The 54,967-nt window shown below is 71.7% G+C and carries 54 protein-coding genes and 1 tRNA gene (2 of these 55 cut by a window edge); 26 read left to right on the forward strand and 29 right to left on the reverse strand.

The features are described 5' to 3' along the window. Positions 1-137, reverse strand: partial view of a class I SAM-dependent methyltransferase gene (locus tag ACFQS7_RS24575; protein ID WP_380069789.1) — the beginning only. The gene continues 463 nt to the left of window position 1, outside the view; the window shows 137 of its 600 coding nt (coding positions 1-137); it begins with the start codon at positions 135-137; the stop codon falls past the left edge of the window. A gap of 134 nt (positions 138-271) precedes the next feature. On the opposite strand from ACFQS7_RS24575, the gene ACFQS7_RS24580 reads away from it, so the two are divergent. After that, positions 272-1,660, forward strand: coding sequence for a PleD family two-component system response regulator (locus tag ACFQS7_RS24580; RefSeq protein WP_380069790.1), 1,389 nt, complete (start codon positions 272-274; stop codon positions 1,658-1,660). A 170-nt stretch (positions 1,661-1,830) separates the two neighbouring features. On the opposite strand, the gene rpmG is transcribed toward ACFQS7_RS24580, so the two are convergent. From rpmG to ruvX, 9 genes are all read right to left on the reverse strand, one after another. Beyond that, positions 1,831-1,998, reverse strand: coding sequence for a 50S ribosomal protein L33 (gene rpmG, locus ACFQS7_RS24585; RefSeq protein ID WP_380069791.1), 168 nt, complete (start codon positions 1,996-1,998; stop codon positions 1,831-1,833). 101 nt (positions 1,999-2,099) lie between these two features. Beyond that, complete coding sequence (locus ACFQS7_RS24590; protein WP_380069792.1) at positions 2,100-3,521, reverse strand: S41 family peptidase; 1,422 nt, start codon at positions 3,519-3,521, stop codon at positions 2,100-2,102. Positions 3,522-3,598: 77 nt separating this feature from the next. Continuing rightward, on the reverse strand, positions 3,599-5,833 hold the full coding sequence (rnr, locus tag ACFQS7_RS24595) for a ribonuclease R (RefSeq protein WP_380069793.1): 2,235 nt from the start codon (positions 5,831-5,833) through the stop codon (positions 3,599-3,601). A gap of 1 nt (position 5,834) precedes the next feature. Then, the gene (topA, locus tag ACFQS7_RS24600; RefSeq protein ID WP_380069794.1) at positions 5,835-8,666 is read right to left on the reverse strand and encodes a type I DNA topoisomerase; all 2,832 of its coding nucleotides are present in this window, start codon (positions 8,664-8,666) and stop codon (positions 5,835-5,837) included. A gap of 60 nt (positions 8,667-8,726) precedes the next feature. Further along, positions 8,727-9,881, reverse strand: a complete 1,155-nt coding sequence (gene dprA / locus ACFQS7_RS24605; protein ID WP_380069795.1) for a DNA-processing protein DprA — start codon at positions 9,879-9,881, stop codon at positions 8,727-8,729. Positions 9,882-10,022: 141 nt separating this feature from the next. Further along, entirely contained in the window at positions 10,023-10,607 is a 585-nt protein-coding gene (gene plsY, locus ACFQS7_RS24610; protein WP_380069796.1) for a glycerol-3-phosphate 1-O-acyltransferase PlsY, read from the reverse strand. After that, entirely contained in the window at positions 10,604-11,878 is a 1,275-nt protein-coding gene (gene pyrC / locus ACFQS7_RS24615; protein WP_380069797.1) for a dihydroorotase, read from the reverse strand. Before pyrC ends, plsY begins: the two co-directional genes overlap by 4 nt. Then, positions 11,871-12,821, reverse strand: coding sequence for an aspartate carbamoyltransferase catalytic subunit (locus tag ACFQS7_RS24620; RefSeq protein ID WP_380069798.1), 951 nt, complete (start codon positions 12,819-12,821; stop codon positions 11,871-11,873). The genes pyrC and ACFQS7_RS24620 overlap by 8 nt, the downstream gene beginning before the upstream one ends. 77 nt (positions 12,822-12,898) lie before the next feature. Next, positions 12,899-13,369: a Holliday junction resolvase RuvX gene (gene ruvX, locus ACFQS7_RS24625; protein WP_380069799.1), complete on the reverse strand. Its 471-nt coding sequence runs from the start codon at positions 13,367-13,369 to the stop codon at positions 12,899-12,901. Between the two features lie 59 nt (positions 13,370-13,428). Here ruvX and gatC point away from each other — a divergent pair, with 59 nt between their 5' ends. The 4 genes from gatC to gatB are packed head-to-tail and all read left to right on the forward strand — an operon-like array spanning position 13,429 to position 17,015. Further along, positions 13,429-13,716, forward strand: a complete 288-nt coding sequence (gene gatC, locus ACFQS7_RS24630) for an Asp-tRNA(Asn)/Glu-tRNA(Gln) amidotransferase subunit GatC (protein WP_380069800.1) — start codon at positions 13,429-13,431, stop codon at positions 13,714-13,716. Continuing rightward, positions 13,716-15,203, forward strand: coding sequence for an Asp-tRNA(Asn)/Glu-tRNA(Gln) amidotransferase subunit GatA (gene gatA / locus ACFQS7_RS24635; RefSeq protein WP_380069801.1), 1,488 nt, complete (start codon positions 13,716-13,718; stop codon positions 15,201-15,203). Before gatC ends, gatA begins: the two co-directional genes overlap by 1 nt. After that, a complete protein-coding gene (locus ACFQS7_RS24640) occupies positions 15,200-15,583 on the forward strand; it encodes a hypothetical protein (RefSeq protein ID WP_380069802.1) in 384 nt (127 codons plus the stop codon). Before gatA ends, ACFQS7_RS24640 begins: the two co-directional genes overlap by 4 nt. Next, entirely contained in the window at positions 15,567-17,015 is a 1,449-nt protein-coding gene (gene gatB / locus ACFQS7_RS24645; protein WP_380069803.1) for an Asp-tRNA(Asn)/Glu-tRNA(Gln) amidotransferase subunit GatB, read from the forward strand. The genes ACFQS7_RS24640 and gatB overlap by 17 nt, the downstream gene beginning before the upstream one ends. Positions 17,016-17,107: 92 nt before the next feature. Here gatB and ACFQS7_RS24650 read toward each other — a convergent pair whose 3' ends face one another. Next, a complete protein-coding gene (locus ACFQS7_RS24650; protein ID WP_380069804.1) occupies positions 17,108-17,374 on the reverse strand; it encodes a TM2 domain-containing protein in 267 nt (88 codons plus the stop codon). A gap of 222 nt (positions 17,375-17,596) precedes the next feature. Here ACFQS7_RS24650 and ACFQS7_RS24655 point away from each other — a divergent pair, with 222 nt between their 5' ends. The 4 genes from ACFQS7_RS24655 (at position 17,597) to ACFQS7_RS24670 (ending at position 21,636) form a co-directional block, all read left to right on the forward strand. After that, positions 17,597-18,226: a glutathione S-transferase family protein gene (locus ACFQS7_RS24655; RefSeq protein WP_380069805.1), complete on the forward strand. Its 630-nt coding sequence runs from the start codon at positions 17,597-17,599 to the stop codon at positions 18,224-18,226. A gap of 89 nt (positions 18,227-18,315) precedes the next feature. Further along, positions 18,316-18,408: transfer RNA gene (locus ACFQS7_RS24660), tRNA-Ser, on the forward strand. A gap of 120 nt (positions 18,409-18,528) precedes the next feature. Further along, positions 18,529-20,175, forward strand: coding sequence for a flavin-containing monooxygenase (locus tag ACFQS7_RS24665; protein ID WP_380069806.1), 1,647 nt, complete (start codon positions 18,529-18,531; stop codon positions 20,173-20,175). A 246-nt stretch (positions 20,176-20,421) separates the two neighbouring features. Continuing rightward, positions 20,422-21,636, forward strand: a complete 1,215-nt coding sequence (locus ACFQS7_RS24670) for an ABC transporter substrate-binding protein (RefSeq protein WP_380069807.1) — start codon at positions 20,422-20,424, stop codon at positions 21,634-21,636. A 12-nt stretch (positions 21,637-21,648) separates the two neighbouring features. Here the strand turns inward: ACFQS7_RS24670 and ACFQS7_RS24675 are convergent, their stop codons facing one another. Together ACFQS7_RS24675 and ACFQS7_RS24680 are read right to left on the reverse strand one after the other, a co-directional pair. Then, positions 21,649-21,990 carry a DOPA 4,5-dioxygenase family protein gene (locus tag ACFQS7_RS24675; RefSeq protein ID WP_380069808.1) on the reverse strand — a complete coding sequence of 114 codons (342 nt, stop codon included), beginning with the start codon at positions 21,988-21,990 and terminating at the stop codon, positions 21,649-21,651. 37 nt (positions 21,991-22,027) lie between these two features. Then, positions 22,028-23,161 (reverse strand): aminotransferase class V-fold PLP-dependent enzyme, encoded by a 1,134-nt coding sequence (locus tag ACFQS7_RS24680; RefSeq protein ID WP_380069809.1) that lies wholly within the window; start codon positions 23,159-23,161, stop codon positions 22,028-22,030. A 61-nt stretch (positions 23,162-23,222) separates the two neighbouring features. On the opposite strand from ACFQS7_RS24680, the gene ACFQS7_RS24685 reads away from it, so the two are divergent. Beyond that, the gene (locus tag ACFQS7_RS24685; RefSeq protein ID WP_380069810.1) at positions 23,223-23,660 is read left to right on the forward strand and encodes a YqaA family protein; all 438 of its coding nucleotides are present in this window, start codon (positions 23,223-23,225) and stop codon (positions 23,658-23,660) included. Between the two features lie 58 nt (positions 23,661-23,718). Further along, positions 23,719-25,260: a phytoene desaturase gene (locus ACFQS7_RS24690; protein WP_380069811.1), complete on the forward strand. Its 1,542-nt coding sequence runs from the start codon at positions 23,719-23,721 to the stop codon at positions 25,258-25,260. A gap of 69 nt (positions 25,261-25,329) precedes the next feature. On the opposite strand, the gene ACFQS7_RS24695 is transcribed toward ACFQS7_RS24690, so the two are convergent. Then, positions 25,330-26,082 carry a hypothetical protein gene (locus tag ACFQS7_RS24695; RefSeq protein WP_380069812.1) on the reverse strand — a complete coding sequence of 251 codons (753 nt, stop codon included), beginning with the start codon at positions 26,080-26,082 and terminating at the stop codon, positions 25,330-25,332. 90 nt (positions 26,083-26,172) lie between these two features. Here ACFQS7_RS24695 and ACFQS7_RS24700 point away from each other — a divergent pair, with 90 nt between their 5' ends. The 3 genes from ACFQS7_RS24700 to ACFQS7_RS24710 all read left to right on the forward strand — a co-directional run bounded on the left by ACFQS7_RS24700 (position 26,173) and on the right by ACFQS7_RS24710 (position 29,768). Then, a complete protein-coding gene (locus tag ACFQS7_RS24700; RefSeq protein ID WP_380069813.1) occupies positions 26,173-27,531 on the forward strand; it encodes a cytochrome P450 in 1,359 nt (452 codons plus the stop codon). Between the two features lie 10 nt (positions 27,532-27,541). Then, the gene (locus ACFQS7_RS24705; RefSeq protein ID WP_380069814.1) at positions 27,542-28,681 is read left to right on the forward strand and encodes an ATP-grasp domain-containing protein; all 1,140 of its coding nucleotides are present in this window, start codon (positions 27,542-27,544) and stop codon (positions 28,679-28,681) included. A gap of 124 nt (positions 28,682-28,805) precedes the next feature. After that, positions 28,806-29,768, forward strand: coding sequence for an FG-GAP repeat domain-containing protein (locus ACFQS7_RS24710; protein WP_380069815.1), 963 nt, complete (start codon positions 28,806-28,808; stop codon positions 29,766-29,768). A 154-nt stretch (positions 29,769-29,922) separates the two neighbouring features. Here ACFQS7_RS24710 and ACFQS7_RS24715 read toward each other — a convergent pair whose 3' ends face one another. Together ACFQS7_RS24715 and crtD are read right to left on the reverse strand one after the other, a co-directional pair. After that, the gene (locus ACFQS7_RS24715) at positions 29,923-30,870 is read right to left on the reverse strand and encodes a carotenoid 1,2-hydratase (protein ID WP_380069816.1); all 948 of its coding nucleotides are present in this window, start codon (positions 30,868-30,870) and stop codon (positions 29,923-29,925) included. Then, entirely contained in the window at positions 30,867-32,354 is a 1,488-nt protein-coding gene (crtD, locus tag ACFQS7_RS24720) for a 1-hydroxycarotenoid 3,4-desaturase CrtD (RefSeq protein WP_380069817.1), read from the reverse strand. The genes ACFQS7_RS24715 and crtD overlap by 4 nt, the downstream gene beginning before the upstream one ends. A 250-nt stretch (positions 32,355-32,604) precedes the next feature. On the opposite strand from crtD, the gene aqpZ reads away from it, so the two are divergent. After that, on the forward strand, positions 32,605-33,390 hold the full coding sequence (gene aqpZ / locus ACFQS7_RS24725) for an aquaporin Z (protein ID WP_380069818.1): 786 nt from the start codon (positions 32,605-32,607) through the stop codon (positions 33,388-33,390). Continuing rightward, on the forward strand, positions 33,390-33,938 hold the full coding sequence (locus ACFQS7_RS24730; RefSeq protein WP_380069819.1) for a PsiF family protein: 549 nt from the start codon (positions 33,390-33,392) through the stop codon (positions 33,936-33,938). Before aqpZ ends, ACFQS7_RS24730 begins: the two co-directional genes overlap by 1 nt. Here ACFQS7_RS24730 and ACFQS7_RS24735 read toward each other — a convergent pair. The 9 genes from ACFQS7_RS24735 to ACFQS7_RS24775 form a co-directional block, all read right to left on the reverse strand. After that, on the reverse strand, positions 33,935-34,279 hold the full coding sequence (locus ACFQS7_RS24735; protein ID WP_380069820.1) for a hypothetical protein: 345 nt from the start codon (positions 34,277-34,279) through the stop codon (positions 33,935-33,937). The genes ACFQS7_RS24730 and ACFQS7_RS24735 overlap by 4 nt on opposite strands. A gap of 370 nt (positions 34,280-34,649) precedes the next feature. Next, positions 34,650-35,975: an LLM class flavin-dependent oxidoreductase gene (locus tag ACFQS7_RS24740; RefSeq protein ID WP_380069821.1), complete on the reverse strand. Its 1,326-nt coding sequence runs from the start codon at positions 35,973-35,975 to the stop codon at positions 34,650-34,652. A gap of 92 nt (positions 35,976-36,067) precedes the next feature. Beyond that, positions 36,068-36,670, reverse strand: a complete 603-nt coding sequence (locus ACFQS7_RS24745) for a glutathione S-transferase (RefSeq protein ID WP_380069822.1) — start codon at positions 36,668-36,670, stop codon at positions 36,068-36,070. A 10-nt stretch (positions 36,671-36,680) separates the two neighbouring features. Further along, positions 36,681-37,646, reverse strand: coding sequence for an NAD(P)-dependent oxidoreductase (locus ACFQS7_RS24750; RefSeq protein WP_380069823.1), 966 nt, complete (start codon positions 37,644-37,646; stop codon positions 36,681-36,683). An 83-nt stretch (positions 37,647-37,729) separates the two neighbouring features. Beyond that, positions 37,730-38,386, reverse strand: a complete 657-nt coding sequence (locus tag ACFQS7_RS24755; protein ID WP_380069824.1) for an ABC transporter ATP-binding protein — start codon at positions 38,384-38,386, stop codon at positions 37,730-37,732. Next, positions 38,379-39,134, reverse strand: coding sequence for an ABC transporter ATP-binding protein (locus ACFQS7_RS24760; RefSeq protein WP_380069825.1), 756 nt, complete (start codon positions 39,132-39,134; stop codon positions 38,379-38,381). The genes ACFQS7_RS24755 and ACFQS7_RS24760 overlap by 8 nt, the downstream gene beginning before the upstream one ends. Continuing rightward, entirely contained in the window at positions 39,131-40,123 is a 993-nt protein-coding gene (locus ACFQS7_RS24765) for a branched-chain amino acid ABC transporter permease (protein ID WP_380069826.1), read from the reverse strand. Before ACFQS7_RS24765 ends, ACFQS7_RS24760 begins: the two co-directional genes overlap by 4 nt. Beyond that, positions 40,120-41,055 carry a branched-chain amino acid ABC transporter permease gene (locus tag ACFQS7_RS24770; protein ID WP_380069827.1) on the reverse strand — a complete coding sequence of 312 codons (936 nt, stop codon included), beginning with the start codon at positions 41,053-41,055 and terminating at the stop codon, positions 40,120-40,122. The genes ACFQS7_RS24765 and ACFQS7_RS24770 overlap by 4 nt, the downstream gene beginning before the upstream one ends. A gap of 75 nt (positions 41,056-41,130) precedes the next feature. Continuing rightward, a complete protein-coding gene (locus tag ACFQS7_RS24775) occupies positions 41,131-42,447 on the reverse strand; it encodes an ABC transporter substrate-binding protein (RefSeq protein WP_380069828.1) in 1,317 nt (438 codons plus the stop codon). 131 nt (positions 42,448-42,578) lie between these two features. Here ACFQS7_RS24775 and pdxY point away from each other — a divergent pair, with 131 nt between their 5' ends. Further along, positions 42,579-43,427 (forward strand): pyridoxal kinase PdxY, encoded by an 849-nt coding sequence (gene pdxY / locus ACFQS7_RS24780; RefSeq protein ID WP_380069829.1) that lies wholly within the window; start codon positions 42,579-42,581, stop codon positions 43,425-43,427. A 164-nt stretch (positions 43,428-43,591) separates the two neighbouring features. Here pdxY and ACFQS7_RS24785 read toward each other — a convergent pair whose 3' ends face one another. Further along, positions 43,592-44,080 (reverse strand): hypothetical protein, encoded by a 489-nt coding sequence (locus tag ACFQS7_RS24785; RefSeq protein WP_380069830.1) that lies wholly within the window; start codon positions 44,078-44,080, stop codon positions 43,592-43,594. A 100-nt stretch (positions 44,081-44,180) separates the two neighbouring features. On the opposite strand from ACFQS7_RS24785, the gene ACFQS7_RS24790 reads away from it, so the two are divergent. Next, positions 44,181-45,206 (forward strand): amino acid ABC transporter substrate-binding protein, encoded by a 1,026-nt coding sequence (locus ACFQS7_RS24790; RefSeq protein ID WP_380069831.1) that lies wholly within the window; start codon positions 44,181-44,183, stop codon positions 45,204-45,206. 9 nt (positions 45,207-45,215) lie between these two features. Here ACFQS7_RS24790 and ACFQS7_RS24795 read toward each other — a convergent pair whose 3' ends face one another. Then, positions 45,216-45,449, reverse strand: coding sequence for a hypothetical protein (locus tag ACFQS7_RS24795; RefSeq protein WP_380069832.1), 234 nt, complete (start codon positions 45,447-45,449; stop codon positions 45,216-45,218). A 77-nt stretch (positions 45,450-45,526) separates the two neighbouring features. Further along, positions 45,527-46,558, reverse strand: coding sequence for an AEC family transporter (locus tag ACFQS7_RS24800; protein WP_380069833.1), 1,032 nt, complete (start codon positions 46,556-46,558; stop codon positions 45,527-45,529). A gap of 2 nt (positions 46,559-46,560) precedes the next feature. On the opposite strand from ACFQS7_RS24800, the gene ACFQS7_RS24805 reads away from it, so the two are divergent. The 6 genes from ACFQS7_RS24805 (at position 46,561) to ACFQS7_RS24830 (ending at position 54,033) form a co-directional block, all read left to right on the forward strand. Beyond that, complete coding sequence (locus ACFQS7_RS24805; RefSeq protein ID WP_380069834.1) at positions 46,561-47,628, forward strand: LLM class flavin-dependent oxidoreductase; 1,068 nt, start codon at positions 46,561-46,563, stop codon at positions 47,626-47,628. A gap of 72 nt (positions 47,629-47,700) precedes the next feature. After that, complete coding sequence (locus tag ACFQS7_RS24810) at positions 47,701-48,687, forward strand: TAXI family TRAP transporter solute-binding subunit (RefSeq protein WP_380069835.1); 987 nt, start codon at positions 47,701-47,703, stop codon at positions 48,685-48,687. A gap of 78 nt (positions 48,688-48,765) precedes the next feature. Then, the gene (locus ACFQS7_RS24815; RefSeq protein WP_380069836.1) at positions 48,766-50,679 is read left to right on the forward strand and encodes a TRAP transporter permease; all 1,914 of its coding nucleotides are present in this window, start codon (positions 48,766-48,768) and stop codon (positions 50,677-50,679) included. Further along, positions 50,673-51,701 carry an amino acid ABC transporter substrate-binding protein gene (locus ACFQS7_RS24820; RefSeq protein ID WP_380069837.1) on the forward strand — a complete coding sequence of 343 codons (1,029 nt, stop codon included), beginning with the start codon at positions 50,673-50,675 and terminating at the stop codon, positions 51,699-51,701. Before ACFQS7_RS24815 ends, ACFQS7_RS24820 begins: the two co-directional genes overlap by 7 nt. A gap of 519 nt (positions 51,702-52,220) precedes the next feature. Continuing rightward, a complete protein-coding gene (locus ACFQS7_RS24825; RefSeq protein ID WP_380069838.1) occupies positions 52,221-52,964 on the forward strand; it encodes a sulfite exporter TauE/SafE family protein in 744 nt (247 codons plus the stop codon). A gap of 52 nt (positions 52,965-53,016) precedes the next feature. Then, on the forward strand, positions 53,017-54,033 hold the full coding sequence (locus ACFQS7_RS24830) for a hypothetical protein (RefSeq protein WP_380069839.1): 1,017 nt from the start codon (positions 53,017-53,019) through the stop codon (positions 54,031-54,033). Here the strand turns inward: ACFQS7_RS24830 and ACFQS7_RS24835 are convergent. Beyond that, complete coding sequence (locus ACFQS7_RS24835) at positions 53,997-54,356, reverse strand: DUF427 domain-containing protein (protein ID WP_380069840.1); 360 nt, start codon at positions 54,354-54,356, stop codon at positions 53,997-53,999. The genes ACFQS7_RS24830 and ACFQS7_RS24835 overlap by 37 nt on opposite strands. Before the next feature lie 113 nt (positions 54,357-54,469). Here ACFQS7_RS24835 and ACFQS7_RS24840 point away from each other — a divergent pair, with 113 nt between their 5' ends. Next, positions 54,470-54,841: a hypothetical protein gene (locus ACFQS7_RS24840; RefSeq protein ID WP_380069841.1), complete on the forward strand. Its 372-nt coding sequence runs from the start codon at positions 54,470-54,472 to the stop codon at positions 54,839-54,841. A gap of 55 nt (positions 54,842-54,896) precedes the next feature. Continuing rightward, on the forward strand, positions 54,897-54,967 hold the 5' portion of the coding sequence (locus ACFQS7_RS24845; protein ID WP_380069842.1) for a hypothetical protein. It continues 370 nt past the right edge of the window; only the first 71 of its 441 coding nucleotides appear in the window; its start codon is at positions 54,897-54,899; the stop codon falls past the right edge of the window.

The following is a 54,967-nucleotide window of genomic DNA, read 5'->3' on the forward strand; positions in this document are numbered from 1 at the left end:
ATGCGCCGGCACAAGGTGCGGGAGGACGGGATGACCGAGCCCATCTGCAGCGGGTTGGCGAGCCAGCGCTTGAAGAAAAGCGATGCATTCGCCGCCTGCCGCCGGTCCCCGTCTCCGCTCGCCGTCGATCCCGACATGCCGGTCTCCCTGTCCATCACGTCCTGGCCGGGCCCGCCCGGCACGCTGCCTCCTTAAGGTCGACGGCGACGCCGGCGAAGGCCCCGGCCGGGGTCGCGACGGCCTGCCGGGGCGGATTTCATGGTGCCGTCATATGACCGCCCGGATCCTCGTGGTCGACGACATCCCGGCCAACCTCCGGCTGCTCGAAGCCAAGCTGCTGGCCGAATACTACGAGGTGGCGCTGGCCTCGAGCGGGCCCGAGGCCTTGGCCATGGCCGCGCGCTGGTCGCCGGACGTCATCCTGCTCGACGTCATGATGCCGGGGATGGACGGCTACGAGGTCTGCCGCCGGCTGAAGGCGCATGACGCCACCGCCCATCTGCCGGTGGTCATGGTCACCGCGCTGATCGACCAAGCGGAACGCGTCCGGGGCCTGGAGGCCGGGGCCGACGACTTCCTGTCGAAGCCGGTGGACGACGCCACCATGTTCGCCCGGCTGCGCGCCCTGCTGCGGGTGAAGCAGGTGCTGGATGCCTGGCGGCAGCGCACCGACACCGCCCGGCAATTGGGGATCGAGCCGCCGCCGGAGCCGCGCGCGAACATTGACGGCGCCCGCGCCCTGGTGCTGTCGGAGATGCCCGGCGAAAGCCGGCAGATCGCCGAGGCGCTGGCCGCCGACGGCGTCGTGGTGCATCAGTCCACCCGCTCGGACGAGGCGCGGCGGGCGTTGCTGGAGGGCAATTTCGACCTCGCCGTGCTCTGCCTGCCGCCCGAGGGCGGCGACGTGCTGCGGCTCGCCTCCCGGCTGCGGGCCGAGGCGGCGACGCGCGACCTGCCGGTGGTGCTGGCGGCCGATGCCAACCAGCGCGGCTTGGTGCTGCGCGGCTTCGACCTCGGCGCCAACGACCACGTGCTGCGGCCGATCGACGCCAACGAGTTGCGTGCACGCGCGCGCAACCAGGTGCGGCGGAAATGGTACCAGGAGCGGCTGCGGAACGACCTCGACCGTTCGCTCGAACTGGCGGTGACCGACCCGCTGACCGGGCTGCGCAACCGCCGCTATGTCCGTCGCCACCTGGATGGCGTGCTGCGGGGGTCGGACGCCGCGGTGATGCTGCTGGACGTGGACCGCTTCAAGGCGATCAACGACACCTACGGCCACGCCGCCGGCGATGCCGCGCTGAAGGAGGTGGCGGAGCGGATGAAGTCGCACCTCCGCGCCGCCGACGTGCTGGCGCGCTACGGCGGCGAGGAATTCATGGTGGTGCTGGCCGGTGCACCCACCGACTACGCCGCGATGGTCGCCGAAAGGCTGCGCGCCGCGCTGAGCAACGACCCGATCTCGGTCGGGCCGGCGCTGCTGCCGATCACCATCAGCATCGGCCTGGCGATCGCGCCGGCGGGGTGCTCGGTCTCGGGCGCCATCGCCGCGGCGGATGCGGCGCTCTACCGCGCCAAGGCGGCAGGGCGGAACCGGGTGGAGCAGGCGGTGCCGGAGGATTTCATCGCCGGGCCGCCGGACTCGGCCGCGGACACCTGAAAAAGGAAGGTCGGGGAGATAGCATCCCCTCCGAACCCCTTATCGGGTTCCGGAGACCGGCCCCTGCCGCGCGGCCGATGCGCTTGTCCAGGCAACGCGAAAAAGCGGCCGGGCTGCCCCGTCCGCTTCCAGCCACCGACAGGCGGCGCGGCGCTTGCGCGCCGCGAGCCTTACTTGATCTTCGATTCGCGGAAGACGACGTGCTTGCGCACGACCGGGTCGTACTTGTTCATCTCGAGCTTGCCGGTGGTGTTCCGGACGTTCTTCTTGGTCACGTAGAAGAAGCCGGTCTCGGCACTGCTGACGAGCTTGATCTGGATGGTGTTCGACTTGGCCATGACGAAGCCTTCGCGTGTTCTGTCTGCCGGGCTGGCGTGAGGGCGCGGACAGTAGCGCCCGGGGCGCTGGCGTCAAGCGAAAGCCTCGCCCGAGGGCCGGTTCAGCGCGCCAGCGCCGTCGCATAGGCATCCGCCTGCTCGATCAGCGTGCGGGCGACGGCGAGGTCGGCGGGGCGTCCCTCGGCCGGCGGGCAGGTGTTGCGCAGCGCCGTCACCTCGCTGCCCGGCACCGGGGCGCGGGCCGCCCGCAGCCGCGCCAGAGTCCGCGCCATCGGCGGATCCCCCTGGCGCAGCCGGGCCAGCGCCGCCGCCGTCGCCTCGGCGCCCAGGCTGGTGCAGACCGCGGGCAGCACGCCGAGGCCCTGGATCGGCCAGCCGCGCGGCGCCAGGACGCGCGACCAGGTGACCAGCAGCTCGCCCCTGTTGGGCAGCGGCACCACCGCCTGGATCAGCCCCTTGCCGGTGGTCGCACTCCCCACCACCACGCCGCGGCCGCGGTCCGACAGGGCGGCGGCGACGATCTCGGCCGCCGAGGCGGTGCGGCCATCCACCAGCACCACCAGCGGCACGCCGCGCGCCAGGTCCGGCCCGGCCGAGACATAGCTGCGCGCCGCATCCGGGTGCCGGCCGCCGGTCAGCGCCACCACGCCCTCGCCCAGGAAGGCGGTGGCCACGGCCACCGCCTGGCCGAGCAGCCCGCCGCGGTTGCCGCGCAGGTCCAGCACCACGCCGCGCGGCGCGGTGCCGCGGAAGGCCTCCAGCAGCGCCTCGGTCAGCCGCACGTCGGTGGCGTTGGAGAAGCCGTCGAGCTGCAGCCAGAGGATATCCTCCCGCCGCTGGGCATGCAGGGTCTCCGGCGGCACCGCGCTGCGCAGGAGAAGGACGGTGAAACGCCGCTTGCCGCGCTCGATCCGCAGCGCCACCTCGGTGCCGGCCGGGCCTTCCAGCAGCGCCGCGGCGGTGACCAGGTCCTGCGCCGAGAGCGCCACGCCATCGGCCTCCAGCACCCGGTCGCCGACCCGCAGTCCGGCCTCGGCAGCGGGCGAGCCGGGCCGGAGGGTGGCGATGACCACCGCCCGGCCGCGGCCAGCGGCCAAGCGCAGGCCGAGCCCGGTCTGGCCGATGCGCCGCGCCCGGGCGGCCATCGCCTCCTCCGGCGTCATGTAGCGGCTATAGGGGTCGAGGTGGTTGAACAGCTCCTCGAAGGCGCTGCGCAGCATGCGTTCCGTCCCGGCCCGGCGGATCGCCGGCGAGGCCCGCCAGGCGGCGTCGAACATGCCCGACAGCGCCACCGCCAGCGGCTGCGCCGCCGCTTCGGGTGGACCCTGGGCGGGGCGGGCCGGCATCGGCCGGGCCGAGAGCAGCCGGTCGGGCGCCGAGAGCAGCAGGGTGCCGCTCTGCAGCTCGGATTGCAGGGTGGGCTCCAGCACCTCCAGCCCGCGCAGGGCCCAGAGGCCGAGCTGGGCCGGGGTCGCCACGTCCAGGTGCCGTTCCAGCACGGCGCCGAGCGCGGTGGCGAGCACCGCCTGCACCTGCTCGCGCGGGAAGGGGCCTTCCTGCGCCCCGGCGGCAGGCGGGAAAAGCAGCAGCAGCAGCAGGGTCAGGAAGGCGGGCGAGCGGCCTTGCCGGGCCTTGCCTTGGCGGGGCGCGCGGCAGGCCGCACGGGCACGCCCTGCATCAGGTGGAAGACCATGCCGCCGGTGCGCGGCGTTGCCTCGACGAGGCGCGCCTCGACGGCCTGGCCAAGGGCGAAGGTGATCCCCGTCCTTTGGCCGGACAGCACATGCCTGGCCTGGTCCTCGGTCCATCGGTCGTCCGGCAGGGACGCGAGAGGAACGATTCCGCTGGCGCCATTCGCCTCTACGGTGACGAACAGGCCGAACCGTGTCACCCCGGAAATGCGTGCGTCGAACACCTCTCCGATTCGCTGCGACATGAATGCCGCAAGGTAGCGGTCCACCGCATCGCGCTCGGCCGCCGCGGCGCGGCGTTCGGTCTGGGTGATATGCTCGCCGGTGTCGGGAAATCGGGCGGCCTCGGTCTCCTGCAGCCCGTCGTCCCCCAGCTTCAGCCCGCGCACCAGGGCGCGGTGCACCAGCAGGTCGGCGTAGCGGCGGATCGGGCTGGTGAAATGCGCGTAGCGGCCCAGCGCCAAGCCGAAATGACCGATATTCTCCGGCGCATAGGCGGCCTGGGACTGGCTGCGCAGCACCGTCTCGTGCACCAGCCGCGCCTCCGGCCGGTCGGCGACCTTCTCCAGCGCATGGGCGAAGTCGCGCGGATGGATGCGGTCGCCCTGCGGCAGGGTGATGTCGAAGGCGTCGAGGAATTGCCGCAGGCCCTCCAGCTTCTGGTCCGAGGGCCGGTCGTGCACCCGGTACATGCAGGGTTGCGAGAGTCGCTCGAGCTCCTCCGCCGCGCAGACATTGGCGGCGACCATGAATTCCTCGATCAGCCGGTGCGAATCGAGCCGGGCGCGCGGCTCGACGCCGAGCACGGTGCCGGCCTCGTCCAGCCGCACCCGGCGCTCCGGCAGGTCGAGCTCCAGCGTGCCGCGCCGCTTGCGCGCCGCCAGCAGGGCGCGCCAGGCACCGTACAGCGGCACCAGGGTGCCGGTCGGGTCCTCGCCGGCATCCTGCGCCGCCTGGGCCTGCTCGTAGGTCAGCCGGGCGGCGCTGCGCATGATCCCCCGGCCGAAGCGATGCGCGGACTTGGTGCCGCCCGAATCGAAGCGCATCTCGACGAAGAGGCAGCCACGGTCCTCGTTCGGCCGCAGGCTGCACCAGCCGTTCGACAGCGCCTCGGGCAGCATCGGCACGACGCGGTCGGGGAAGTACACGCTGTTGCCGCGCGCCCAGGCCTCGCGGTCCAGCGCCGAGCCGGGGCGGACGTAGTGCGCGACATCGGCGATGGCGACGAGCACGCGCCAGCCCCTTGCGCCCTCTGGGCCGTCCGGCTCGGCCCAGACCGCGTCGTCGAAGTCGCGCGCATCCTCGCCGTCGATGGTGACCAGCGGGACCGTGCGCAGATCCTCCCGCCCGTCCGCCGCGACGCCGGTGGCGTGCTCGGCCTCGCGCACCGCCTCGGTCGGGAAGATGTCGGGGATGCCATGGGCGTGGATGCAGATGAGGGAGACGGATTTCGCTTCGCCCATCCTGCCGAGCACCTCGACCACCCGGGCCGGGCGCAGGCCCAGGTCGCGGCCCGGCAGCGGTTCCGCCAGGACGATCTCGCCATTGGTGGCGCCGCCCGCCTCGCCGGGCGGCACCACCCACTCGGACCGGTGGCGGCGGTCGGTCGGCACGATCCGGCCATTCTCGAAGACGCCGAGCACCCGGGCGGGGGCGGCGCCGGCGACCCGCTTGACCGTGGTGCCCTCGTACTTGCCGGTGCCGATCGGCTTCAGCCTGGCCAGCACCCGCTCGCCCGGCGCGAGCGCCGGCTGCCCGGCGCGTTCCGGCCGCATGAAGATGACGGGCGGGCGGCCTTGCTCGGCCTTCCAGCCGAGCGGCCGGGCGATCGGGTCGCCGTCCGGGTCGGTGCCGGTGACCTCGATCACAGCCATGTCGGGCAGGCGGCCGGGTGCGGCGAGGCCGCGGCGGCCGGCAGGCGCCGCGGTGCCATCGGCCTTCATCTCCGCCAGCAGCGCCCGCAGCGCCGGGCGCTGGTCCGAGGTCAGGCCGAAATGCCGCGAGATGTCGGTCTTGCCGACCTTGCCCGGGCTGGCCTGCAGGAAGCGCCGCAGCGCCTCCTTCGAGGGCAGCGGCGCCTCCGCGTCGCCTGGCGACCGCTTCGGCGGCCGGAGCGGCAGGCCGCCAACCGGGCGGCGGGGCATCTCAGGCCTGCTTCTTCGGCGCCGCCGGCTGCCTCGCGGCGGGTTTCTTCGCGGCCGGCTTGGCGGCCGGCTTTTTCGCCGCTGCCGCCGCCTTGCGGGCGGCCGCCGGGGCCGGCTTGCGCGCGGCGGGCTTGGCCGGAGCCTTTGCGGTCACCGCCGCCTTGCGCGCGGCCGGCTTCGCCGGTGCCTCGGGTGCCGTGCCGTTGGTCGCTGCGGTGGCCGATGCCGCGCGCTTGGCGCCCGGCTTCGCCTTGCCCTTGGCGCCGCCCTTGGTCATCGGCTTGAGCTCCTTGCCCTTCTCGGCCAGCAGCGTCACCACCTCCTCGAGCGTCGCCTCCTCCATCGCCAGGTTGCGCGGCAGGTTGGCGACCGTCTTGCCATGCTGGGCATAGGGTCCGAACCGGCCCTTGCGGATCTCGACCGGCGCCTTGTCCTTCGGGTGCTGGCCGACCAGCCGGACCTTGGCCCTGGCTTTCGCCAGCAGCTCCATCGCCCGGTTCATGCCGAGCGAGAGCACGTCGTCGCCCGGCTCCAGCGACTGGAAGATGGACCCCACCTTTATATAGGGCCCGAAGCGGCCGAGCCCGGCCTGGATCTCCTCGCCGCTTTCCGGATCGCGGCCGACCAGCCGCGGCAGCGACAGCAGCTTCAGCGCCCGGTCGAGGTCGAGCGTGTCGGGGTCCATGTCCTTGGTCAGGCTGGCCCGGCGCGGCTTGGTCGGCTTGCCCTTCTCGTCGGTGCCGCCCTCGCCGAGCTGGACATAGACGCCGTAGGGGCCGCGGCGGATGGTGACCTTCTCGCCGCTCGCCGGGTCGGCGCCCAGCTCGCGCGGCCCGTCGCTGAGGCCCGTGGTGCCGTCGCCCTCGGCGCCGGGCGCGATCAGCGGGCGGGTGTAGCGGCATTCCGGGTAGTTGGAGCAGCCGATGAAGGCGCCGGTGCGTCCCAGCCGCAGGCCGAGCCGGCCGCCGGAACAGGCCGGGCAGGCGCGCGGGTCGGTGCCGCCCTCGCGCTCGGGGAAGAAGTGCGGGCCCAATTCCTCGTCCAGCGCGTCGATGACGTCGCTGATCTTGAGATCGCGGGTGGCGTCGATCGCCCGCTTGAACTCCTCCCAGAAGGCCCGCATCACGGCGCGCCAGTCGATCTTGCCGCCGGAGATGTCGTCGAGCTGCTCCTCGAGCCCGGCGGTGAAGCCGGTATCGACGTAACGCTCGAAGAACTTGACCAGGAAGCTGGTGACCAGCCTGCCGCGGTCCTCCGGGACGAAGCGGCGCTTGTCCAGCTTGACGTAGTCGCGGTCCTGCAGGGTCTGCAGGATGGACGCATAGGTGGAGGGCCGGCCGATCCCCAGCTCCTCCAGCTTCTTGACCAGCGTGGCCTCCGAGAAGCGCGGCGGCGGCTGGGTGAAGTGCTGCAGGGCGGCGACATCGCCGCGCTTCAGCGGGTCCTTCTCCCGCATCGGCGGCAGGGTGCGGGTGTCCGAATCCTCGCCACCCGGGGCGATGCCGGTGATGCCGGCGCGGGCGTCCGCCGCGCTGTCATCCTCGTCCTCGCGGTACAGCTTGAGGAAGCCGTCGAAGGCGATGACCGAGCCGGTGGCGCGCAGGATGGTCTTGCGCGCGGCATCGGCGATCTCGACCGTGGTCTGGTCCAGCTCGGCCGACTGCATCTGCGAGGCGACCGCGCGCTTCCAGACCAGCTCGTACAGCTTGCGCTGCCGGTCATCGAGATAGCGGGCGACCTTCTCCGGCGTCATGGAGACGTCGGTCGGGCGAATCGCCTCGTGCGCCTCCTGGGCGTTCTTGGCCTTCGAGGAATACTCGCGCGGCGCGCCGGGCAGGTAGTCGCGGCCGAAGCTCTCGCCGACATGGTCGCGGATGGCGGCGATCGCCTCGCGCGCCATCTGCACGCCGTCGGTCCGCATATAGGTGATGAGGCCGACGGTCTCGCCGCCGATCTCGACCCCTTCATAGAGCTGCTGCGCCGTGCGCATCGCCTGCTGCGCGCCCATGCCGAGCTTGCGGCTGGCTTCCATCTGCAGGGTGGAGGTGGTGAAAGGCGGCGGCGGGTTGCGCCTGACCCGCCGCTTCTCGACCGAGAGGACGGAGAAGGTGCCGGCCTCGACCGCCGCCTTGGCGCGCATCGCGCTGGCCTCGTCCGGCAGGTCGAACTGGTCGAGCTTGCGGCCGTCGAGATGCGTCAGCCGCGCGGTGAAGGGGGCGCCCTGCGGCGTGGCGAAGCGGCTTTCGACCGTCCAGTATTCGCGGGCGCGGAAGGCCTCGATCTCGGCTTCCCGCTCGCAGATCAGCCGCAGCGCCACCGACTGCACCCGGCCGGCCGAGCGGCTGCCGGGGAGCTTCCGCCACAGCACCGGCGACAGGGTGAAGCCGACCAGGTAGTCCAGCGCCCGCCGCGCCAGGTAGGCATCGATCAGCGGGGTGTCGAGCTCGCGCGGATGCGCGACCGCATGCTGGATGGCGCGCTTGGTGATCTCGTTGAAGGTGATGCGCTGGACGTCGATGCCCTTCAGCGCGCCCTTCCGCGCCAGCATGTCCTTCACGTGCCAGGAGATCGCCTCGCCTTCCCGGTCCGGGTCGGTGGCGAGGTAGAGCCGCTTGGCGCCGCGCAGCGCGCGGGCGATCTCATTGACCTGGCGCTCGCCGCGGTCCTCGGATTCCCAGTCCATGGCGAAGTCCTCGTCCGGGCGGACCGAGCCGTCCTTCGGCGGCAGGTCGCGCACATGGCCGAAGCTCGCCAGGACGGTGAAGTCCCCGCCGAGATACTTGTTGATGGTCTTGGCCTTGGCGGGGCTTTCGACGACGACGACGTCCGTCATGGACTCCACACATCCTGTGGCCGCGGGCAGGCGGCATTGGCGGCGAGCAAGGCGCCCGCCTCAAGTCCCGTCCTGGCCCCGTCCGGTGAGCGCCACGCGGTTGCCCGGCAGCAGTTCCACCCGTCCAGCCAATTCGAGATCGAGGAGGATCGCCTGGATCGCGGAGGGCGACAGGTGGCAGCGCCGCATGACCTCGTCAACCGCTATCGGAGAGCCCCCAAGCAAATCAAGGACTTGTGGGGGAATTCCCGAGTCTTCCGGCGATGCCGCAACGATCGGCCGGACCGGTTCGGCCTCGGACCATGCGCTGCGTGCGGCAAACAGCGGTGCCGCATGCGGGGCTTCGGGCAGATGCGGCAGCACGTCCTCGGCCGATTCCACCAGATGCGCGCCCTGCCGGATGAGGTCGTTGGAGCCCCGTGCCCGGGGGTCGAGCGGGCTGCCGGGCACGGCGAACAACTCCCGCCCGGCTTCCAGCGCCATGCGGGCGGTGATCAGGCTGCCGGAGCGCAGGGCGGCCTCGATCACCACCACGCCGAGCGAGAGGGCGGCGACGATGCGGTTGCGGCGGGGGAAGTGGCGGGCCAGCGGGGCGATGCCGAGCGGCGCCTCGGCCAGGACGGCACCGCCCTCGGCGGCGATGCGGGCCTGGAGCCTTGCATGGTCCGGCGGATAGGGCTGGTCGAGCCCGCCGGCGACGCAGGCGATGGTGCGGCCGCGGCGCAGGGCGCCGAGATGGGCGGCGGCGTCGATGCCGCGGGCGAGGCCGGAGACCACGGTGAGGCCCGCCGCGGCCAGCGACTCGGCCAGGTCCTCCGCGATCCGCCGCCCGGCGGCGGAGGCGTTGCGGGCGCCGACCAGGGCGACGGCGCGTGGTGCCAGGGCCGCCGGGTCGCCGAGCAGGGCGAGGACCGGCGGCGCATCCTCCTGCATCTCCAGCAAGGGCGGGTAGGGGGCAAGGCCGGCGAAGAGCAGCCGGCCGCCCAGCCGGTGCAGCGCCTCCAGCTCCCGCCGCGCCTCGGCTTCCGGGTGGAGGGCGAAGGGCGTGCCGCGGCGGGCGGCGAGGCGGGGCAGGGCGGTGAGCGCCGCGCCGGCATTGCCGTGGCGCTCCAGCAGGCGGCGGAAGGTGAGCGGGCCGATGCCGTCGGTGCGGGCTAGGCGGAGGCGGGCGAGGGCCTCGGCCGGGGGCAGCGGCGCCGCATCTGCCCCGCTCATCCGGGCCATCCGGAGCCCGGGCGATGCCAACAGGTAGGACGCATTCCCGGCTTGTCTCCACGCCGGGGCGAACCGTAAGGGGTCGACCACGGCAAAGCCAGGATTATGTGCCTTGTCGCAATGACTTAGCCCCGCGAAGCGTCAGCCGCGGCGGCCGATCCGCGGCTCCGTCCCGGCCAGCAGCCGGGCGATGTTCGCCTTATGCCGCCAGGCCACCAGCGCGGCGATCCCGGCCGAGAAGGCCGCCAGGTCCCAGCGCCCCGCCGCCGCCGCGATCAGCGGCGCCGCGGCGCAGGCGGCCAGGGCACTCGCCGAGGAGATCCGCGTCACCAGCGCCATCACCAGCCAGACGAGCGCCGCGCCCAGGCCCAGCCACCAGGCCGCGGCCAGCAGCACCCCGCCGCCGGTCGCCACGCCCTTGCCGCCCTTGAAGCCCAGCCAGGCCGGGAAGGCATGGCCCAGCATGGCGCCGAAGCCGGCGAACAGGCCTGCCGTCTCGCCCCACACCATCCGCGCCAGGGCGAGCGCCGCGACGCCCTTCAGGATGTCCAGCGCCAGCGTCGCCGCGGCGAGCGTCTTGTTGCCGGTGCGCAGCACGTTGGTCGCGCCGATATTGCCCGAGCCGATGCTGCGGATGTCGCCGAGCCCGGCCGCCCGGGTCAGCAGCAGCCCCCAGGGCACCGAGCCCAGCAGGTAGCCGAGGGCGAGGGCGAGAAATTCGTTCATCCGAAGACCCGCCGTCCGGCCTTCCAGGTGCCGACCACCCGGCCTTCCAGCGCCCTTCCGTCGAAGGGCGTGTTCTGCGCCTTGCCCGGCAATTGCCCGTCCTTGACCTGCCAGCCGCGCTCCAGGTCCAGCAGCAACAGGTCGGCCGCGGCACCCCTGGCCAACCGGCCGATCGGCAGGCCGAGCAGCTTCGCCGGCCGCGCCGTCAGCAGGTCGAGCGCCGCCAGCAGCGAGAGGTCGCCGCCATGGACGCGGGCGAGCGTGACGCCGAGCAGGGTGGCCAGCCCGGCGCCGCCGGCCTCGGCCTGGGCGAAGGGAAGCCGCTTGTCGTCGGCATCGCGCGGCTGGTGGTCGGAGGCGATGGCGTCGATCGTCCCGTCCGCCAGCGCGGCGACCACGGCCAGCCGGTCGGCCTCCGGCCGCAGCGGGGGCGACAGCTTGGCATAGGTCCGCCAGTCGCCGATCGCCGTCTCGTTCAGGTCGAAATAGGGCGGGGCGGTGTCGCAGGTCACGGCCAGCCCTTCGGCCTTGGCGGCACGGATCAAATCAAGTGCCGCGGCGGTGCTGACATGGGCGAAATGGACATGCCCGCCGGTGATGCGGGCCAGGGCGATGTCGCGCCCGACCATCATCGCCTCGGCCGCCGGGGGGATGCCGGGCAGGCCGAGCCGGGTCGCCAGCTCGCCCTCGGTCGCCGCGCCGCCGGCAGCCAGGCTCGGCTCCTCCGGGTGCTGCACGACGAAGCTGCCGAAGGCGCGGGCATAGGACAGCGCCAGCCGCATGGTCCGGGCATTGCCGATCGCCCGCCGGCCATCGGTGAAGGCGACCGCGCCGGCCTCCTTCAGCAGGCCGTACTCGGCCAGTTCACGGCCCTCGCAACGCTTGGTCGCGGCGCCATAGGGCAGCAGGGTGATGGACCCGGTCGCCTCGCCGCGGCGGAGGACGAATTGCACCAGGGCCGGGTCGTCGAGCGGCGGGTCGGTGTCCGGCAGGGCGCAGAGCGTGGTGATGCCCCCCGCCGACGCGGCGGCGGCGGCGCTGGCGATGGTCTCGCGGTGCTCGTGCCCCGGCTCGCCGATATCGGCGCGGAGGTCCACCAGGCCGGGGGCGAGGCAGAGCCCGGTGCCGTCGACCACCATGGCACCGTCCGGCCGGCCGAGGCCGCTGCCGTGGTCGAGGATCAGCCCGTCGCGGACCAGGAGGTCGCCCAGGCCGTCGAGGCCGCTGGCGGGGTCCAGCAGGCGGGCGCCGGTGAAAAGGGTGTCATGCATTGCGGCGAAGGTCCCGTGCCAGCACGTCCAGCACCGCCATCCGGCAGGCGACGCCCATTTCCACCTGCTCGCCGATCACGCTGCGCTCCGGGTCGTCGGCGACGGCGCTGTCGATCTCGACGCCGCGGTTCATCGGGCCCGGATGCATCACGATCGCATCGGGCCGGGCATGGGCCAGCTTCTCCCGGTCCAGGCCGAAGAAGCGGAAGAATTCGCGGGACGAAGGGACCAGGCCGCCGGTCATCCGTTCCTTCTGCAGCCGCAGCATCATCACCACGTCGGCGCCGGCAAGGCCCGCCTGCATGTCGTGGAAGACCTCGACGCCGAGCCGGGCGGCCTCGGCCGGCATCAGGGTGGGCGGGCCGACCAGGCGGACGCGGGCATTCATGGCGGTCAGCAAATGGATGTTGGAGCGCGCGACGCGGCTGTGCAGCACGTCGCCGCAGATGGCGACGACAAGTCCTTCAAGCCGGCCCTTGCGGCGGCGGATGGTCAGGGCATCCAGCAGGGCCTGGGTCGGGTGCTCATGCGTGCCGTCGCCGGCGTTGATGACGCTGGCCGACACCTTCTGGGACAGCAGGGCCGGGGCGCCGGACTGGGCGTGGCGGACCACCAGCAGGTCGCAATGCATGGCGTTCAGGGTCTGCGCGGTGTCCAGCAGCGTCTCCCCCTTGTTCACGCTGGACTGGCTGACCGACATGTTGATCACGTCGGCGCCCAGCCGCTTGCCGGCCAACTCGAAGCTGGTGCGGGTGCGGGTGCTGTCCTCGAAGAACAGGTTGATCAGGGTGCGGCCGCGCAGCAGGTCGCGCTGGGTCTTCCCCGACCGGTTGAGCAGGGCATAGCTCTCGGCCAGGTCGAGCAGCGCGCCGATATGCGGCGGCTCGAGGCCTTCGATGGCCAGCAGGTGGCCGCCGGGGAGGATCGGGAAGGAAAAGGACATCGGGACTCGCGGGCTGCGGCGGGGGCAAGCTAGCCCTGCCGGGGAGGGTGGCCAAGCGTTGCCGCCGGGCGGCAGGATCAACCGGCGGCCGGCCTCGTCGCGTCCAGCGCGCTTTGCAACGTATAGGCGGCCGCCGCCGCATCTACCGCCGCCGCGCGCTTGGCCCGGGTCATGTCGGCCTCGATCATTGCCCGGTTCACCGCAGAACTGCTCAGCCGCTCGTCCCACAGCGCCACCGGCAGGCCGGCCGCCTCGCCCAGCGCCATGGCCCAGTCCTTGGCCGCCTGGGCGGCCGGGCCGAAGGAGCCGTCCATCCCCAGCGGCAGGCCGACCACCAGCCCGCCGGCGCCCTGCTGCCGGGCGATCGCCAGCACCTCGGCCGCGTTGGCGCGCAGCTTGCCCCGCTTCAAGGAGCCATAGGGCGAGGCCAGCATCAGCAGCACGTCGGACAGCGCCACGCCGATCAGCTTCGATCCGGGATCGAGGCCGATCAGCCTTTGGCCGCGGGGCAGGGCGGCACGGAGGTCGGTCAGGTTGAAGAGGGGCATGGCGGCCGTTATAGCCCTGGCAAGCCAAATGTAGCCCCTGGCCAGGTCTGGAATCCCGCATGTCCCTCGACACCGCCACGGTGAGGCGCATCGCCTCGCTCGCCCGCATCCGGCTGGAGGAGGAGGAGGTCGGCCGCATGCAGGCCGAGCTCAACGGCATCCTCGGCTGGATCGAGCAATTGCAGGCGGTGGACACCACGGGCATCGAGCCGATGGCCGGTGGCGGTGCGGTGTCGCTGCCGCTGCGGGACGACGTCGTCACCGATGGCGGCATCCCGGAAAAGATCCTGGCCAATGCGCCCGACCGGATGGGCGAATATTTCGGCGTGCCGAAGGTGGTCGAATAATGCACCCGACGGATTTCTCGCTCCGCGGCGCCATCGAGGCGCTGAACGAGGGGCTGCTGACCAGCGTCGAGCTGACCCAGGCGCACCTGGACGGTATCGCGGCGCTGAATCCCCGCCTGAACGCCTACCTGACCGTGACCGGGGAGCAGGCGCTGGCCCAGGCCAAGGCCAGCGATGCGCGCCGCGCCGAGGGGCTGGCCGGGCCGCTGGAGGGCATCCCGCTGGCGATCAAGGACCTGTTCTGCACGGCGGGGACGCGGACCACGGCGGGCAGCCGGATCCTCGGCAATTTCGTGCCGCCCTACGAGAGCACGGTGTCGGGCAACCTGCTGCGCGACGGCGCGGTCTTCCTCGGCAAGGTCAACCTCGACGAATTCGCCATGGGCTCGTCGAACACTACCAGCGCCTTCGGGCCGGTGGAGAACCCGTGGAGCCGGCGCAACGATCCGGATGCGCGGCTGGTGCCGGGCGGGTCCTCCGGCGGGTCGGCGGCCGCGGTCGCGGCGCGGCTGGCGCTGGGGGCGACGGCGACCGACACGGGCGGGTCGATCCGCCAGCCGGCGGCCTTCTGCGGCATCGCCGGGATCAAGCCGACCTATGGGCGGTGCAGCCGCTACGGCATCGTCGCCTTCGCCTCCAGCCTCGATCAGGCCGGGCCGGTGGCCCGCACGGTCGAGGATTGCGCGATCCTGCTGCGCTCCATGGCCGGCTACGACCCGAAGGACAGCACCTCGGCCGATGTTCCCGTGCCGGATTTCGGGGTTGCCTGCGCCCGCGGGGTGAAGGGGCTGCGGATCGGCGTGCCGAAGGAATACCGGCTGGAGGGCACGCCGCCCGAGATCGCCGCCTTGTGGGAGCAGGGCCTGCAATGGCTGCGCGACCAGGGCGCCGAGACGGTCGAGATCAGCCTGCCGCACACGAAATACGCGCTGCCAACCTACTACATCGTCGCCCCGGCCGAGGCCTCCTCCAACCTCGCGCGCTATGACGGCGTGCGCTTCGGCCTGCGGGAGACCGCGAAGGACAGCGACCTGAAGGACCTCTACGAGCGGACCCGCGCCGCCGGCTTCGGCACCGAGGTCAAGCGCCGCATCATGATCGGCACCTATGTGCTGAGCGCCGGCTACTACGACGCCTACTACCTGAAGGCGCAGAAGATCCGCGCGCTGATCAAGCGCGACTTCGACGAAGCTTTTCAGAAGGTCGACGCCATCGTCACCCCGGCGACGCCCTCGGCCGCCTTCGGGATGGACGAGAAGCAGGACGACCCGATCACGATGTACCTCAACGACGTCTTCACCGTGACGGCGAACCTGGCGGGCCTGCCGGGCCTGGCGGTTCCGGCGGGGCTGGATGCGCAGGGGCTGCCGCTCGGCCTGCAGGTGATCGGCCGCGCCTTCGACGAGGAGACGGTCTTCGCGGTCGGCGCCGCGATCGAGACGGCGGCGGATTTCCGCGCCGTGCCGGCGCTGCGGGCCGGGGCGTGACCGAGGCGGCGCTCGACCGCGGGCGTAGCTTCGCCGCCATCCGCATGGCGGCCGAGGCGCGGCGCTTCCTCAGCTACGGCGCCGTGGCGGAGGCCAGCGGATTGGCCTGGCAGGCGGCGCGACGACGGATGGACCCGCATCTCTTCGCACTCTGCGCCTGGGCGACGGGGCTGGGCTGGCCGCTGCTCTCCGCCATCGTGGTGGACCGGAAAAGCCTCGCGCATGGTGTCATGCGCGGCAGGCCGTTGATCGGCTTCGCCCGCGCGGCGGAGCGCTGCGGGCGTATCGTGGGCGGCGACGCCGCCGCATTCCTGGCCGACGAGCAAGCGCGCGTCTTCGCCTGGGCAGACAAGGAACGAGGCCATGTCCTTTACGCTTGAGGGCCGCACCGGCCCCTGGGAGATCGTCGTCGGCCTGGAAGTCCATGCCCAGGTGACGAGCAAGGCCAAGCTGTTCAGCGGCGCCGCGACCGATTTCGGCGCCGAGCCGAACAGCCAGGTCAGCTTCGTCGATGCCGGCTTCCCCGGTATGCTGCCGGTGATCAACCGCGAATGCGTGGCGCAGGCGGTGCGGACCGGCTTGGGGCTGAAGGCGCAGGTGAACCTGTGGTCGCGCTTCGACCGCAAGAACTATTTCTATGCCGACTTGCCGCAGGGCTACCAGATCAGCCAGTTCGCCCACCCGATCATCGGCACCGGCGAGATCGAGATCACGCTGGCCGACGGCAGCAGCAAGACCATCGGCATCACCCGGCTGCACCTGGAACAGGATGCCGGCAAGTCGCTGCACGACCAGCACCCGTCGAAGTCCTTCATCGACCTGAACCGCTCGGGCGTCGCGCTGATGGAGATCGTCTCCGAGCCCGACATGCGGAGCCCCGAGGAGGCCGGCGCCTACCTGACCAAGCTGCGGCAGATCCTGCGCTACCTCGGCACCTGCGACGGCAACATGGACGAGGGCTCGATGCGGGCCGACGTCAATGTCTCGGTCCGCAAGGCCGGGGAGGATTACCGCACCCGCTGCGAGGTGAAGAACGTCAACTCCATCCGCTTCGTCATGCAGGCGGTCGAGGCCGAGGCGCGGCGGCAGATCGAGGTCTGGGAAGACGGCGGCGAGGTCGTGCAGGAGACCCGGCTGTTCGACACCGGCCGCGGCGTCACCCGCAGCATGCGGTCGAAGGAGGATGCGCATGACTACCGCTACTTCCCCGACCCGGACCTTCCCCCGCTGGTGCTGGAGGCCGATTGGGTCGCGCAGCTGAAGGCCGCGCTGCCCGAACTGCCGGATGTCCGGCGCGCCCGCTACGCGGCGATGGGGCTGACGCCCTACGACGCGCATGTGCTGACGCTCGAGAAGGAGACGGCAGTCTATTTCGAGGAGGTGGCCCGCGGCCGCGACGCCAAGGTCGCCGCCAATTGGGTGACCGGCGACCTCTTCGCCGCGATCAACCGGACCAAGACCAGCATCGCCGAACCGCCGGTGCCGGCCGCCCATCTCGGCGCGCTGCTGGACCTGCTGGCGGACAAGACCTTGTCCGGCACGCTGGCGAAGCAGGTCTTCGAGGCGATGGTCGAGACCGGCAAGAGCCCTGGCGCCATCGTCGAGGAGCGCGGCCTGCGGCAGGTGACCGATACCGGCGCGATCGACCGCATGGTCGAGCAGGTGATGGCGGCCAATGCCGACAAGGTCGCCGAATACCGTTCGGGCAAGGACAAGCTGTTCGGCTTCTTCGTCGGCCAGGTGATGAAGGCCATGCAGGGCAAGGGAAACCCGGCCCTGGTGAACGAAGCGGTCAAGAAATTGCTGGGCTGACTCGGAGAAATGGAGGGGCCGGGGGTAGGCATTCCCCCGGCCTTGCTTGCGTGCGCGTGCGTCCGGCCCCCCGGGGGAAGGGCTGCCGCCGATCAGGCCAGCGCCGGCATCGCCTGGTTGGTCTCGCGCGCCATCGAGGGGATCAGCAACGCATCCGCCAGGGCCCAGGTGCCCGTGGCGACGAAGCCGAGCAGCCCGAGTCCGCTCCAGATCAGCGGGATCGAGAGCAGCGTGATCGCGGCCATCCCGGCGCCCGACAGGTTGCGGCCGAGATAGAGCCGGTGGAGGCCGAAGAGGCCGAAGAAAGCCAGCAAGACATAGGCAAGCCCCACCGATTTCCGGCGTGAGCCAGGCAACATCACCGCATCCATAAAAACCATCCCCCGATCGGGCACCGGTCGTACCCCAAACGAAACGGCGCCAGTGCCAAGTTGCTGCACCGCGGAGCGAATGGGAAGGCGTTTCGCATCAACGGCTTCGACTTTCATCCGTCGTGGCGGTGGCGCCACGGCGGCATGGCCTCGCCGCCGGAATGGGCTTCCGCTAGCCTTCCCGCGGAAACGTCCCGACCGGAGCCCCCGATGATCGAATTGCACACCTGGAACACCCCGAACGGCCGCAAGATCAGCGTCGCACTCGAGGAAATGGGCCTGCCCTATACGGTCAAGCCGGTGAACATCTCCAAGAACGAGCAATTCGACCCCGCCTTCCTCAAATTCAGCCCGAACAACCGCATCCCGGCGATCATCGATCCGGACGGCCCGGGCGGGCAGCCGATCAGCGTCTTCGAAAGCGGTGCGATCCTGATCTACCTGGCGGAAAAGACCGGAAAGTTCATGCCCAGCGACCTGCGGTCGAAGGTGCCGGTGCTGGAATGGCTGATGTGGCAGATGGGCGGCTTCGGGCCGATGCCGGGCCAGGTCCACCACTTCCTCATGCAGCCTGACGGGCCGGCCAAGGACTACGGCTTCACCCGCTACCACAAGGAGACCGAGCGGCTGTACGGCGTGCTCGACCGCCGCCTGGCGGGGCGGGACTACGTGGCGACCGAAGGCGGGCCGAGCATCGCCGACTTCGCCATCCTCGGCTGGGCCTGGCGGCATGAACGCCACCAGGTGCCGTTCGACGCCCTGCCGAACGTGGCCGCCTGGTACGACCGCATGATGGCCCGGCCGGCGACGGCGAAGGGCTTCGCGGTCGAGTTGTCCTGACCCCCAGAACGGCTGGCCGGGAGGTTTGACGCCCGGCCTGCCCGCCTGTAAGACGCCTCCTGCATACGTCGTGGGCCTGCTGCACCTGAGGAGGGGTGGCCGAGTGGCTGAAGGCGACGGTTTGCTAAACCGTTAAGGGTCGTCAAGGCCCTTCGAGGGTTCGAATCCCTTCCCCTCCTCCAGCTCCCCCAAGCAAGCGCGGCCTCATCGCGTCATCCCGGCCTTGCCGCGGCCCGCCGGGCATGGCCATGCGTCCCGCTTGGCGGCAAACTCCCCGGCAAAGCCAGAGTGGGAGCGAAACCGTGCCTGACCTCCATGTCCCGGATGCCGCCGTGGCGACGCCGCAGGCCACCGGCTTCGACGCCATCATCATCGGCGCCGGCATCGCCGGCATGTACCAGCTCCATCGCCTGCGCCAGCTCGGCATGACCGTTCGGGTCTTCGAGGCCGGCACTGGCGTCGGCGGCACCTGGTACTGGAACCGCTACCCCGGCGCCCGCTTCGACTCCGAAAGCTACACCTACGGCTATGCCTTCGACGAGGCGCTGCTGCAGGAATGGAACTGGACCGAGCATTTCGCCGCCCAGCCGGAGACCCTGCGCTACCTGAACCATGTGGCGGACCGCTTCGACCTCCGCCGCGACATCCGCTTCGAGGCCCGCGTCGCCAGCGCGGCCTTCGACGAGTCGGCGCGGCAATGGGAGGTGGTGCTGGACAGCGGCGAGACGCATCGCGCCGGCATCCTGATCACCGCGATCGGCCCGCTCTCCGCCGCCACCCTGCCGCGCATCCCGGCGCTCGACGACTTCCGTGGCACCTCCTTCCACACCTATCGCTGGCCGCACGAGCCGGTGGATTTCGCGGGCAAGCGCGTCGCCGTCATCGGCACCGGCGCCACCGGCGTGCAGGTGGTGCAGACCATCGCGCCGCTGGTCGGCCAGCTCACCGTCTTCCAGCGCACGCCCAACTGGTGCACGCCGCTGCACAACGCGCCGATCACCGACGAGCAGCAGGCGAAGATCAAGGCCGGCTACCCCGAGATGTTCGAGCTGCTGCGGCGAACCCCCGGCTGCTACATCCACGACACCGACCCGCGCGGCACCTTCGAGGTGACCGAGGCCGAGCGCGAGGCCTTCTGGGAACGCCGCTATTCCGAACCTGGCTTCGGCATCTGGATGGCGAATTTCCGCGACGTGCTGACCGACCCCAAGGCCAATGCGCTGTTCAGCGACTTCGTCGCCCGCAAGATCCGCCAGCGGGTGAAGGACCCCGCGGTGGCCGAGATGCTGATCCCGAAATGCCACGGCTTCGGCACCCGGCGCGTGCCGCAGGAGACCCGCTTCTACGAAGCCTTCAACCTACCGCATGTGACGCTGGTGGACACGCGGGAGACGCCGATCGAGCGCATCACGGAGGCCGGCATCCGCACCAGCGCGGCCGAGTACGAATTCGACATCATCATCTACGCCACCGGCTTCGACGCCGTCACCGGCAGCTTCGACCGGATCGAATTCCGCGGAACGGCTGGGCAGCGGCTGAAGGACCACTGGGCGGATGGGCCGAAGACCTATCTCGGCCTGATGTCGGCCGGCTTCCCGAACTTGCTGACCATCGTCGGGCCGCACAACGCCTCCACCCGCTGCAACATCCCGCGCTGCATCGAGCAGAACGTCGATTGGGTGACCGACCTGCTGCGCCACATGCAGGTGCATGGCATCACGCGCGCCGAGGCGACGCCGGCGGCCGAGGCCGAGTGGTCGGCGCATATTGAGGAGCTGGCCGAGGGCATGCTCTATACCCAGGTGGATTCCTGGGCGACCGGCATCAACCGCAACGTGGAGGGCAAGACGGTCCGCCGCATCCTGCAATACCAGGGCGGCGCGCCGCAGTATCGCGCCCGCTGCGATGCGGTGGCGGCGGCGGGCTATGCCGGGATGAAATTGGACTGAGTACCCATCAGGGAAGAAGGCAAGGTTGGGGAGGAAAAAGCATTTCCTCCCCAACCCCTCCTTTGCTTCTTGTGAGTCAGGCACTCGCCGCGCGGCAGGTGCCAGACCCAGGAAGAATAGAGGTGGGTCCAGGGAGGATACTTCCTCCCCGGCCTTTTCGGTGGCGCGCCGGGGCCGCCCCGGCGCAGGATGCCGCCGCCCGCCGGCGGTCCGCCGACCCGGGCCAAAAGCCCCAGGGAGGCAACCATGCTGCATCGACGTACCGCTCTCGCGGCGTTCGGGGGTGCCATGCTCGCGGCACCACGGCTTGGCCGCGCGGCCGATGCCACCGGCATCACCGCGACCGAGATCCGCATCGGCAACACCGCGCCCTATAGCGGCCCGGCCTCGGCCTACGGCACCATCGCCCGCTGCGAGGCGGCCTATTTCAGGATGGTGAACGACCAGGGCGGCGTCGCCGGCCGCAAGATCAACTTCATCTCCTACGACGACGGCTACAGCCCGCCGAAGACGGTCGAGCAGGTCCGCCGCCTGGTCGAGCAGGACAAGGTCGCCTGCCTGTTCCAGAACATCGGCACCGCGGCCAACAGCGCCATCGTCCGCTACGCCAACCAGCGGAAGGTGCCGCATCTGTTCATCGGCAGCGGCGCCGACAAATGGGGCAGCTACCAGGACACGCCCTGGACCATCGGCTGGCAGCCGAGCTACCGGACCGAGGCGCAGATCTACACCAAGCACATGCTGGCCCAGGCGCCGAACGCCCGGATGGCGCTGCTCTACCAGAACGACGACTTCGGCAAGGACTACCTCACCGGCGTGCGGGACATCCTGAAGAACCGCTTCGATGCGGTGGTCACCACCGCCTCGCACGAGGTGACCGACCCGACCATCGACAGCCAGGTCCTGTCGCTGCAGGGCAGCGGCGCGACGGTGCTGCTCACGGCCACCACGCCGAAATTCGCCGCCCAGGCGATCCGCAAGGTCTTCGACATCGGCTGGCGCCCGGCGCTGCATTTCCTGACCAACGTCTCGATCTCCGCCGGCACGGTGATGCTGCCGGCGGGCGGGGAGAAGGGGACGGGGATCATCACCTCGGCCTATCTGAAGGACCCGACCGACCCCTCCTGGCGCGCGGATGCCGGGATGCAGGCCTGGCGCGGCTTCATGCAGCGCTACTACCCCGAGGGCGACGTGACCGATGCCGGCAACATCTTCGGCCATGGCATCGCCGCGACCATGGTGCAGGCGCTGCGGCAATGCGGCCGGGAGCTGACGCGGGAGCGGATGGTCCAGGAGGCCGCCAACCTGAAGGGGCTGGAGCTCGAGGTGCTGCTGCCCGGCATCCGTGTCGATACCGCGCCGACCAACTACCATCCGATCCGGCAGATGCAACTGGCGCGCTGGACCGGCACCACCTGGCAGCGCTTCGGCGAGGTGATCGAGGGCGGGTCGGGAAGCTGATCCCGGGCGGGGCTATTCCGGCAGGATCTCGGCCTTCAGCGGCAGCGGCGGGCCCATCCAGAGCGCGTGGCGGGTGTGGTCGGCGCGCTGCCGCCCGGTTTCTGGATGCACCAGCACCGACAGCGCCGCGCGGTGCAGCGCCAGCCAGGGGACCAAACGGGGGAAGAGCTCCGGCGCGAAGGCCACCTGGTACATCGCCGCGGTATGCGGCCCGACCGGCACCTCGTGCCAGCGGCCGAGCACCGCGGCGGGGAAGCCGGCGGCGATGCCCTCGCGCAGGGTCTCGGCCGCCGCTTTCGTGGTGGTGGGGTCGTAGTAGACATGCGCGTGCCAGCCGGTGATGGGCAGGTCCATCCGGCCAGCCTCAGCCGTGCGGGCATGTCCGGTCAAGTCACAGCGTGGCGCCGAGCAGCACGGCCAGCCGCTCGTAGTCCGCCGGTTCGTTGTAGGCGGCGGCCGAGATCCGCAGCCAGAAGCCGCCATCGATCGCCGAGACCGGTGCGTCCGTGCCCGCCGCCAGCAGCCGCGCCCGCAGGGCGATGGCCGCCTCGCGCGTCGCCGGGCCGGGCAGGTCGAGCCGGATCGCCGCCATGCTGCCGGCCATCCCGGGCAGGGCGGCCACCTCGGTGCCGAGCCGCGCCGCCAGCATCCCGCCGGCGGCCAACGCCATGGCACGGTTGCGCGCCATCAGCGCCGGGCCGCCAAGCGCCTCGAGGGCCTCGATGGCGTCGGTCACCGCCAGGAAGGCGCCGGGGTCGCGCGTGCCGGTCCAGTCGAATTCCGCCAGGTAGCCCTCGCCGAGGCCATGCGAGAGGATAGGCGCGTGGGTCTCCGCCCGGCGCTGCGGCGCGGTCCAGAGGAAGCCGCAGCCCTTCGGCGCCATCAGCCATTTGTGGCAGTTGCCGGCATACCAATCCGCGCCAAGTGCTGCGACCGCCAGCGGCACCTGTCCCGGCCCATGCGCGCCGTCCACCAGCACCGGCACGCCGCGCGCCCGGCAGGCAGCGACCATGGCCTCGATCGGCAGCACCAGCGCGCTGGGCGAGGTGATGTGGTCCAGCACCGCCAGCCGGGTTCGAGGGGTGATGGCGCCGGCGACCGAATTGACGACCGCCTCGGGGCGCGGCCGCGGGAAGGGCAGGCGCGCATCGACGACCCGCGCTCCGGCCGCGGCGGCGACATGGCCCGCTGTCTTCCGCACCGCGCCATAGGCATGGCTCAGCAGCAGGATCTCGTCGTCCGGGCCGATCCGGACCGAGCGCAGCACCGCGTTGCAGGCCGCCGTCGCATTGTCGACGAAGCCGAGACCATCGGCATCGCAGCCCAGGAAGCCGGCGAGCCGCGCGGCGGCGGCGCGCAGCGCGGGGGTCAGCACCTCCACCATGAAGCGGCTCGGCTGCGCTTCCAGCCGTGCCCGCCAGTCCGCCTGCGCCGCCAGCACCCGCCGCGGCGTGGCGCCGAAGGAGCCATGGTTGACGGTGAGAAAACCGGGGTCGAGGGCGAATTCCGCTCGTAGATCGTGCATGGCCGCATGAGAGGCCGCACCGGGCGCGGACGGCAAGCCGCTTTCGTGGCAGGATGCGCGGATGATCGACCTGGCGGCCTATGGCGGCCTATTCCTCGCCGCCTTCGGCGCCGCGACCATCCTGCCCTTCCAGTCCGAACCCGTGCTGGTCGGCCTGCTGCTGGCCGGCGGGCAGCCGCCCTGGCTGCTGGTGCTGGTCGCCAGCATCGGCAATGTGCTGGGCGCGGTGGTGAACTGGGTGCTCGGGCGCTGGATCCATCGCTGGCGCGACCACCCCCGGTTCCCGGTGACGCCGCCGCAACTGGCCAAGGCCGAAGCCTGGTACCGCCGCTGGGGCTGCTGGTCGCTGCTGCTGAGCTGGGCGCCGCTGGGCGGCGACGCGCTGACCGTGATCGCCGGCGTGCTGCGCGAGCCGCTCTGGATCTTCCTGGTGCTGGTCACCATCGCCAAGACCGGCCGTTACGTCGCGCTTGCGCTGCTGACGCTCGGCCTTACCTGAAACAGGGTCGCTTGTTCGCCCCCGGCGCGGGTGGTAGCGAAACCGGGGGGAGGGCACCATGCCGGACATGCAGAGCGACAGCCGACCGCATGCCGTGGTCATCGGCTCGGGCTTCGGCGGGCTGGCCGCCGCGGTGCGGCTGGGTGCGCGCGGCTGGCGGGTGACGGTGCTGGAGAAGCTCGATGCCGCGGGCGGGCGGGCCTATGTCTTCCGCCAGGACGGCTTCACCTTCGATGCCGGTCCCACCATCATCACCGCGCCCTACCTGCTGGAGGAGCTGTGGCAGGTCGCGGGGAAGCGCCTGGCCGACGACGTCGTGCTGCGCCCGGTCGACCCCTTCTACAAGATCCGCTTCGACGACGGTGAGACGCTGTCCTGCCATGCCGACCTCGACGCCATGCGGGCCGAGGTGGCGCGCATCTCGCCCGAGGATGCCGAGGGCTTCGACCGCTTCATCCGCGACAGCGAGAAGATCTACGACATCGCCTTCACCCGGCTGGTCGACCAGCCCTTCCACAAGCTCGGCACGCTGCTGACCTCGGTGCCGGACCTGATCCGGCTGCAGGGCTACCGCACGGTCTTCGCCAAGGTCTCCGACTATTTCCGCCACCCCAAGCTGCGGGTCGCCTTCAGCTTCCATCCGCTGCTGATCGGCGGCAACCCGCTGACCACCACGGCCTATTACTGCCTGATCGCGCATCTGGAACGCACCCATCGCGTGCACTATGCCATGGGCGGGATGGGCGCGCTGGTGCAGGGCCTGGTCGGGCTGATCCAGGGCCTCGGCGGCAGCCTGCGGTATGAGGCCGAGGTGGCGCGGATCGAGGTGGCGGATGGCCGGGCGACCGGCGTCACGCTGGCCTCGGGCGAGACGATCGGCGCCGACATCGTGGTCTCCAACGCCGATGTCGGCTGGACCTATTCGAAGCTGCTCGGCCACCACGGCCGCAAGCGCTGGACCGACGCGAAGGTCGCGCGGGCGCGCTATTCGATGAGCCTTTTCGTCTGGTACTTCGGCACCAGCAAGCGGTTCGATTCGGTCTACCACCACACCATGGTGCTCGGCCCGCGCTACGAGGCGCTGCTGAAGGACATCTTCTCGAGGAAGCACCTGTCGGAGGATTTCAGCCTCTACCTCCACCGTCCCAGCATGACCGACCCGTCGCTGGCGCCGCCGGGGTGCGACAGCTTCTACGTGCTGGCGCCGGTGCCGCATCTCGGCAGCGGGACGGACTGGGCGGCGCAGGCCGAGCCCTACCGCGCCGCCATCCAGCAGCGGCTTGAGGCGACCGTGCTGCCGGGCCTCGGCGAGCATATCGTCACCTCCCGCGTGCTGACACCGCAGGATTTCCGCGACCGGCTGCTGAGCGTGAACGGCGCCGCCTTTTCGCTGGAGCCGCAGCTGTTCCAGAGCGCCTGGTTCCGCCCGCACAACGTGAGCGAGGAGGTGGAGGGCCTCTATCTCGTCGGCGCCGGCACGCATCCGGGCGCCGGCGTGCCGGGGGTGATCTGCTCGGCGAAGATCCTGGACGAGGTGGTGCCGGCGCCGGGCGCCCTGGTCCGCCGCGGGGCTCCGTCAGGCGCCGATCGAAGCCCCTGACAGGGTCCGGCTTATTGCTTTATCGTGTGATTGACGTCTTTCGGTGAGTTCACCTCGGACGATCACACTCTAGGCGCGGGCGTGCCGTGGCGAGGCCGCCGCGGCTCGCGCCCGGGTCTGCGCATCGATCTTCCGCCAGTGCCAGAGGATCAGCCCGATCCCCGTGCTCAGCGGAATCGCCCACATCACCGGGTTCAGCGCCAGTTCCGGGATCAGCCGCACCGAGCCGAAGGCCATGAAGGCGGTGTAGACCGAGATTCCGGCGCCGACCAAGGCCTTCACATGTTCCTTCAGCCAGTCCATCGGCCCCGGCCGCGGCTTGTAGAGGAACCACAGGTTGGTCAGCCCAGTCGCCACCCCGACGATGGAAATGCCCATCATCAGCGGCATGTCGATCAGCCAGCCCTGCATCGCGCAATTCAGCGCGGCGATGATGACCAGCGGCTGCAGCGTCAGGTTGCGCCACTCGCGCCCCTTCTCCCGCCGCCGGCCGTTCCTCACCGCCAGCCAGCCATACCAGGCGAGGTTGATGGTGAGCACGCCCATATGCAGCATCATCCAGCCGAAGACGCCGCGGATGAAGGGCGCGTCGAACATGCCGACCAGATGCGGGTGGGTCTCCATCGGCGCGATCAACGTGAAGATGCTCATGCCGATCGCCAGCGCGCCGGTGATCAGCATCGCCACCGTGAAGACCCGGCCGGCGCGGCGATGCGTTTCGCCGCCCTTCCGGCCGATGACCGGCACCCAGAAGGCCACCGCGCCGGTGGTGCCGGCGAGGATATGGACGGCGATCAGGACATCGAAGAGCAGGCGCTCCATGGGTGCTCTCTAGCCGGCGGTTGCCCTGACAATGCCACCTGACATAGTCTGGTGTAAAGCAAACGGCACGCCCGAGGAGCAGAGCGCCCGGTGTACATTCCCCCGCGCCCGATCTCCCGTCCCGCGCTGATCGCGCTGATCCGCGTCGCCCTGCGCGGCGACGGCAACCTGCTGGCGCTGCTGCCGGCCGCCGCCTACCGGATGGAGATCGGCCCGCTCGGCTGGTCGCGCCGGTCCACCCTCATCGTCAACCGGCCGGACCTGGTGCGCCAGGTGCTGCTGGACCCGGACGGCATCTTCCCGAAGAGCGACCTGATGGTGAATGCGCTGGAGCCGCTGATCGGCGACAGCATCTTCGTCAGTTCCGGCGAGACCTGGCGGCGCCAGCGGGCGATGATCGACCCGTCCTTGACGCTGATGCGCGTCAACCGCGCCTTCCCGGCGATGGAAGCCGGCGCGGCGCTGTGCGAGGCGACGCTGGCGGAGCGCGCCGGCCGCGGCGAGCGCTTCTCGCTCGACCTGACCATGTCGCACCTGACCGCCGACATCATCTGCCGCACGGTCTTCTCGACCGGCCTGGAACACTCGGCCGCGCACGACGTCTTCGACGCCTTCACGGTGTTCGAGCGCAGCGTGGCACAAGTGGAAATCCGCCGGCTGATCATGGACAAGGCCTGGACCCGCATCCCGCAGAAGCCCGACGTGCTGGAGGCCTGCCGGCTGATCCGCGGCCATCTCGGCGTCCTGCTCGACGGCCACCTGGCCGCCGGCGCCTCCTTCGACGATATCGCCAGCAAGGTGGTCGAGGCGCGCGACGGCACGGGCCGCGCCTTCACCCGGGAGGAGCTGATCGACCAGCTCGGCGTGCTGTTCCTGGCCGGGCACGAGACCAGCGCCAGCGCGCTGACCTGGGTCTTCTTCATCCTGGCCACCCAGCCGGCGCTGGTCACCCGGCTGCGCGCCGAGATCGCCGAGGTCGTCGGCGACGGCCCGATCGAATTCGAGCACACCAAGCGGCTGACCTTCATCCGCAACGTCTTCCGCGAGACGCTGCGGCTCTATCCCCCCATCACCTTCCTGCCGCGCATCGCCAACGAGGCGACGATGCTGGGCGAGACCCGCGTGCGGCGCGGCGCGTTGATCATGGTGGCGCCCTGGGTGCTGCACCGGCATCGCGGCTACTGGAAGGACCCGGACGTCTTCGACCCCGACCGCTTCCTGCCGGAGCGCGAGGCGGAGATGACGCCGGGCGCCTACCTGCCCTTCGGCACCGGCCCGCGCATCTGCGCCGGCGCCGCCTTCGCCACGATCGAGGCGGTGCTGCTGATCGCCCGGCTGTTCCGCGCCTTCGACTTCCATGTCGAGGCGCCGGAGCGGGTGGAGCCGGCGGCGCGGCTCACCACCCGGCCGGTGGAGCAGGTGATGTGCCGCGTCACCCCCGCACCATGAACCCCGCAGCATGAACACGGTGCTGCTGACCCTGGGGCGGCTGCCCAAGGCGCTGGACATCGCCCGCAGTTTTTCGGGTGCCGGCTGGCGGGTGGTGGTCGCGGAGCCGCATCGGCGGCACCTTGCCGGCGCCTCGCGCAGCGTCGCCCGCAGCATCCGCGTCACCGCGCCGGCGGTCGATGCACGCGCCTATCTGCACGACCTCGCGCGGGTGGTGCGGGAGGAGGGCGCTGCGCTTGTCGTGCCGGTCTCGGAGGAGGCGATGCATGTCGCGCATCTCCGCCCGCTGCTGCCGGACAGCGTGCGGCTGCTCGCCATGCCGCCCGGGCTCGTGCTGCGGCTGCACGACAAGCACGGCTTCGCCCTGGCGGCGGCCGAGGCCGGGCTGGCGGTGCCGGAGACCTTCGCGCTGGACGACCCGGCGGCGCGCGGCTTGGCGGACGCCACCGACGTCATCGTCAAGCCGACGCATTCCTGTTCCGGCCGCGGCGTCCGCCGCATCCCCCGCGGTGCGCCGCTGCCACCGCCGGAACCCGCCGTGGTGCAGCGCCTGGTGGTCGGGCAGGAGCACAGCAGCTGCACCCTGGCGCAGGACGGCCGCGTCCAGGCCACCGCGGTCTATCGCGGCACGCTGATGTCGGGGTCGGTCGCCGTGGGGTTCGAGCGGGTGGACCACCCGGCGATCGAGGCCTGGATCGCCCGATTCGTCGAAGCGACCGGCTGGAGCGGCTTCATCGCCTTCGACCTGATCGTCGACGCGGCAGGCAAGCCCTGGGGCATCGAGTGCAACCCGCGCACCACCAGCGGCCTGCATTTCTTCGCCGAGGCCGACCTCGCGCCGGCCATCCTCGACCCCGCGCATCCGCTGCGCTTCCGGCCGGAACGCCGGCTGCAGCAATTCTGGTCCTGCGTGACCGAGACGCAGGACAGCTTCGGCGACTGGCCGCGCTTCCGCGCCAATATCCGCCACCTGTTCGGCACGCGCGACGTGACCTGGCGGGGCCGGGACCCGCTGCCGCTGCTGACCATGCCCTGGACCGCCTGGCCGATCATCAGCGAGGCGAAGCGGCGCGGCGTGCCCTTCGGCGAGGTGGCGACGCTCGACGTCGGCTGGTCGGACGCCGGGCCGGTCCCGCACAGCGCGGGCTGATCGCGGCGGCGCTGCCGCTTCGGCGCCACGCGGCCGCGGAACAGCCAGGCTCGCCGGGACGTGTCACCGCCCGCCCGCCGCAACGGCGGAGACTGCGGCCATCGGCGCATCAATTGGGACGACAATGGGCAACACGACTCACACGGCCAGGCTGGACTTCAACGCGGACGGCAATACCGACCTGCTGTGGCAGGGCGCGAATGGCGACTACAGCATCTGGTACATGGCCGCGGATGGCCGCAGCGGCCTCGGCTCCGTCTATATCCCGAGCCCGGGGCCGGGCTGGACGCTCGCCCTCCTCGGCGATTTCGGCGCGGATCCCGCGCCCGCCACCGATTTCCTCTGGGCGCCGGCGGGCGGCAACCTGACGATCTGGCACTGGTCGGCGGACGGGCAGACGCATGGCGACCGGGTGCTGCTGTATGGCAGCGCGATCCCGCTGGTGGCGGCGGGCGACTTCAACGGCGACGGCATGGACGACATGCTGGGCTTCACGCCGCCCAGCGCCGCGCTGCCGAACGGGTCATGGCGATCCTACGACGCGAGCGACCGCAAGATCCCCTCCACCGGCATCGGCAGCATGGCGCCGGTGCCGGTGGACGATGCCTTCGCCGGCGTCGGCGACTTCAACGGTGACGGGCGCGACGACATCCTGTTCCGCAGCGCGGCCTCGCCCGGGGATTTCCTGATCCGCAACGTGAATACGGCGACGCCGCTGCAGACCGGGGTGATGCAGAGCGTGGATGCGCCCTTCCTGGGTCCCGACGCCAGCTGGGGGCTGGTGGCCATCGCCGATTTCGACGGCGACCGGCGTGCCGACCTGCTCTGGTACAACGCGGCGGCGGGGGCGACCTCGATCTGGCTGATGGACAACAACGCGCCGAAATCCATGGCCATCCTGCCCGACCCGGGGCGGTTCTGGACCCCCGTCGATGCCGCCGACTACGACAATGACGGCAAGGCCGACCTGCTCTGGCGCGGCGCCGACGGCGCCTACAGCGAATGGCTCATGGACGGCGCGACACCCCTCGCGCTCGGTCTCTATGCCGCGCCGCTCGGCGACTACTGGACGGTGGCCTCGGCCTAGCCTGCGGGCGTCCTGGGTGGAAACACCCAGGACGCGCATCGGCGGCGCATCGTCGCCTGGAGCATGATGCCGGCGTCGCTCACGCATCGTGCTGCGGCCTCTGTCGGGCCGCGCGGGTCAGGCTTCCGACGATTCCGCCTCGGGCCATCGCGCTCTAGCGCCGGGCGCGGGGCACCTTCACCGGCAGCATGACCTGGATCGGCAGCGCGGCGAAGCGGTCCAGCGCCAGGCTTTCATGCACCGCCGTCGCCTCCCGCCCCAGCAGCCGGGTGCGGATCTCGGACCGCGTGTAGAAGGGCGTGTCCTCGAGCGGGCGGACCAGCCGCGCCGTGCCGTCTTCCGACCGCGCCGGCCGCGCCACGCCCCAGAAGCCGCGCGGCAGGGCGGCGGCGGGCGGCGGCTCGACATCCTCGACCGTGCCGTCGGCGCCGACGCGCAAGGCCAGCGACTGCGCCGTGCCGTCGCGGCGTAGCGCGTTGTAGAGCACCGCGGTCTGGTCCGGCATCGGCGCGCGGCACCAGTCCCAGTCGACGAAATCCTGCTCCAGCGGCGCGCTGCCCGCATTGGTGTCGAAATAGGCCGGGCCGGACCAGCGCAGCGCGGGGCTCTCCAGCGTCACCTCCACGCGGGACCGTGCGGCGATCGGCTGCCAGCGATGCCGCCCCGCCGCATCCAGCAGGAAGGCGCGCGTCGAGACCGCCTGCGGGATCACCCGCACCGTGCCGCGCAGCCGGGTCGGGATCGGCGCGGTCACCTCCTCGATACGGATGGTCAGGGCATTGCCGTCCCATTCCATCCCGCTCGGCCCGATCTGCAGGAAGTCCGGCCCGCGCCGCAGCGCGGTGCGCGGCCGGTCGGTCATCGCCCAGCGCCGCGGCGAACCGTACAGCGCCACGTTCATGCAGCAGTGGTTCTCCGGGTCACCGGCGCCCCAGCGGCGCGACCAGGCATACCAGGGGGAGAACACCGTGCCGATGAAGGCGATGATGGTGATGCCGTGCCTGCCGTCGTCGCTCAGGGCATCGACATACCACCAGGCATAGCCATGCGGCGGGACGGGACGGTCGAATTCCCAGCCGCGCGTCTTGATGATCGCGTTCATCGGATATCCTCCAGCACCGCCGCCGCGGCCAGCCTGCCGGACAGCGTCGCCATCGGCACGCCGGCGCCCGGATGCGCGCTGCCGCCGGCGAGATACAGGCCCGGCAGCCGGGTGCGGGCGCCCGGCCGGCTGAAGCTCGCCTGCCAGCCATGCACCGCCATGCCGTAGAGCGCGCCGCCGGTCGCCGGGAACAGCCGCTCGAAGCCGAAGGGCGTGGTCAGCACCTCGCGCGCCGGGTCGCGGGCAATGCGGAGCCCGGCGCGCTGCATGACGCCGAAGCTGGCCTCGGCCGCCGCCTCGATCTCGGCCGTGCTCATCGGCGTCGAATCGCCCCGCGCCGGCGCGTTGATCAGGCAGAGCAGGCGTTCCGGCCCGTCGGGGGGGGTATCGTCGTCGCCGCGGTCCTGGGCGCAGACATAGACGGTGGGCGCTGCCGGCACCCGCGCGCGGGCGGAGAGATCGGCGAACTCGCCGGGGTAGTCGCGCGAGAAGAAGACGTTGTGCCGCACCAGCGGGAAGCCCGCGGTCTCCGCATGCATGGCCCAGGTGATGGCGGACAGCGACCGGCGCGACCGGGGCACGGCATCGACCGCCTTGGCGACGCCCGCACCGAACCGCCCGGTGCCGATCGCCGAGGCATCCGCATTGGCGACCACCGCGGCGGCCTCGATCACCTCGCCATCCGCCAGCCGCACGCCGCGGACGCGACCGCCCTCGGTCAGGATCGCCGCAACCTCCGCCCCGTAGCGGAACTGCGCGCCCTTGGTCTGCGCCAGCGCCTCGATGGCACGGGCGATGCGATGCATGCCGCCCTCCACCAGCCAGACCCCGGATTGCTCGACATGCGCGATCAGCATCAGCGTCGCCGGCGCCAGGAAGGGAGAGGAGCCGACATAGGTGGCGTAGCGGCCGAACAGCTGCCGCAGCCGCGGGTCCCTGAAATGCTCGCCGAGCGCCGCCCACAGCGAGCTGAAGGGCGAGGTCTGCAGCAGCCGCCCGACGCCGCCGATCCCGGCGCGGCTGACGAGGGAGACCGGCGTCGGCTTGCCGCCGCGGATGAAGGGACCTTCCAGCGCCGCATAGGTCCGCCTGGCCCGTGCGACGAAATCCAGGTAGCCGCGCGCCTCGGCCGCCCCGGCGAAGCCGCCGATCGCATCGGCCGAGGCGCCGACATCGGCGAACAGGTCGAGCCGCGCCGCGTCGCCGTCCCAGGCATGCCGCGCCAGGACCGCGACCGGGGCCAGCGCCAGATGGTCGGCCAGGTCGGCGCCGGCCGCGGCGAATAGCTCCTCGAAGACCCAGCGCATGGTGAAGACGGTCGGGCCGCCGTCGATGCGTGCCTCGCCGATGGTGATCTGCCGCATCTTGCCGCCGGGTGCCGCGGCCCGTTCCAGCACCAGCACCTCCCGCCCCCGCGCGGCAAGGTCGAGCGCCGCGGCGAGCCCGCCGACGCCGGCGCCGATGACGACGACGCGCCGGCTCATGCCACGCGATCCAGGCCTTGGCGGCGACGTATCCTCATGCGGGGAATTCAGGCGGCGCAGCGCGGAATGTCAAGTTGCCGAGACACTTCACCATGCAAATCGAAACGGACACCCGGCCGCGCGGCCCGCGCATCGGTTCAGCGGGACCGTCGACACGATTCCGCGACGCCCGGTGACAGCGTGTAACTCGGTCTACAATAGACGGATGATGCGGGCACCGGAGGGGTCGCCCCGATTGGAGGGATCAGCTGTGTCTCGCAAGCTCGCGGCAGAATTCTTCGGCACCTTCTGGCTTGTGCTCGGCGGTTGCGGCAGCGCCGTGCTGGCCGCCGCCTTCCCCGAGGTCGGCATCGGCCTGCTCGGCGTCTCCTTCGCCTTCGGCCTCACCGTCCTGACCATGGCCTTCGCCATCGGCCATATCTCCGGCTGCCACCTGAACCCGGCGGTCACCTGCGGCCTGGTCGCCGCCGGCCGCTTCAAGGCGGGGGAGGCACTGCCCTACATCGCGGCGCAGGTGATCGGCGCCACGGTCGCGGCCTTCGTGCTCTACGCCATCGCCTCCGGCCAGCCGGGCTGGGACATCGCGGTGAAGGGCCTGGCGGCGAACGGCTACGGCGCGGCATCGCCGGGCAAGTTCGACTTCGGCTCCGGCTTCGTCACCGAGGTGGTGATGACCTTCTTCTTCCTGATCGTCATCCTCGGCGCCACCTCGGAACGCGCGCCCAAGGGCTTCGCGCCGATCGCCATCGGCCTCTGCCTGACGCTGATCCACCTGATCAGCATCCCGGTCACCAACACCAGCGTGAACCCGGCCCGCAGCGCCGGCCCGGCCTTCGTGCTGGGCGGCGTCGCGCTGCAGCAACTGTGGATGTTCTGGGTCGCGCCGATCCTGGGCGGCGTCGTCGGCGGGCTGGTGCACCGCTGGCTGAGCACCGAGGAAACCGCCGATGCGCTCGACCGCGCCGCGGCCGCGGTAAGTGCCCGCAGCGCCTCGCCCGAGGCGCTGGCGCCGATGACGGCACGGGAGCCGCGCTGATGCGCCGCCACGCCCTGCTGGCGCTGCCGATCCTGGTGGCGCTGACGGCGCCGGCCGCCGCGCAGCCGGCCCCGACGGCGCAGCAGGAGCGGATGACCTCCTGCAACGCCGATGCGGCGGCCAAAACCCTGGCCGGGGACGCCCGCAAGGCCTTCATGAGCGATTGCCTCGCGGGCCGGACCACGGCGGCCGCCCCGCCGCCGCTGACGGCGCAGCAGGACCGGATGAAATCCTGCAACGCCGAGGCCGCGACGAAGAGCCTCAGCGGCGAACCGCGGCAGCGCTTCATGAGCGCCTGCCTCAGCGGCAGCACCGCCGCTGGGGCCTCCGGCGCCGCGCCGGCGGTGGCGGACGGCAGCGGCCGCTTCGCCTCCGAGGCCTCGGCCAAGCGGGCCTGCGGCGGCGACCCGGTGGTCTGGGCCAATCCCGGCAGCCAGATCTTCCATGCCGCTGGCACGCAGTTCTACGGCAAGACCGCGGATGGCGGGTACATGTGCCGCGCCGCCGCGGAGAAGGCCGGCTACAAGCTGGCGGGCGGGAAGGGCTAGCGGACCGCGCCCGGGCTTTGGGTCGGCTGCGGCGGGGCGGTGCTTCCGGCATTGGGCTGCGCGCCCATGCCCTGCGACTGCGCCCCGCCCATCGCCGCGCCGGAGCCGAGATTGCCTTCCGGGCGGCGCCGCGCCGGCGTGTCGGGCGCGCCGGGCGGAGCCGGGCTATGCAGGTTGGGCTGCGGCGTGGCGGTGCCGGCCGGCACGCCGGTCGATTGCGACTGCGCGCCGGACATCGCCGCACCGGCGCCGGTATTGCCCTCCGGCTTCGGCTGCTGCGCCAGCACGGCATTGCACGCCATCAGGGGCGCGGCAAGCGCCAGCGCCGTGAGAAGCCTCATGGCATTCCTCCTCATTGGTTTGCCTTCCAACGCCGCAGGGCGCCTCGGGCGGCGAGGCTCACGTCGAGATGACGGGCAAGGGGACCGTGGGGCCGGGTCGCCGTTGCGGCGCCCTTCGTGCCTCCAGCCTCGGCCCCCGGCAGGCCCGCAGGCCACCCTGCGACACGGCGGGCAGCCGGCGCGGGCGGCGGCGACACGGCCATGCGCTGGCCCGCGGAGAAGCCTCGGCATCGGCGCGGCCCGATCCGGGCGACGATAGCCCGCCTGGATCGAGGCAAGGCCGAGGAGGGGAAAACATCCCCCATGCTGCCTGTCTGCGGGCCCGGCCCCCCGCCGCGCGGCAGGTGCCTCCTCCCTGGCCCCGCTTTTCCTATGCGGCAAAGAACTGGTTGGCCGGACGCGGCAAGCCGAGGTTTTCGCGCAGGGTCGCGCCCTCGTACGCGCGCCGGTAGATCCCCCGCCGCTGCAACTCCGGCACGACGTGATCCACGAAGTCGTCGAGTCCCGCAGGCAGGTAGGGGAACATCACGTTGAAGCCGTCGCAGGCTTCGGTCTCCAGCCAGTGCTGCATCTGGTCGGCGATCATCGCCGGTGTGCCGACCATGGCGAGCCCGGCATAGCCGCCGAGCCGCTGCGCCAGTTGCCGCACCGTCAGGTTCTCCCGCCGTGCCAGGCGGATGGCGCGCTCGCGGCCGGACTTGCTGGTCTCGGTCTCGGGGATATCCGGCAGCGGGCCATCCGGGTCGAAGGCCGAGGCATCGACGCCGAGCGCCATCGACAGCGAGGCGATGGCATTGGCGTAGTGCACCAGGCTGTCCAACTTGGCCCGCTTCGCCTTGGCCTCGTCCTCCGTCTCGCCCACCACGACGAAGCAGCCGGGCAGGATCTTCATGTGGTCGCGGTGGCGTCCCAGCCGGTCCATCCGGCCCTTGACGTCGGCATAGAAGACGCGGGCTTCCTCGATGGTGGCGGAAGCGCCGAAGACCGCCTCGGCGGTCTCGGCGGCGATCTGCCGCCCGGCCTCGGAGGCGCCGGCCTGGACGATGACCGGCCAGCCCTGGACGGGGCGGGCGATGTTCAGCGGGCCGCGGACCGACAACTCCTCGCCCTTGTGGCCGAGCACGTGCATCCTCGCGGGGTCGAAGAAGATGCCGCTGTCGACGTCGCGGATGAAGGCATCGTCGGCGAAGCTGTCCCAGAGTCCGGTGACGACGTCGTAGAACTCGCGGGCGCGCCTGTAGCGCTCGCCATGCGCCATGTGTTCGTCCTGGCCGAAGTTCAGCGCGGCGTCGGGGTTGGCCGTGGTGACCAGGTTCCAGCCGGCGCGGCCGCCGCTGATATGGTCCAGCGAGGCGAATTTGCGGGCGATGTGGTAGGGGTCGTTGTAGGTCGTGCTCGCCGTGGCGATCAGCCCGATGCGCTCCGTCACCATGGCCAGCGCGGACAGCAGGGTCAGCGGCTCGAAGGAGGTGATGGTGTGGCTGCGCTTCAGCGCCTCCACCGGCATGTTCAGCACGGCCATGTGGTCGGCCATGAAGAAGGCGTCGAAGCGGCCTTCCTCCAGCTTGCGGATCAGCTGGACATAGGCTTGCAGGTTGAAATTCGCATCGGGCCAGGCGCCGGGGTAGCGCCAGGCGCCGGTATGGATGCTGATCGGGCGCATGAAGGCGCCGAGGCGCAATTGCTTCGCGGCCATGATGGATCTCCGCAGGTTGCACCCAGCCTAGCGCGGCGCGCGGGCGGCAGGACAATGCCGCCCGCGAATACCCACCATTCGCCCCGGGTCGGTCAGGCCGGGCGGCTGGCCGCCATCGAGGGCCGGGCGTCGAAGGTGGCGAACCAGGCGGCCAGGCCCGGGCGGCCGTTGCGCCAGGCCATGTCGCCGAAGCGGAAATCCAGCCAGCCAAGCGCGCAGCCGATGGTGATGGTGCCGATATCGACCCGGCCGGCCAGGCCGAGCGCCTGCCGCTCCAGCTCGTCCAGCGCGCAGACCATCTTGTCGGTCTGCCCGGCCTGCCATTCGGCGGACTGCTTCTCGGCCGGCCGGGTCAGCGCCTCGTAGCGCAGCAGGATGCCGGCATCCATCAGCCCATCGGCCAGGGCCTGCTCGGTCAGCGCCCGCCAGCGTGCGGCGCCGGCGGCTGGGAAGAGCTTGCCGCCGCCGCCCAGGGCATCGACGTACTCGCAGATGACGCGGCTGTCGTAGAGCACGGTGCCGTCGTCGGCGACGGCGGTCGGCACCTTGCCCAGCGGGTTGCTGGCGACGACGCTGCGGTCGCGGTTGATCGGGTGCGGCGCGGCGGGGACGCGCTCGATCGCCACGCCGAGCTCGGCGGCGCAGACGGTGACCTTGCGGGCGAAGGGGGAAGCGGCAGCGAAGAAGAGTTTCATCGGATTGTCCTCAGGCGATCTCGTGGTTGACCATGAAGGCCGGGTCGCGCTTGCCGTCCAGCACGTCGAGGATGTTGCGCGCCGCCCGCCGCGCCATCCGGGCGAGGCCTTCCTCGGTGCTGGCCGCGTTGTGCGGGCTGACGATGACGTTGGGGAAGGCATAGAGCGGGTTGGTGGCGTCCGAGGGCTCGACCTCCAGCACGTCGAGCCCCGCGCCATGCAGCCGGCCGGATTGCAGCGCGGCGACCAGCGCGGCCTGCGAGACGATCGGGCCGCGCGCGGTGTTCACCAGGATGGCGCCGGGCTTCAGCGCGGCGAAGGCGGCGTCGTCCATCAGATGCCGCGTCGCGCGGGAGAGCGGGCAGTGCAGGGTCACCACATCGGCCTCGGCCAGCGCGGCGTGCAGGTCGCGGGCCGGGGCAAAGCCGTCTGCGGCGATGCGCATCGGGTGGAAGCCGGGATCGATCACCAGCACCTTCATCTGGAAGGCGCGGCAGTAATTCGCCACCCGGCTGCCGATGCGGCCATAGCCGACCACCAGCGCGGTGCGGCCGGCCAGGTCCACCATCCGCGGGTTCGGCGCGTCCCACCAGCCGCCGGACTTCACGTGGCGGTCGTGGTCCAGCGCGCGGCGGGCGACGCCCAGCATCAGCATCATGGCATGCTCGGCGACGGACAGGTCGTTGGCGCCGTTGGTGACCATGACGGGGATGTCGCGCGCGGTGCAGGCAGGGATGTCCACCGTGTCGAAGCCGACGCCGTAGCGGGAGACGACCTTGAGGTGCGGCGCCGCATCCAGCGCCGCCTGGTCCACCCGCTCCAGCCAGCAGAGCACCGCATCGGCCGAGGAGAGGTGCTGGTGGAATTGCTCCACCGGCGGGTCGTGCAGCGCGACGATGTCGAGGTCGGCGCGGGCATCGAGCACGGCCATGCCGGCCGGATGCAGGGTGCGGCAAAGCAGGATGCGGTGCGGCATCTGTGGGCGATTCCCCGGTAAGCGTTCCACCCATGCTGCCGCGAATCCGCGGCAGCGCGAAGGGGGCAGCGGCGGCCGCCGACCTACGCCGGGGCGATCTCCCCACGCTCGATGACGAAGGTGCGTTCGACCAGCGGGCGCAGCAGTCCCGGATTGCTCTCGGTGATCAGGATGGCGACGTCGGGCAGCGCCTGGTGCAGCCGCTTGAGCGCCTCGGCGTAGCGCATCGCCAGGGCCGGGGCGAGGCCCTGGAAGGGCTCGTCCAGCAGCACCGCCCGCGTGCCGACCATCAGCGCCCGGCCGAGCGCCACCATCTTGCCCTGGCCGCCCGAAAGGCCCGCGGCACGGCGCGGCGCCAGGTCCTTCAGTTCCGGCAGCAGGGCGAAGACGGCGTCGAGCCGCCGCGCCACCTCGGCCGGGGCCAGGCGCAGCACCTCGGCCGGCAGCAGCATGTTCTCCCGCACCGAGAAGCTGCCGAACAGGCGGCGCTCCTCCGGCGCATAGCCGATGCCCAGGCGGGCGCGGTGGTGCGGCGGGACGTTCGTCGCCTCCTGTCCGTCGATCACCACGCGGCCGGCGCGCGGCGGCAGCAGGCCCATCAGGGTGCGCAGCGTGGTGGTCTTGCCGGCGCCGTTGCGGCCGATCAGGGCGACGCGGCCGCCGGGCGGGACGACGAGATGGACATCGCGCAGCACCGGCACGCCGGCGATGTCGATGGAGACGTTGTGCAGCTCAAGCATGCGTCTCGATCCCGATGACGTCGCGCAGCACCGCGGGGTCGGTCAGCACCTGCTGCGGCGGACCGAGGGCGGCGATGCGGCCTTGGCTCCAGACCGCGACGCGGTCGGCGAAGCGGGCGACGACGTCCATGTCGTGCTCGACGAAAACGGCCGTGACGCCGGTGTCGCGCAGCACGCGGACCAGCGTCTCGACGATACCCATCTTCTCGGCCGCGGCGACGCCGCTGGTGGGTTCGTCCATCAGCACCAGGCGGGGCTGCAGGGCGACCGCCATGGCGATGTCGGCCAGCTTGCGGGCGCCCTCGTTCAAGGCATCGGCACGGGATTCGGCGACCGGGGCCAGGCCGAAGCGGTCGAGCAGCGCCATGGCCTGGTCCCGGTAGCGGGGCCGCAGCAGCGGCGTGAAGGGCGACCAGATGCCGGCATGCGCGGCGATGGCGAGCGCGGCGTTCTCCAGCACCGTGTGCTCGGTGAACAACTGCGGCAGCTGGAAGCTGCGGCCGATGCCGCGGCGGACGATGGCGCGGGGCGACAGGCCGATGATCGGCTGGCCGTCATAGGTGATCGTGCCGCCCTGCGGCTTCAGGTAGCCGGTCGACATGTTGATGAAGGTGGTCTTGCCGGCGCCGTTCGGGCCGATGATGGCGAGGAACTCGCCCGGCATGACGTCGAGGTCGATGCCGTCGGCCGCCTTGACGCCGCCGAAGGCGAGCCGGAGGCCACGGGCCGAGAGAAGCGGTTGGGTCATGCGCGCCCCTTCAGCCGGCTGGTCAGCATGCCCCAGACGCCCCCTGGCGCGAACAGGATCACGGCCAGCAGCACCCCGCCCAGGATCATCTGCCAGGCATCGGCCACGGCGGCTGCGGCATAGACCCGCACCAGCTCGAAGGCCGTCGCACCCAGGAATGGCCCGAGCGCGCTGCCGGCGCCGCCGAGGATGGCGATGAAGACCAGCTCGCCCGAGGAGGTCCAGTAGGCGAGCTGCGGCGTGACATGCCGCGTCGTCATCGCCACCAGCGTGCCGCCGACGCCGCCCATCACCGCCGACATGACGTAGGCGAAGAGCAGCACGCGGCGGGCGGAGACGCCCATGAATTCCAGCCGAGTCTCCCGCGTCTTGATGCCGGCCAGGGCCCGGCCCATCGGCGAGGCGAGATAGGCCCGCACCAGCAGGCCGAAGCCGATCGCCAAGGCGAGCGCCAGGCCGAACATCACCCATTCCTGGGTATCGCGGTCGGGCGTGACGCCGGCGAAGGTCAGGCCGGCGACGCGGATGCCGTCGGTGCCCTTGGTCAGGGAATAGAGCTTCTCCAGCAGCGAGTAGAGCACCATCGACAGCGCCAGGTTCAGCATGCCGAAGAAGATGTCGCGGTAGCGCACCACGAAGAGCCCGATGACCAGGCCGAGGATCCCCGCCAGCAGCGCGCCGAGCGGCAGCAGCAGCAGCGCCTCCGGCATGGCGGGCGCGAGGAAGGCGACGGTATAGGCGCCGACCGCGAGGAACATGCTGTGGCCGAAGCTGACCTGCCCGGCGCGCAGCAGCAGCAGGATGCCCAGCACCGCGATGCCCTTGGCCAGCGCGATGGTGAGGACGAATTTCAGCCAGGGCGCCAGGAAGGCGACCAGGACCAGGGCCGCGGCGCCGAGGATGGCGAGCAGCGGTTCGACCACGCGCATGGGCTGGCGCGGCCGATTCACGTCATGCGCCTGCGGCGCCCGGCGATCGGACGCGCTCATACCCGCCGCGTCTCCAGCACGCCGAACAATCCCTGCGGGCGGACCAGCAGCACGGCGACCATGATGATGTAGGGCACCACGACCTCGAATTCCGGCGCGAGGTAGACGGCGATGGACCTGCCGAGGCCGATCATCAGGGCGGAGATCGCCGCGCCCTCGATCTGGCCGAGCCCGGCGGTCGCCACCACCGCGAAGGAGAGCACGATGGTCTGCGCGCCGATGCCGGGGACCAGCGAGGTGGTGGGGGAGGCCAGTGCGCCGCCGAGCGCCGCCAGCGCGGCGCCGAAGGTGAAGGTCAGCAGCGTCACGCGGGCGGCGTCGATGCCCATGGCCATCGCCGCCTCCTTGTCGGTGGTGACGGCGACGATCACCCGCCCGGTCAAGGTCCGCCGCAGGAACCAGGCGAGGCCCGCCAGGGTCGCCACCGCCACGCCGGGCAGCACGAAGAGCTGGTAGGCGGTGAAGGGGATGACGTCCTGGCCGAAGGGGACGTCGACGGTGCCGAGGAATTTCATCGGCGTGTCCTGCATGATCGGCTGGACGCCCCAGATCAGCTTCTGCACGTCCTCCAGGATCATGAACAGGGCGAAGGTGACGAGAAGCTGCAGCACCTCCTCCTGCCCGTAGATCCGCCGGAGGATCAGCTTCTCGATCAGCGGCCCGAGGATGCCGCCGACCAGCGCCGCCGCCAGCAGCAGCCCGACATAGCTGGCCCAGGCCGGCAGGCCGAGCGAGGCGAAGAACAGGCCGACGGAGGCCGCGGTATAGGCGCCGATGGCGAAGAGGCTGCCATGCGCCACGTTCACGATGCGCAGCACGCCGAACACCATGTTCAGCCCGACCGCCACCATGAAGACCAGCGCCGCATAGGCAAGCCCATCCAGCAGGGCCAGCCCAAGCAGCAGCCCGTTGTCGGTCAGCCATTCAGCCATGCAGCAAACTCACAAAGAATGAAGGGATCGCGGCATTGCCGCGATGGGGGGAGTGCCTCCCCCGCGGCGTGCTGCCTAGCCGGCGATCGGCGGCGCCATCTGCGCCAGGATGTCGGGCTTCAAGGTCTTCAGCCACTCCACGCTCTTCATCCCGACTGGCGTCGAGACCATCGCCGCGGGGAAGATCACCATGTCCTTCGGCACCGCGAAGGGGAAGCGGTCGTTGAAGCTGCTCATGCCGACGATCTGGTCCTCCAGCCCCTGGCCATCCTCGCGCAGGGTGATGGTGGAGGTGGGAGTGTCGAAGGTCAGGCCGCGGAAGGCATTGGCCAGTTCCTGGTCGTTCGGCCAGCCGCCGCCCTTGGCGGCGATCGCCTTGGCGAAGCCGGCCTGCATGGCGGAGATCGCCTGGGCCATGTGGTGGCAGGGGTAGATCGGGTATTCGTTGAACTTCGCCCGGTAGCCATCGACGAATTTCGCCAGCCGCGCCGGGTCCTTCGGCTTCGGGTGGTTGTTCCAATGGTCGCCGCGGGTGCCGATGACATGGCCCGCCGCCATGTTCTTGCCGAGGATCTGCATCGAGGCCTCGGCCACTGGCAGGACGAAGGTCGAGCGCTCGAACAGCTTCCGTTCGGAGGCCTGGCGGACGAAGGTGACGAGGTCGCCGCCCCAGGAGGTGGACAGGATCACGTCGGGCCGGGTCGCCAGCAGGCGGGTGACCTCGGTGCTGTAGTCGGTGGCGCCGAGCCGGGGGAACATCTCCGCCACCACGCGCACGCCGGGCTTCAGCGCATCCATGCCGGCCTTCCACATCTCCCAGCTGTCGCGTCCCCAGGCATAGTCCTGGTTGATCACCGCCAGCGTCCTGAAGTCGGGCTTGTTCTTCAGGAGGTACAGCAGCGGGGCCAGGACTTCCGGCGTGCCGTAGCCCTGGGTGCGGAAGGCATAGGGGTGCGGGCCTTCCTCGAAGATGCGCTGGGTGCCGCAGTCCCAGAGCAGGGTGGTCTTCTTCATCTCGTCGGACAGCGGCGTGCAGGCCAGGCACGAACCGGAGGAAATGGAGGCGAAGACGATATGCACGCCCTCGTTCTGCACCAGGCGGCGGTACTCGCCGACCAGGTGGTCGGTGCCCGGGGCCTCGTCGACGAAGAAGGGCTTCACCGGCACGCCGCCGATGCCGCCGGCCTTGTTGATCTCCTCGAACAGCATCTCGGCGGTCTGCTTGGCCGGGACGCCGAAGACCGAGGCCGCGCCGGAGAGGAAGGTGGTGATGCCGACCCGCAGCTCGGTGGGCTTGGTCTGCGCCCCGGCATTGCCGCCGGCGAGCAGCAGGCTGCCTGACGTGGCGGCGGCGCCGAGCATGGCGGCGCGGCGGGTGACGGCATGGGTCATGGCGGGCGTGTCCTCCTCGGGTGTCCAGGCTTGGCGGCTTGGTTGTGGCCAGGATGCCGGTACAGGGCGCAAGTGGGAAGGGGCGTTCGGCCCGGTTCCGGCCCGGGCCGATCCAGGCTAGCCTCGGCGGCGTGAACATCCTCTCGATCCAGTCCTGGGTCGCCTATGGCCATGTCGGCAATGCCAGCGCGGTCTTCCCGCTGCAGCGGCTCGGCGCCGAGGTCTGGGCGATCAACACCGTGCAATTCTCCAACCACCCGGGCTATGGCGCCTGGCGCGGCCAGGTGTTGCCGGCCTCCCTGATCTCCGACTGCGTCCAGGGCATCGCCGAGCGCGGCGTGCTCGCTCAATGCGACGCGGTGCTGACCGGCTATGTCGGCGATGCCGAGACCGGGGCGGCGATCCTCGACGCGGTGGCGCGGGTGAAGGCGGCCAACCCGGCGGCGCGGTGGTGCTGCGACCCGGTGATCGGCGACATCGGCCCGGGCGTCTATGTCCGCAGCGGGATCCCGGAATTCTTCCGCGACCGCGCCCTGGCGCTGGCCGACATCGCCACGCCCAACCAGTTCGAGCTGGAATGGCTGACCGGCCGGCGCATCGCCACGCTGGCGGATGCCAAGGCCGCGGTCGCCGAGCTGCAGGCCGGCGGGCCGCGCTGCGTGCTGCTGACCTCGCTGCGCACGGCGGAGACGCCGCCCGGCTCGCTCGACCTGCTGGCGGCGGAAGGCGACTCGGCCTGGCGGGTGCGCACGCCGCTGCTGCCGATCGCGGCGAATGGCGCGGGCGATGCGATCGCCGCGCTCTTCCTGTTCCACCGGCTGCGCAGCGGCAGCGCGCGGGTGGCGCTGGAATGCGCCGCGGCCTCGATCCACGGGCTGCTGCGGCGGACCGCCGAGGCCGGCTCGCGCGAGTTGCTGACCGTGGCGGCGCAGGAGGAATTCGTGGCTCCCAGCCAGGGCTTCGTGGCGGAGCGCTGCTGAGCCGGGGTCAAGGCCAGGGAGGAAGTGTCCTCCGGTTGGACGCAGTGCGTCCAAGCCTCCTCTGTTTCTCCGAGTCCGGCATTCGCCGCGCGGCAGGTGCCGACTCACGAGGAGGAAGGGTGGGGTTTGGGGAGGGAATGCTTTTCCCTCCCCGACCTGGCCTCTCAGCCCGGCCGGAACCCGTCCAGCACCGCGGCCAGTTCCGCCTCCAGCCCCGCCCAATCGGCCTCGGGCGCGGAGGCGACCAGCAGCCAGCTCCGCTCCGGCCCGTAGAGGCAGACCGCGCGCAGCACCACCGGCACGCCGCTCGGCTGGCCGATGGCGCGGGCCTGGATCACGTCGCCCGGCAGGCCGGCCAGGCGCAGGTGGTCCTCGGCCGGCAGGTCGCCGACCTGGAAGGGGCGCAGGCTGCGCAGCGTGCGGGCCAGGTGGCCGGGCCGCGCCGCCGGCGGCACCGGGCGCTGGGCGCGGATCAGCAACATGCCGGTCTCCGCCGCACCGCGCGGCGCGGCGACGTCGCGCAGCACGGTCCAGCCCAGGGCACGGGTGACGACGCGCATGTGCTCGCCCTCGGTTACCCGGAATGGCGCCTGCGCCGCGGCGCCGGCGGTGGTCAGCAGCAAGGCGAGCAGGGCCGGCAGGATGCGACGCATGCCTCCGCAGGTGTGTCCGTGGCCGGGCCGGCGCAAGCCCGCCCCTTGCCGGCGGCGGCCGCCGGCCAGCATCATCGCCGCCGGGATCGGGAGAGATCGGATGCGGAGTCTGTTCGGCGTGGCGCTGGCCGCGACCCTTGGCGCGGGCATGGCCTGGGCGCAGCCCCAGTCATCGGGGCCGACGCTCACCGCGGTGAAGCAGCGCGACATCCTGGTCTGCGGCACCTCGACCGGCGCCGCCGGGTTCTCGACGCCCGACAGCCGGGGCGAGTATCGCGGGCTGGACAGCGACCTCTGCCGCGCCACCGCCGCCGCCGTGCTGGGCGACCCCGCCAAGATCCGCTGGGTGCCGCTGACCAGCACGGCGCGGCTGCCCGCCCTGCAGTCCGGCCAGGTGGACGTGCTGATCCGCACCACCACCTGGACCCAGGTGCGGGACACCGCCAACGGGCTGAATTTCACCGCGGTCAGCTTCTACGACGGCCAGGGCTTCCTGCTGCGCAAGTCGCTCGGCCTGGCCAGGGCGACCGACCTGCAGGGCGCCTCGATCTGCGTCACCGCCGGCAGCACCAACGAGCTGAACCTGGCCGACTGGGCGCGCATCAACAAGGTGGACTACCGCCCGGTGGTCTTCGAGCAGAACGACGAGGCGCGGCGCAGCTACCTGGCCGGCCGGTGCGACGCCTATTCCACCGATGCCAGCCAGCTCGCCGGGCTGCGGTCCAGCTTCCCCAGCCCGGAGGAGCACGTGATCCTGCCGGACATCATCAGCAAGGAACCGCATGCCCCGGTTGTCCGGCACGGCGACGACCAGTGGTTCGACATCGTCCGCTGGACCTTCTTCGCCCTGCTGACGGCGGAGGAGCTCGGCATCACCCAGGCCAATGTCGAGGCGCAGCGGGCCAGCCCGAACCCGGAGGTGCGGCGCCTGCTGGGCCTGACCGGCGACCACGGGCCGCTGATGGGGCTGGACCGGGCCTGGGCCTACAACGCCATCAAGGCGGTGGGGAATTACGGCGAGATCTTCGAGCGCAACCTCGGGATGGGCAGCGCGGTGAAGCTGCCGCGCGGGCTGAACGACCTGTGGTCCCGTGGCGGGCTGATGTATGCGCCCCCCGTCCGGTAGGGGCGGGCCTCAGCCCAGCTGGTCCATGAACCCGTCATCCGGCACCCGGAAGCGCTCCGGCTTCGCGGGCTGCGGCAGCAGCCAGACGGGGCGCGAGGAGGACGGCTCCCGCACCCGCGGGGGCGGGCCGAGGAAAGGCAGCACGTCGCCGGCGCTGGCGGCGGCCGGGTAGGGCTCGGCGCAGCCGCCGAGCAGGGGGATCACGGCCATCATGGCCGCCAGGGTCGCTGTGCCGCGGGTCATGCGCCTTCTGCCCTACAGATCGTGGGGGGGGCGGCGCAAGTGACGGAGCGGCGACCGGGGTGGGGCAGAGGCGGCCGTTACGGCAGCGGCACCGGGCCGGTGAGCAGCCAGGCGGTCACCGGAAAGGCCAGCGCCGCGATCACGGTGGACAGCAGCACCACCGCCGAGACCGAATCGGCCCCGGTGTGGAAGCGCTGCGCCAGGACGAAGGCGTTGGTCGCGGTCGGCATCGCCGCCAGCATGACCCCGGCCTGGACCCAGAACAGTTCGAGGCCCAGCAGCGGCCCCAGCAGCAGCCAGGCCAGCAGCGGATAGGCCACCAGCTTGCCCGCGGTGGCAGCGCCGGCCGCGAGGACCAGCCGGCGGTCGAGCCGCAGCCGCCCGAGCGTCCCGCCCAGGGCGAAGAGCGCGGTCGGCCCGGCCGCGGCGCCGAGGAAGCCGAGGAAACGCTCGATCGGGCCGGGGATGGCCAGGCCGAGCGCCCCCAGCAGGGCGCCGGCCGAGATCGCCAGCAGCACCGGGTTGAGCAGCAGCGACCGCAGCACCCGGCCGAAGACCCCGCGCTCCCCCATCGGCGCCATCAGCACGCTGCCGAGGGCGATGACGATGGCGACCTCGGACATGATGGCCATGGCGACCGGGCCGGCGCCGCGCTCCCCCAGCAGCGGCAGCAGCAGGGGCGGGCCGAGATAGCCGACATTGCCCATGGCGGCCGAGGCGGCGATGGCCGCGGCCTGGCCGCGGCGCCGCCCGGCCAGCAGCATCGCCGCGGCCATGCTGCCGAAGAAGACCGCCAGGCAGGCGCCGAGGTAGCCGCCGAAGAAGCGCGGCTCGAAGCTTTGCGCCAGGGGCTGGGCGGCCATCAGCCGCAGCAGCATGGCCGGCAGGGCGAAGCTGAAGGCGAAGGTGCCGACCGCGTCGGTCACCGCCGGCGCGACGGTGCCGCGCCGCACCGCGGCCCAGCCCAGGCCGACCACGGCGAAGATCGGCAGGCAGAGCGAGAGGAACCCGAGCACAAGGCCACCATAGCGGGTGGCAGCGGCAGCGCCAGCATGCTTGCCCTCGACGCCGGAGCGCGCTTCGCTGCGGCAAAGCACGGAGGGACGCACCCATGGAATTCGGGATCGCCATGCCGACGGATGCCGAAAGCTGGCGCCTGGCGGAACGCGCCGAGGCGCTCGGCTTCCGCTCCGCCTGGTTCTACGACACCCAGATGCTCTCGGCCGACTGCTTCGTCGCGATGGGCGCGGCGGCGATGAAGACCCGCCGCATCCGGCTCGGCACCGGGGTGCTGATCCCGTCCAACCGGATCGCCGCGGTCACCGCGAATGCCTTCGCCACGCTGAACAAGCTGGCGCCGGGGCGGGTCGACATGGGCCTCGGCACCGGCTTCACCGGCCGCCGGGCGATGGGCCTGGGTGCGATGTCGCTGAAGGATTTCGCCGAGTACATCCGGGTGATGCTGGCGCTGCTGCGCGAGGAGACGGTCGAGACCGAGATCGAGGGCGAGCGCCGCAAGATCCGGCTGCTGAATCCCGACCTCGGGCTGATCGACACAAGCACGCCGATGCGGCTGCACCTGGCCGCCGCCGGGCCGCGGGCGCGGGCGATGTGCGCCCGGCTCGGCGCCGGCTGGATCAATTTCTTCTCCGACGTCCCCGCCGCCGTCGCCATGCTGGGCGAGATGCGCCAGGCCTGGGAGGCGGCCGGCCAGGCCGCGCCGCTCGAGGCCACCGCCTTCGTGCTCGGCTGCGTGCTGGAAGACGGCGAGCCCCATGACAGCCCGCGCGCCGTCGCCCAGGCCGGGCCGCGCGCCGCGGTGCTGCTGCACCGCGCGGCGGACGAGGTGCTGTCGGGCCTGCCCAACATCTCCCCGGTGCCGGAGAGCTGCCGCGCGGCGGTCGAGGGCTATGTCGCGCTGGCCAGGACCTTCGAGCCGAAGGACGCCCCGTACCTCGAGAACCACCGCGGCCACCTGATGTTCGTCAAGCCGGAGGAGCGGCCCTTCGTCACCGGCGAGATGATCCGCATCAGCAGCTTCACCGCCACCGAGGCCGAGCTGAAGCGCCGCATCGGCGACCTGCGCGACGCCGGCTACACCGAGTTCACCGTGCAGATCGTCCCCGGCCAGGAGCAGGCGATCGAGGATTGGGGCCGGATCATGCGGGCCTTCCGCTAGCGGCACGCTCCCGGTTGCCGACCGGCGCGCCGCACCGCACAATCCCCCGGTCAACCCGGGAGAATCTGGCCGATGAGCCTCCTCTGGACGCGGCGCGTCCTCGCCGGCGGCGTGCTCGCCGCCCCCTTCATCCGTGCAGCACGGGCGCAGCAGAGCCTCGAATGGGTCGCCGGCTCGCTCGGCGGCGGCTGGTACACCATGGCGGCCGGGCTCTCCTCGCTCATCAAGGACGAGAACCCGGACATCCAGATCCGCGTCGTCCCCGGCGGCGGCCTGGCCAATTCCACCCGGGTCAACCGCAACACCTCGCCGATCGGCTGGGGGATCGACGCCTTCGTCGCCTCCGCCCGCCGCGGCGAGGACCCCTACAAGGAGGCCCATCCGGCGCTGCGCTGCCTCGGCAGCGGCTATTCGCCGACCGAGCACCACTTCCTCCGCCGCGCCGATGCGGGGCCGGAGGACATGAAGTCCATCCTGACCATGAAGGGGCTGAAGATCGCCTGCCCGCAGCGGTCCTCGACCGACGAGATGACGCTGCAGCGCATCCTGAAATTCCTCGGCACCAGCCCCGAGCGCATCCGCGCCGAGGGCGGCACCTACCTGAACGGCAGCTATGCCGATATTGGCGCCGCCTATACCGACGGGCAGGTGGACTACCTGTACGCCGCGCTGGCCCGGCCGGCGGCGATCTTCACCGAGATCGCGCAGGGCCGCCGCACCGGCAAGCTGGTGGCCTTTCCCGCCGATGTCCGCAAGCACCTCATCGACACCTACGCCTATGCCGAGGGCGTGCTGCCGGCCGCGACCTACCCGGCGCTGCAGTCGGCCGACGTGCCGGTGACGACGATGGACAGCGTCATCATGGTGCATGAGAGTCTGGCCGATGAGGTGGCCCGGAAGATCACCGCCACGCTGATCCGCAACAAGGGCCAGCGCCTGGTGAACATCCATGCCAGCATGGGCGCCTGGGACCCGGCGACCTCCTGGAAGTACCAGGGCCTGCCGCTGCACCCCGGCGCGATCAAGGCCTTCAAGGAGGCCGGCGCGATGCCCGCCTGACCGGCGCGGGGCGGCGCCCGTCGCCGCCCCGACGCAGGGAACGACACACGGCCCCGCGACATTTTTCTGGGACTTGCCATGCGCGACCTGGCCGTGCCGCTCAAGCTTGCCGTCACCCTCTGGCTGGCCGCCGCCGCCGCCATCCATCTGTATTTCGGCGGCTTCGGCTTCCCCGAGCCGATCACCATGCGCGGCTTCCACCTGCTGGTCTTCGTCCCGCCGCTGTTCCTGCTCTACCCGGCGCGCCGGGCTTCCCCCATGTCCCGCCCCAGCCTGCCGGACTGGGCCTGGGCTCTGGCCGCCGCGGCGCCGCATGCCTGGGTCATGGGAAACTGGGACGTGGTCTCGGACCGCATGGAATACGTCGATCCCTTCTCGCCGGTGATGATGCTGCTCGCCGTGCTGGCGATCGTCACCCTGCTGGAGGCGACGCGGCGCGCGGTCGAGGTCGGGCTGGCCTGGATGATCATCATCAGCCTCGCCTACATGCAGTGGGGCCACCTGATCCCCGGCGTGCTGAACTCGCGGCCCTTCACCCCGGCCGAGATCCTCGAGGCCTCCTGGCTGGTGCCGACCGCGGGCGGGGTCTACGGGCCGCTGACCGGCATCGTCGCCACCACCATCGCGGTCTTCATCGTCTTCGGCAGCTTCATGCAGGGCAGCGGCACGGGGCGGCTGTTCAGCAACCTCGGCGCCGCCGCCGCCGGCCGCTTCACCGGCGGGCCGGCCAAGGTCGCCGTCATCACCTCGGGCCTGTTCGGCACGATGAGCGGGTCGTCCGTCTCCAACGTCATCACCACGGGTGCGATGACCATTCCGCTGATGACCCGCATCGGCTACAGGCCCGCGGTCGCCGGCGGGATCGAGAGCGCGTCGAGCGTCGGCGGCGCGCTGATGCCCCCCGTTATGGGCGCCGCGGCCTTCGTCATGGCCGAGATCACCAACATCCCCTATGCGCAGATCGTGGTCGCCGCGGCGATCGGCGCCGTGCTGTACTACTTCGCCATCCTGGTCGCCGTGCATGTCGAGGCCAAGAAGGCCGGCATGGCGCCGATGGCCGCCGAGCACATCCCGCCCTGGCGGGAGGTAGGCCAGGACGCCCATCTTCTCATTCCCGTCGCCATCCTGGTCTGGCTGATGATGGAGCGCTGGTCCGGCAACTACGCCGCGTTCTGCGCCACCATCGCCATGGTCGTGGTGGCAGCACTTCGCCGCCGCACCCGCATGGGCGGGCGGCAGGTGCTGGAGAGCCTGGCCAATGCCGGGCAGACCATGGCGCCGCTGGCGGTCTCCATCGCCGGGGCCGGCATCGTCGTCTCGGCGCTGACCGCGACGGGGATGGTCGTGGCGCTCGGCGGCATCATCAAGGACCTCGCCGGCGGCAGCTTTCCGCTGCTGCTGGTGCTGCTGGCGGTGACCGTGCTGGTGCTGGGAATGGGGCTGCCGACCACGCCCTCCTACATCATCGCCGCGGCCATCGGCGTGCCGCAGATCCTCGACCTCGGCAGCGTGGCACTCGGCGTCCCGGCGCAGGATCTGGTGCTGCCGGCGCATCTCTTCATCTTCTACTTCGCGGTGCTGGCGGATGCCTCGCCGCCCGTGGCCGCGGCGGCCTTCGCGGCGGCGGCGATCGCGCGGGCCTCCCCGTTGATGACCAGCATCCATGCGACGCGGCTGGGCATCGCCGGCTTCACCGTGGGCTTCGCCTTCCTCTATGACCCCGGCATCATGCTGCGCGGCGGGCCCGGCGCGATCCTCGTCGCCACCGCCATCCAGGTCGCCGCGCTGACCGCGCTGTGTGCCGCCTATGCCGGCTACCTGCTGCGGCCGATCGGGCCGGTGCTGCGCATCGCACTCGGCCTGGCCGGGGCGGCGGCGGCCTTCTGGCACGGCATCCCGGACTTGGCGCGGCTCGCGGTCGCCGCCGGGGCGCTCGGGGCGCTGGCCGCGCTGCAAGTCTACCGCCCGCTGCGAGGAAAAGAGCGATGCTGAAATCCCTTGGAATGACGCTCGGCCTGCTGCTGGCCGGCGGCGCCGCGGCGCAGACCGTGGCGCCGCCCGGGCCCACCCTGGCCGCGGTGCGCGCCCGCGGCGCGCTGTCCTGCGGCATCTCGACCGGCGACCCGGCCTGGAGCGCGCCCGACAGCCGCGGCGAATGGCAGGGCATGGATGCCGATGTCTGCCGCGCCATCGCCGCCGCGACGCTGGGCGATCCGAAGAAGCTGGTCTGGCAGCACCTGACCGGGCAGAACCGCTTCCCCGCCGTGGTCACCGGCCAGGTCGAGGTGCTGACCCGCACCACCACCTGGACCTTCATGCGCGACGCGACGCTCGGGCTGAATTTCACCGCGCCCAACTTCTACGACGGCCAGGGCTTCCTGGTCCGCGCCAACGGCGGCATCACCGCGGCGAAGCAACTGGACGGCGCCAGCATCTGCTTCGTCTCCGCCAGCACGCACGAGCTCAACCTGGCGGACTGGTCGCGGGCGCAGAAGCTCCGCTTCACCCCGGTGATCTTCGCCGACAAGGACGAGGCCCGCCGCGCCTACGAGGCCAACCGCTGCGACAGCTACACCGGCGATGCCAGCCAGCTCGCCGCCATCCTGGCCGGCTTCCCCGACCGCGCCGCGCATGTGCTGCTGCCCGACCGCATCAGCAAGGAACCCTACGCGCCCGCGGTGAAGCAGGGCGACGACCAGTGGTTCGACATCGTGCGCTACGTGATGTTCGGACTGGTCGAGGCGGAGGAGCTCGGCATCACCCGGGCCAATGCCGACCGGATGCTGGCCGAGAGCCCGAGCCCGCCGGTGCAGCGGCTGCTGGGCAGGACGGGCGAGCTCGGGCCCGGGGTCGGGCTGGACCGCGCCTGGATGCTGAACGCGATCAAGGCGGTGGGGAATTACGGCGAGATCTACGACCGCCACCTGGGCCGCGACAGCGTGGTGAAGCTGGAGCGCGGGCTGAACGAGCTGTGGAGCCGGGGCGGGCTGATGATCTCCCCGCCGATGCGGTGAGGCCGGAGGGGCCGGACCGGCCGCGTCCGCGGCGGGTCAGGCCGGCGGGATGCCCGACGGCCACCGCGGCCGCGGGCGGGGAGGACCCTCGGCGCGCCAGGCTGGCGGGCCGGTCGGGTTGCGCGGGTCGCCGGGCGGGGATCGGCCGGGGCGGCCGGCGATCGATCCCGGGTGATCGATCGGCGCAGGTCGGGACCAACCGGCACCCGCCGCGCGGCAGGTCCCAACCCGGAAAAGCCGATGGAGGGGCTCGGGGGAGGCAATGCCGCTCCCTCCCCAGGCCTGCTGTCCTGCCTCGCCGGGCCGTCGATCGCGCCACCACCCCACGGCCCTGCCGGGCCGCTGCGGCTCGATGAGAGGCGCGGGGTTTGACGGGCCGGGGCCGGCCGCGCCCCGGCCCTTGGCGCGACGGCAGGCCGGCGGACGCCTTGCCCTATGCGGCGCGGCCAATCGACGGGAAGGTGTTGCCGGCGGGGCGGGCGGAGCGCGGCCCGGACCGGGACAGGAGGCGATACGGGCTTGGATCCCCTGATCGGCGTGGTGGCGCTCGGGGCCGCGGCGGGCGGCTTCGTGCAGGGCCTGTCGGGCTTCGCCTTCGGCCTGGTGGCGTTGAGCATCTGGGCCTGGGTGCTGGACCCGGTGCTGGCCGGGCCGCTGACCGTCTTCTGCTCGCTGCTCGGTCAGTTGCTGTCGATCGGTAGCCTGCGCGGCAGCCTCGACATGCGGCGCGCGCTGCCCTTCATCCTCGGCGGGGTGGTGGGGGTGCCGATCGGCGTCGCGCTGCTGCAGCGGATCGACCCGGTGGCCTTCCGGCTGGCGGTCGGGCTGCTGCTGGTGGTCTGGTGCCCGGCCATGCTGCTGGCCCGCGCCCTGCCGCGCATCACCCGCGGCGGCGGAGCGGCGGATGCGGCGGCCGGGCTGGTGGGCGGGGTGATGGGCGGGATCGGCGGGCTGACCGGACCGGCGCCGACGCTCTGGGTGACCTTGCGCGGCTGGGGGCGGGATGCGCAGCGGGGGGTGTTCCAGGCCTTCAACCTGGCGATGCATGCGCTGACCCTGGCGACCCTGCTGGCCAGCGGCACCTTCCCGGCGGCGGCCTGGCCGCTCTGCCTGGTGGCGGCGCCGGCGATGCTGCTGCCGGCGCTGCTGGGCGCGCGGCTGTACCGGCGGTTCAGCGACGCCGCCTTCCGCCGGGTGGTCCTGGGGCTGCTGGCGCTGTCGGGTCTGGTGCTGGTGGCGGGGTCGCTGCCGAAGCTCTGGTGACGCGCCGGGGCTTGCGCTAGGGCGGGGCCGACCTGCCGGAGTGACCCGCCCGATGCGCCGACTGCTGCTGCTCGCCTGCCTGGCCGGACTGGCGCTGCCCGCCCGGGCCGAGCCGGTCCGCTTCGTCGCCTTCGGCGACATGCCCTATTGCCGGCCGGAGGCGCCGGAGCGCTGCGCCGCCGAGGAGGGCCGCGTCGCCCGGCTGATGGCGACGATCAACGCGGCGCGGCCGGCCTTTTCCATCTTCGTCGGCGACACCAAGGGCGGGGCGGAGCTCTGCACCGACGACACGCTGCTGCGCGCCTTCACCTGGATGGGGTTGGCCGACCACCCGCTGGTCTACACGCCGGGCGACAACGAGTGGACCGATTGCTGGCAGGACCGCGCCGGGCGGTTCGACCCGCAGGAGCGGCTGGCACTGTTGCGGCAGCGCTTCTTCGCCGGCACGGGCAGCCTCGGGCGGCGGCCGATGCCGCTGGTCCGCCAGGCGGCGCCGACCGTCGAGAATGCCCGCTGGATGCGCGACGGCGTGCTGTTCCTGACGCTGCACGTCCCCGGCAGCAACAACGGCCGGCCGGCCGAGCCGGGGGAGCCCGCCGCGCGGTCGCTGCCGCAGGGCGAGGCGGCGCTGGCGGAGTTCACCGCGCGCGACGCCGCCAACCGGGCCTGGCTGGCGGAGGGGTTCGCCGCGGCGCCGGAGGCCCGGGCCGCGGTGATCTCGATCCAGGCCGACATGTTCTACCGCCAGGTCTGCGGCCATGGCTACGACAGCGGCTACCGCGCGATCCGCGACGCCATCGCCCGCGCGGCCGCCGCGTTCGGCCGGCCGGTGCTGCTGATCAACGGCGACAGCCATGTCTTCGTCCACCACGAGCCGCTGGAGGCCGCGCCCAACCTCACCCGGCTGATCGTGCCGGGGGAGGATGACGTGCAGGCGGTGGTGGTCACGCTCGACCCGGCAGCCGAGAAGCCCTTCCGCTTCGAGCTGATCGGCGAGGCGGGCGTGCCGCCGCAGCGGCCGCCCTGCGCCGGTTATACTTCCTCGATGCGGTCGACGCGGTCGGGGTAGAAGGCGAGGTGGCCGGCGATCTCGGCCATCGCCGGGAAAGGTGACTCGTAGCTCCAGATGGCATTCTCGGCGCGGCGGCCGCCGGCCTCGATGCTGTAGTAGCTGGCATCGCCCTTGTAGGGGCAATGGGTGCTGCGCTCGGTGCGGCGGAGCAGCGCCGGGTCGGCATCCTCGCGCGGGATGTACTGCACCGGCGGGTAGCTCGCCTCCTGCAGGGTCAGGGCGCGGCTGGTCTCCGCCACCACCTGGCCGGCGAAGGTGACGCGCAGCCGCTTCGGGTTGGGCGTGATGCTGATGGGATGGTCGGGGCCGGGGAGCTTCATGCGGGGTCCTCCTGCGCGTCAGATGGGGCTGGTCGGCCGAAAATCGTCGCAACGGTGGGGGTAACCACCCCGGGCGGCCCGGCGAAACATCCCCGTCACCAGGAGTAGTTGCCATGAGCCGCAAGATCATCCTCGCCGTTGCCCTGACCGCCTTCGCCGGCATCGGCGCCGCCCAGGCGCAGCGCCAGGCCACCGCCGCCATGATGCAGCCCGGCCAGAGGATGCAGATCGCCGCCGGCCTGGGCAAGGGCACCGTGCAGCAGGTGATGATCTCGCCCGATGGCGGCGGCATCGACATCGTCTACGCCATGCCGGCCGGCGCCCCGGAATCCCGCCGCGTGCTGCGGCTGGAGAACGTCAACGGCATGCTGGAGGTGATCTACGACACCGCCATGCCGCAGCCGATGAGGCTGGGCAGCGGCGGCACGCCGCGGCTGACCCCGAACGGCCAGGGCATGTACGACGTCACCTACGACAAGAAGTAGGGCGCAACGCGCGGCGGCCCCGACGGGGCGCCGCGCCCGGCCATCGGAGAGCGCCATGCAAACGGACAAGGACCGCATCCTGCGCCTGCTGGCCTGGGGGGCCGCGATCTGGATCGCCTATGAATT

The sequence above is a fragment of the Dankookia sp. GCM10030260 genome (assembly GCF_042666655.1).
Taxonomy (GTDB): Bacteria; Pseudomonadota; Alphaproteobacteria; order Acetobacterales; family Acetobacteraceae; genus Paracraurococcus.

Coding starts and splice junctions, on each gene's coding strand:
- ACFQS7_RS24835 (WP_380069840.1), bottom strand. CDS start 54,356: ATGAAGCTCCCCGGCCCCGACCATCCCATCAGCATCACGCCCAACCCG.
- ACFQS7_RS24730 (WP_380069819.1), top strand. CDS start 33,390: ATGCGCCGCCACGCCCTGCTGGCGCTGCCGATCCTGGTGGCGCTGACG.
- ruvX (WP_380069799.1), bottom strand. CDS start 13,369: ATGCCCCTCTTCAACCTGACCGACCTCCGTGCCGCCCTGCCCCGCGGC.
- ACFQS7_RS24655 (WP_380069805.1), top strand. CDS start 17,597: ATGATCGAATTGCACACCTGGAACACCCCGAACGGCCGCAAGATCAGC.
- topA (WP_380069794.1), bottom strand. CDS start 8,666: ATGACGGACGTCGTCGTCGTCGAAAGCCCCGCCAAGGCCAAGACCATC.
- ACFQS7_RS24755 (WP_380069824.1), bottom strand. CDS start 38,386: ATGCTTGAGCTGCACAACGTCTCCATCGACATCGCCGGCGTGCCGGTG.
- plsY (WP_380069796.1), bottom strand. CDS start 10,607: ATGAACGAATTTCTCGCCCTCGCCCTCGGCTACCTGCTGGGCTCGGTG.
- ACFQS7_RS24715 (WP_380069816.1), bottom strand. CDS start 30,870: ATGAACGCGATCATCAAGACGCGCGGCTGGGAATTCGACCGTCCCGTC.
- ACFQS7_RS24735 (WP_380069820.1), bottom strand. CDS start 34,279: ATGAGGCTTCTCACGGCGCTGGCGCTTGCCGCGCCCCTGATGGCGTGC.
- crtD (WP_380069817.1), bottom strand. CDS start 32,354: ATGAGCCGGCGCGTCGTCGTCATCGGCGCCGGCGTCGGCGGGCTCGCC.
- ACFQS7_RS24745 (WP_380069822.1), bottom strand. CDS start 36,670: ATGAAACTCTTCTTCGCTGCCGCTTCCCCCTTCGCCCGCAAGGTCACC.
- ACFQS7_RS24815 (WP_380069836.1), top strand. CDS start 48,766: ATGCGCGACCTGGCCGTGCCGCTCAAGCTTGCCGTCACCCTCTGGCTG.
- dprA (WP_380069795.1), bottom strand. CDS start 9,881: ATGAGCGGGGCAGATGCGGCGCCGCTGCCCCCGGCCGAGGCCCTCGCC.
- ACFQS7_RS24790 (WP_380069831.1), top strand. CDS start 44,181: ATGCGGAGTCTGTTCGGCGTGGCGCTGGCCGCGACCCTTGGCGCGGGC.
- pyrC (WP_380069797.1), bottom strand. CDS start 11,878: ATGCATGACACCCTTTTCACCGGCGCCCGCCTGCTGGACCCCGCCAGC.
- ACFQS7_RS24770 (WP_380069827.1), bottom strand. CDS start 41,055: ATGGCTGAATGGCTGACCGACAACGGGCTGCTGCTTGGGCTGGCCCTG.
- ACFQS7_RS24685 (WP_380069810.1), top strand. CDS start 23,223: ATGATCGACCTGGCGGCCTATGGCGGCCTATTCCTCGCCGCCTTCGGC.
- ACFQS7_RS24810 (WP_380069835.1), top strand. CDS start 47,701: ATGAGCCTCCTCTGGACGCGGCGCGTCCTCGCCGGCGGCGTGCTCGCC.
- ACFQS7_RS24740 (WP_380069821.1), bottom strand. CDS start 35,975: ATGGCCGCGAAGCAATTGCGCCTCGGCGCCTTCATGCGCCCGATCAGC.
- ACFQS7_RS24830 (WP_380069839.1), top strand. CDS start 53,017: ATGCGCCGACTGCTGCTGCTCGCCTGCCTGGCCGGACTGGCGCTGCCC.
- ACFQS7_RS24670 (WP_380069807.1), top strand. CDS start 20,422: ATGCTGCATCGACGTACCGCTCTCGCGGCGTTCGGGGGTGCCATGCTC.
- ACFQS7_RS24805 (WP_380069834.1), top strand. CDS start 46,561: ATGGAATTCGGGATCGCCATGCCGACGGATGCCGAAAGCTGGCGCCTG.
- ACFQS7_RS24760 (WP_380069825.1), bottom strand. CDS start 39,134: ATGACCCAACCGCTTCTCTCGGCCCGTGGCCTCCGGCTCGCCTTCGGC.
- ACFQS7_RS24675 (WP_380069808.1), bottom strand. CDS start 21,990: ATGGACCTGCCCATCACCGGCTGGCACGCGCATGTCTACTACGACCCC.
- gatA (WP_380069801.1), top strand. CDS start 13,716: ATGCACCCGACGGATTTCTCGCTCCGCGGCGCCATCGAGGCGCTGAAC.
- gatC (WP_380069800.1), top strand. CDS start 13,429: ATGTCCCTCGACACCGCCACGGTGAGGCGCATCGCCTCGCTCGCCCGC.
- ACFQS7_RS24765 (WP_380069826.1), bottom strand. CDS start 40,123: ATGAGCGCGTCCGATCGCCGGGCGCCGCAGGCGCATGACGTGAATCGG.
- ACFQS7_RS24695 (WP_380069812.1), bottom strand. CDS start 26,082: ATGGAGCGCCTGCTCTTCGATGTCCTGATCGCCGTCCATATCCTCGCC.
- ACFQS7_RS24795 (WP_380069832.1), bottom strand. CDS start 45,449: ATGACCCGCGGCACAGCGACCCTGGCGGCCATGATGGCCGTGATCCCC.
- ACFQS7_RS24710 (WP_380069815.1), top strand. CDS start 28,806: ATGGGCAACACGACTCACACGGCCAGGCTGGACTTCAACGCGGACGGC.
- ACFQS7_RS24680 (WP_380069809.1), bottom strand. CDS start 23,161: ATGCACGATCTACGAGCGGAATTCGCCCTCGACCCCGGTTTTCTCACC.
- ACFQS7_RS24620 (WP_380069798.1), bottom strand. CDS start 12,821: ATGTCCTTTTCCTTCCCGATCCTCCCCGGCGGCCACCTGCTGGCCATC.
- rpmG (WP_380069791.1), bottom strand. CDS start 1,998: ATGGCCAAGTCGAACACCATCCAGATCAAGCTCGTCAGCAGTGCCGAG.
- rnr (WP_380069793.1), bottom strand. CDS start 5,833: ATGCCCCGCCGCCCGGTTGGCGGCCTGCCGCTCCGGCCGCCGAAGCGG.
- ACFQS7_RS24650 (WP_380069804.1), bottom strand. CDS start 17,374: ATGTTGCCTGGCTCACGCCGGAAATCGGTGGGGCTTGCCTATGTCTTG.
- ACFQS7_RS24580 (WP_380069790.1), top strand. CDS start 272: ATGACCGCCCGGATCCTCGTGGTCGACGACATCCCGGCCAACCTCCGG.
- ACFQS7_RS24775 (WP_380069828.1), bottom strand. CDS start 42,447: ATGACCCATGCCGTCACCCGCCGCGCCGCCATGCTCGGCGCCGCCGCC.
- ACFQS7_RS24785 (WP_380069830.1), bottom strand. CDS start 44,080: ATGCGTCGCATCCTGCCGGCCCTGCTCGCCTTGCTGCTGACCACCGCC.
- ACFQS7_RS24750 (WP_380069823.1), bottom strand. CDS start 37,646: ATGCCGCACCGCATCCTGCTTTGCCGCACCCTGCATCCGGCCGGCATG.
- ACFQS7_RS24705 (WP_380069814.1), top strand. CDS start 27,542: ATGAACACGGTGCTGCTGACCCTGGGGCGGCTGCCCAAGGCGCTGGAC.
- ACFQS7_RS24820 (WP_380069837.1), top strand. CDS start 50,673: ATGCTGAAATCCCTTGGAATGACGCTCGGCCTGCTGCTGGCCGGCGGC.
- ACFQS7_RS24690 (WP_380069811.1), top strand. CDS start 23,719: ATGCCGGACATGCAGAGCGACAGCCGACCGCATGCCGTGGTCATCGGC.
- gatB (WP_380069803.1), top strand. CDS start 15,567: ATGTCCTTTACGCTTGAGGGCCGCACCGGCCCCTGGGAGATCGTCGTC.
- ACFQS7_RS24840 (WP_380069841.1), top strand. CDS start 54,470: ATGAGCCGCAAGATCATCCTCGCCGTTGCCCTGACCGCCTTCGCCGGC.